This is a genomic window from Cellulosimicrobium sp. NPDC057862, assembly GCF_042797035.1.
In the GTDB taxonomy this organism is placed as follows: Bacteria; Actinomycetota; Actinomycetes; order Actinomycetales; family Cellulomonadaceae; genus Cellulosimicrobium.
Map to the genome: position 1 here is coordinate 450,329 of NZ_JBHVMH010000001.1, position 55,552 is coordinate 505,880.

A 55,552-nucleotide genomic window follows, 5' to 3' on the forward strand; every position below is an offset into this window, starting at 1 on the left:
CACTTCGTCGAGGGGGCGGGCTGGTCCGACGAGCGGTACCGCGCCTGGCTGCGCGACGCCGTCGTGCGCCTCGTCGCGGCACCGCCGACCGGCGACGCGAACGCCTGAGCCCTGGCGCGCCGTCGGGGACCGCGCCTACCGTGTGCCATGAGCACGCTTACCCCCGGCTTCCACGGCCGGCCACGTCCGCAGGGCGTGGCGCTCCCGCCGGGCCAGTACGTCGAGACCGGGTTCCCGGTGCTCTCGGCGGGGCCCACACCGCGCGTCGACACCGCGACCTGGCGGCTCGACGTCACCACCGAGACCGGCGCGACCCACGCGTGGTCGTGGGCGGACCTCATGGCGCTCCCCCAGGACGAGCCGACCGTCGACATCCACTGCGTGACCCGCTGGTCCAAGTTCGGGACGTCGTGGCGCGGCGTCTCGCTCGACACGCTCCTCGCCGACGTCGAGTCGACCGCCGACTTCGCGATGATCGGCTGCTACGGCGGCTACACGACGAACCTCCCGGTCGCGGAGCTCCTGGGCGGCAAGGCGTGGGTCGTGCACACGTTCGACGGCGCGCCGCTGCACCCCGTGCACGGCGGCCCGGCACGGCTGCTCGTGCCGCACCTGTACTTCTGGAAGTCGGCCAAGTGGGTCAACAGCATCACGCTCATGCCCATGGACCGGCAGGGCTTCTGGGAGCGTCTCGGCTACCACGACCTCGGCGACCCGTGGCGCGAGCAGAGGTACCAGGGTGATTGAGCCTCGAGATGACTGAGGCGCCCGTCCGCCTCGGCGCCCGGTACGCGACGCCGTCACGCTGGCAGGTCGCGACGCTCGTCGACGCGTGGGAGGAGAGCCCGTCCGCGCGGACGCTCGTCCTCGAGGTCCCCGCCTGGCCCGGGCACCTGGCCGGGCAGCACGTCGACCTGCGGCTCACCGCCCCCGACGGCTACACCGCCGAGCGCAGCTACTCGATCGGCAGCGCGGCGACCCGCGCCCCCGTGCGCGACGGCGACGCCGCGGACGGGTCGCCCGCCGTCGCGACGAACGGCGTGCCCGACGGCGCCTCTCCCGCGCGCGTCGAGGTCACCGTGCAGCGCGTCCCGGGCGGGGAGGTCTCGACGTATCTCACCGACGCCTTCGCGGTGGGGGACGCGATCGAGCTGCGCGGGCCGGTCGGCGGCTGGTTCGTCTGGTCACCGGAGCGCGACGCCGGGACGCCGGTCCTGCTCGCGGCCGGCGGGTCGGGCCTCGTGCCGCTCATGGCGATGCTGCGGACCCGCCGCGACGCCGGCGACCGCACGCCGTTCCGGCTCGTGTACTCGGTGCGCCGCCCGGAGGACCGGCTGTACGTCGACGACCTCGACCGGCTCGCCGCCGCGCACGACGGCCTCGACGTCCAGGTCGTCTTCACGCGCTCGACGCCGCTCGGGTCGATGCGCGGCCCCGGGCGCCTCGAGCGCCGCGACCTTGCCGCGTGGGGCTGGCCGGCCGAGATCGAGCCCGCGTGCTTCGTGTGCGGGCCAACCGGTTTCGTCGAGGCCGTCGCGCGGCAGCTCGTCTCGCTCGGCCACGACCCGGCGCGGGTCAAGACCGAGCGCTTCGGCCCCGCCGCGGACTGAGGGCGAACCGAGCGACTACGCCGACGGAGGCGGCGGCCAGCCCGCGCGGGCTCGGGCGTCGCGCTCCGAGAGCACGCTGCGCAGCAGCCGGATCGTGAGGATCAACGCCCAGATCACCAGGACGGCGACGGTCGCGATCACGGCGACGTAGAGCAGGATCAGCAGCGGGTAGATCGGCCCGATTCCCATGCGCGGACCCTACCGGCCCCGAGCCCGCCCCTCGCGGCACCGCCACCCACCCCGACCACCCGGGGCGACCACGCGCCGTCGGGCACAAGAACCACGGCTCTACCTCGCGGGACCAGGGATCTACCTCGACGAACGTGGCACATCGGGTGCTTGCGACATCTCTTGACGCCTCCTTCACCCGGCAGTAGCGTTCTTGCGTGTTGATGCAAGAAATCAACACTCCGTTGTGCGGTGCGGCACAGCGGGTCCGCAATTCTCGAAGGTACTGACCCGAGCCACCCGGCCACGGCCGGACGTGCGCCGTGGCCCGTCCTCCGACCCGGGCGTCCGGTCCGGTGCGGGGTCGCGCTCGGCGCGGCCTGACGCCCGTCGACGACGACGGGAGATCGAGGACATCGATGAGACATCGACCCAGCACGTCGAACCGCACAGCCGCCGGCGCGCCGCAGCGCCGGCTCCGCCTCCTCGCCGCGACGGCGGGGGCGGCGGCCCTGCTCGTCCCGCTCGGCATGACGACCACCGCGACGGCGGCGCCCACGGTGCTGTCCGCCGGGAAGTCGACGGCGGCGAGCAGCAACAACTCGCCGTACCTGTCCGGCAACCTCACCGACGGCAACCAGGGCACCTACTGGGAGTCGACCAACAACACGTTCCCGCAGTGGGCGCAGGTCGACCTCGGCGCGGCCGCCACGGTCGAGGACCTCGTGCTCAAGCTCCCCACGGGCTGGGAGACGCGCAGCCAGACCCTCAGCGTGCAGTCGAGCACCGACGGCTCGAGCTTCTCCACGATCAAGGCGTCACAGGCGTACGCGTTCAACCCCGCGTCGGGGAACACCGTGACGGTCGACGTACCGGACACGTCCGCCCGCTACGTGCGCGTGCAGATCACCGCGAACACGGGCTGGCCCGCGGGTCAGCTCTCCGAGCTCGAGGTGCGCGGCACGGCCGGCAGCACCGACCCCGGAGGCCCCGGCGAGCCGGAGCCGCCGACCGGCACCAACCTCGCGCTGAACAAGCCGATCGAGGGGTCGTCGACGGAGTGGCAGTTCGTGGCGAAGAACGCGAACGACGACAGCACCTCGACCTACTGGGAGGGCGCGGGCGGCCAGTACCCCAGCACGCTCACGGTCTCGCTCGACGCCGCGGCCCAGCTCACGAACGTCGTCGTCAAGCTCCCGCCGGCGTCCGCGTGGGGCCCGCGCACCCAGACCTTCGAGGTCCAGGGCCGCGCGACGGCGACCGGCACGTGGCAGACGCTCAAGCCGTCGGCGGGCTACGCGTTCGCGCCGAGCACGGGGAACACCGTGACGGTCCCCGTGACCGGCACGGCCAAGGACGTGCGCCTGCGGTTCACGGGGAACACCGGCTCCGGCAACGGCCAGGTCGCCGAGCTCCAGGTGTTCGGCACCGCCGCACCCAACCCGGACCTCGTCGTCACGAGCGTCACCGCGACCCCCGCGTCGCCGCTGGAGTCGCAGGCGATCACGCTGTCGGCCGTCGTGAAGAACATCGGCACGCAGTCGTCCGCCGCGACCGACGTCGCGTTCACGCTGAACGGCCAGACGGTCGCGACGAAGCCGGTCGGCGCGCTCGCGGCCGGCGCTCAGGCAACCGTCACGGCCGACGTCGGCGCCCGCCCCGCCGCGAGCTACACGATCGGCGCGGTCGCCGACGCGGGCGGCACGGTGGCCGAGCAGAACGAGGGCAACAACGGGTACGCGAACCCGACCCCGCTCGTCGTCACCGCCGTCCCGAGCTCGGACCTCGTCCCGACCCTGACGTGGTCGCCGAGCAACCCCGCCGCGGGCAGCACGGTGACGTTCTCCGCGACGATCGCGAACCAGGGCAACGTCGCGACCTCCACGTCTGCGCACGGCCTCACCGTCACCGTGACGAACAAGGCGACGGGCGCCGTCGTGCGCACCCTCACCGGCTCCGCGAGCGGCGCGATCGCCGCGGGCGCGAGCAGCGCGAGCGTCAACCTCGGCACGTGGACCGCCGCGAACGGCAACTACGACGTGAAGGTCGTCGCCGCGCCGGACTCCACCGAGGTCTCGGCGAAGCAGGCCAACAACACCGCGACGCGCCCCCTGTTCGTCGGACGCGGCGCCAACCTGCCGTTCGACACGTACGAGGCGGAGGACGGCGTCACGGGCGGCGGCGCGACCGTGCTGGCGCCCAACCGCGTCGTCGGCGACCTCGCGGGCGAGGCGTCGGGCCGACGCGCGGTGACGCTCAACCAGACCGGCGCGTACGTCGAGTGGACCACCAAGGCCCCGACGAACACGCTGCTGACCCGCTTCTCCATCCCCGACTCGGCGGGTGGCGGCGGCACGAACGCGACCCTCGCGATCTACGTCGACGGCCAGTTCCTCAAGAACATCGACCTCACGTCCCGCTACGCGTGGCTCTACGGCAACGAGACCAACCCGGGCAACCAGCCGGGCCAGGGCGCGCCGCGCCACGTCTACGACGAGTCGAGCACGCTGCTCGGGACGACCGTCCCGGCGGGCTCGAAGATCCGCCTGCAGAAGACCGCGCAGAACACGTCGCAGTACGCGATCGACTTCGTCGACCTCGAGCTCGCGACGCCGCGGGCGAACCCGAACCCCGCGCAGTACACGCAGCCCGCGGGCTTCACGCACCAGGACGTCCAGGCCGCGCTCGACAGGGTCCGCATGGACGCGACCGGCACGCTCAAGGGCGTCTACCTGCCCGCCGGCGACTACCAGACGTCGAGCAAGTTCCAGGTCTACGGCAAGGGGGTCGACGTCGTCGGCGCCGGGCCGTGGTTCACGCGGTTCTTCGCGCCGCAGGGCCAGGAGAACACCGACGTCGGCTTCCGCGCCGAGGCGAGCGCGAACGGCTCGACGTTCCGCGACTTCGCGTACTTCGGCAACTACACGTCGCGCATCGACGGCCCGGGCAAGGTCTTCGACTTCGCCAACGTGAAGAACATGACGATCGACAACATCTGGGTCGAGCACATGATCTGCATGTTCTGGGCGTCGAACATGGACGACTCCGAGGTCACGAACTCGCGCATCCGGAACACGTTCGCGGACGCGATCAACATGACCAACGGCAGCGCGAACAACCATGTGCACAACAACCAGGCGCGCGGCACCGGTGACGACTCGTTCGCGCTCTTCGCGGCCACCGACAACGGGGGCAGCGGGCAGCGCGGCAACGTGTTCGAGAACCTCACGTCGACCAACACGTGGCGCGCGGCGGGCCTCGCTGTCTACGGCGGCCAGGACAACACGTTCCGCAACATCTACATCGCGGACACGCTCGTCTACTCGGGCGTCACGATCAGCTCGCTCGACTTCGGGTACCCGATGGAGGGCTTCGGCCCGGCACCGACGGTGTTCGACGGGCTCACCGTCGTCCGCTCGGGCGGGCACTTCTGGGGCGACCAGGTGTTCGGGGCCGTGTGGATGTTCTCGGCGTCCAAGGCGTTCGGGAACATCCAGGTGAACAACCTCGACGTCATCGACCCGACGTACTCCGGGATCATGTTCCAGACGAACTACGTCGGCGGCCAGCCGCAGAACACCTTCCAGAACCCGACCTTCACCAACGTCACCATCACGGGGGCCAAGAAGAGCGGCGACCAGTACGACGCCAAGTCGGGCTACGGCATCTGGGCCAACCCGATGCCGGAGTCGGGCCAGGGCCCGGCCGTCGGCACGGCGACGTTCACCAACCTCACGTTCTCGGGCAACTTCCGGGACATCGAGAACACGACGTCGACCTTCACCATCACGCGCAACTGACGTCCGTCCGCACCCCGCTCGACGCCGCAGCCCGCCTCACGGGGCGGGCTGCGGCGCGCGCGCCGCGCCCAGGCCGGTCGAGGTCCCGTCCGCGGCGAACCGCCACCGCATCGCCGTGTGCTCGGCGCCGCGCGCGTACGCGAAGACGACGTCCGGGCGCACGGCGAACACGTACGCCTCCCCGCCGCCGTCCGCGGTGTCCCAGAACGCGCCGTCGCGGACCTCGAAGTGCCAGTCGTACTTGCAGCGCCACCGCTCCGCGAGGCGGTGCAGCATCGCGTCGTCGGTGACGCGCACCGCGTCGCCCTCCACCACGACGTCCATGCCCTCCTCGAACCGGTTGGCCCCGGTCGTGAGGACGACGTGCGGGTTCGTCGCGAGGTTGCGGGCCTTGCGCTCGTCCGGGCCCGTGCAGAAGAACAACGCTCCGTCGGCCGTCACGGTGAGGAGCGGCGTGACGTGGGGCCGCCCGTCCGGCCGGACCGTCGACACCCACGACACCCCCGCGCGCTCGAGCGCCTCCCGGACGGCGGGCCACGGCACCCGTGGCGCCTCCGGCGTGCTGTAGGCGGCGAGCAGGTCGCCGTGGTCGACGGTCGGGGCAGGCGTCTCGGTCATGGGGGTGCTCCTGTCGAGGCTCGTCGGACGCGGGGTGGACCGCCGCAGGGTCCAGAACTCATCGGTGCCCGACGCGCGGGACGCGGCCGCGTCCCGCCGGTGCGAGGTGGCCGGGTTGTGACACAGTGGGCACCAGCCCCCCGACGTCGACCGGAGACCGCCGCGCGCCCATGACCTCGACCCCGACCGAGCACGCCGTGACCCAGCGACCCCACCGGGCGGCCCGGCTCGAGGACCGGTGGCGCGCCGTCGTCTCCCGCTTCCAGAAGGCACGCGGGTGGCGCCCTCGCGTCGAGCCGTTCGCGGGGTACGGCACCCCGCGGCGCGTGCGCGTGCTCGCGCGCGTGCTCCTCGCGAGCCCCGCGTTCGACCCCGCGCTGCACGAGCGCGAGTCCGCCGACCGGCGCGGCTGGCGATACTTCTTCACCGCCCCCGCCCCGCGCGAGGAGGTCCGCGTGCACGTGGGCGACGCGACCGTCGACCTCGTCTCCGACCGCAGCGGCTACCTCGACGCGACGATCGACGTCGCGCTCGCCCCGGGATGGCACGACGTGACGTTCCGCCCGTCGTCGGGCGCGGTCGCGACGGGCCGCGTGCTCGTCGTGGCCGACGGGCGGCGGCTCGGCGTCGTGTCCGACATCGACGACACCGCCATGGTGACCGCGGTCCCCCGCCCGCTCATCGCGGCCTGGAACACGTTCGTGCGGCACTCGAGCGCGCGCGTCCCGGTGCCGGGGATGGCCGCCCTCTACCGCGGGATCGCGACGTCGCGGCCGGGCACCCCGTTCGTCTACCTGTCGACGGGCGCGTGGAACACCGCCGCGAACCTGCGCCGGTTCCTCCAGCGGCACGGCTTCCCGCCCGGCCCGCTCCTGCTCACCGACTGGGGCCCGACGAACACCGGCTGGTTCCGCAGCGGCCCGGAGCACAAGGACACCTCGCTCGACCGCCTCTTCCGCGAGCTGCCCGACGTCGACTGGCTGCTCGTGGGCGACGACGGACAGCACGACCCCGACATCTACGCGCGCGCCGCGCGCCGGCACCCCGACCACGTCGCCGCCGTCGCGATCCGCGAGCTGACGCCCGCGCAGCAGGTCCTCGCCCACGGCTCGCCGCTGCCGTCGCCCGGCAGCCTGCCCGGCGAGGTGCGCGGCGTCCCGACGGCGCACGGCCCCGACGGCGACGCGCTCACCCGCGCCCTCGCGAGGGTCCTGCGCCGGTAGGCTCCCGCAGGCGCCGGCCGGGTCCGCCGCGCCGACCCGGCCGCTCCACGTCCGACCGCACGGGTCCGCGACCGGCTCGGTCACGGGTGGAACCTTCCGGGCTCCCGGTGCGTGCTGGGGGCGTGACGATCTCGACGGAGTCCACCTTCATGACAGCAGACGACCCACCGTCGCCGGGCGGCTGGGCCGACCGTGACCTGCACGTGGTCACCGACGCGGGCCACGCGGAGGAGTTCGTGGCGTTCGTCGAGACCGCGAAGGACCCGCTCCACCGGCTCGCGTACTTCCTCTCCGGCGACCACCACCGCGCGGAGGAGCTCACGCAGCAGACGTTCGAGCGCACGTGGCGCTCGTGGCGACGCGCGCGGCAGGGCGACCCGCTCGCGTACGCCCGCACGATCCTCGCCAACCTGCGCGTCGACGCGTGGCGGCGCACGCGCCGCGAGGTGCTCACGGGCCTCGACCACGACGCACGCCGGCACGCGCCCGACGCGACCGGCCAGGTCCACGACCGCGACGCCGTCGTGCGGGCGCTCCTCACGCTCCCGCTGCGGCAGCGCCGCGTCGTCGTGCTGCGGCACCTGCTCGACCTCTCCGAGGCGGAGGTGTCGCGCGAGCTCGGCATCCCCGTCGGGACCGTGAAGTCCACCGCGTCCCGCGCGCTCGCCCGGCTGCGCGCCGCTCTCGCCGACACCGCCGAAGCCCCCGCCGACGCCCCCGCCGACGCTCCCGCCGACGCTCCCGCCGGAACGAGCCTCCGCACCGGCTCGTCGACCACGTCCACCGAAGGAGACCGATCGTGACCGACCACGACGACGCGGCGTTCGCCGCTGCCCTGCGCACCGCTGTCGCGCCCGACGGCCTGCGCTCGACGCTCGACGCCCACCGCGTCCTGGCGTCCTCGCGGCGTGCCCAGCGCCGTCGCCGGACGGCGGCGCTCTCCGCGACCGCGGGATGCGCCGCCGCGGCCGGGCTGCTCGCGGGTCCGCTGTCGCCCCGTTCAGGAGTCGACACGGCACCCCCGGCGACGGCGGCGGGCAGCACCGGCGCGGCGGGGGTGGTCGAGATCGCCCCGGGCGTGACGGCCGTCGTCGACCCGCGCGTCCACGACCGCGCCGGGGGCGGGATCGTCGTCGACCTCGGACTGCCCACCTGGGAGCCCGGGACGCGGTTCCTCCTCACCGTCGAGGCGGACGCCGTCGACCACCCGCTCCAGGTCTGGGCGGGCGACGACGCCGCCCTCGAGACGCTGCTGGCCGGTGCGGGACTGCCCGACGGCCCCGTGGCCACGTCCCGCGGAGACCTCGCCCTCGTGACCGGTCCGGGCGGTGACGACCAGCTCGCCGTCGGGCTCGTGCTCGACCAGGACCTGGCCGAGGACCCGGAGGGCGTGACCGTCGTGGCCCGCGAGACCCTGCGCGGCCCGGAGGGTGAGGCCCGCGCCACCCTCGACCTCCCCGTGTCGCCGCTCGACGCCGGGTCGTGGAGCGGCGTCTTCGCGATGCGGGTCGCGGACGCGCCGACCGACCTCGCCGTTCCCGCCGTCCGCGGGGTCTTCCTGCATGACGCCTTCGGCAGGAACGTGGGGTACGGCGGCTGCGACACCGACCCCGACCCCGCCGCGTGCGCGACGGTCTGGGACGCGGCGGAGGGCTCCCGAACGGCCCCGACACGCAGCAGCGAGCCGTCCGCGGACGACGTCGCCGTGCAGGCCTTCGCCGACGCGTACGCGGCGAACGACCTGTGGGCGAGCCAGGGTCACTTCGTCGCGGCTGCCTGCCCGGAGGAACGCCGCGCGCTCGACGCGGCGCGCGGTCTCAGCCGGGACGACGAGGACGATCTGACGTGGCAGTGCGAGGCGGACGACGCGGTCGACTGGTCCCGCTGGACGGGTGACGCCACCTCGTGACCTGCCCGGCGCGCCGGGATGCCGCACGTCGTCGCGGGTGATTGCCTGAGGGAATGACGACGCCGGAGCTGCCCTTCCCCACGCCCGACCCTGAGCCCGAGCAGCCGCGGCGCACCTGGCCGTGGATCGTGCTCACGATCGTCGCGGTGCTGGTGATCGCCCTGGTCGTGTGGCTCGTCAACCGCCCGGCGGACGACGCGCCCGCGGCGGAGACCCCGACGGCGACGGAGTCCCCGAACCCGTCGCCGACGGACACGGGCACGCCCACCGACGACACGTCGACGCCCGCCGCCGAGGGGTGCCCCGCGGCGGGCGACGGCGTCCCCGCGGGGGCGGGCACGCACGAGATCGTCGACGTGGACGGCGACGGCCGCCCGGACACCGCGTGGCTGACCGGCGGCGCGGACCGCGCGTTCGGGATCACGACCGCGTCGGGCGCGACGTTCTCCGCGCCGATCGAGTCCGCGAGCCCGGTCGCGGCGAGCGCGATCGTCCAGCTCGTCGCCGCGGGCGACGCCACCGCGCCGATCGCGCTCGTCGACACCGGGCGCGAGGTCCTGCTGTTCTCCGCCGCCGACTGCGCCGTCACGCCGACGCAGAACGCCCAGGGCGAGCAGTACACGTTCGACAAGGGCTTCACCGGGTTCGGCACGGGCGTCGGCTGCACCGAGGTCGACGGGGAGCTGCACCTCGCGGGCCTGAACGCCGTGTCCGACGACGGCACGTCCTTCACCGTGTCGCGCACCTTCGTCGACCTGGACGCGGGCGCGCAGACGGCGACGAACGGCGAGGAGGAGACGGTCGCGCAGGACGCCGGCGCGGACGACCCGGTGGTCACGACCGCGCAGGAGACCAGCTGCGGCGATCTCGTCGCCGGCCAGGACGGCCCGGTCGAGCCCCAGTGACCCCGCCGAGCACGACACGAGGGTCGTCATCCGTCGGACAGCGACCCTCTTGTCGTGCTCGACCGCGCGCGGTGGCGTGCTCGGCCATCACCCGCGGCCGCACGCGCGGCACGTGCCGCGGCGGCGGAGCCAGTAGGCGTAGGTCGCCGCGCCCAGGGCGAGGGACCACACCGGCCACAGGAACGTCGGTCCGACGGCGCCCCACGAGTCCGCGGTGAGCGCCAGGCGGCTCTCGCCGAGCCCGATGACGATGAGCGAGAGCCCCGCGGGGAGCACCGCGACCGCCACGATCGTCGCGGGGACGACCGCCAGCCCGACGGGGACCCTGCGACCCGCGAGCCCGACCATCCACCGGGGGAAGACCTCGCCCCAGCGCTGGAACAGGCCCAGGGTGAGCACGGCGCCCACGAGCGCGAAGCCGCCCAGCCCGAGCGCCGCGACCAGACCGTCCTTCCCCGCGAGGTCGGCGACGTTCTCCGCCGAGAAGCCGAGCGGGATGCCGAGGACCCACGCGATGCGCGTCACCGCGTAGAACGTCGGGATCGCGGCGGCGACGAGCGCGGCCGTCCGGCCCCAGCGCGCCGCGGCGGCGGGTGTCGTCCAGGCGGGGTCGCGGCCGTCGTGCCGCCGCCCGCACGACGCGCACGCGCCGACCCCGCGGCGCACGAACCGCCACGTCGAGGCGACGAGCAGGGCGCCACCGGCCAGGAGCGCGAGCTGCGTGAGCGGGCCGGCGCCGAGGAAGTCCTCGAACGCCGCCCGGATCACGGGGTCGAACGGCGCCATGACGAGCGTGACCGGCAGATACCCGAGCCGCGCCAGGATCGACGCGTCGGTGAGGGCGAGGACCCCGGCCGCGACGAGGGCGGTCGCCGCGACGGTCAGCGCGCGGTCGGCCCGGGCGACGGGTCCGTGCCGACCGCCGAGCCACGCCCGGAGCGCGGTCGCCGCGCCGACGAGGGCGAGGACCGCGACCCAGGGCGTGAGCGTCGCCCCCGCGACCCCGCTCAGGGCGCCGAACGACAGGTCGTTCGCGTCGCCCACCGCGAGGGTGCCGCCCGTCAGGGTGACGACGAGGGCCGCGACTCCCCCGACCGCCCACCACGCCGCGGCGGTCGGGGCGATCCACCGGCCACGGGCGGCATGCGCCCCGGGACCAGGTGGCGCTCCGGCGAGGGACCCGACGGCGACCGTGCGCGGGCCGGAAGGTGCAGCAGAGGACGGGGACGGGGTTCGTGTGCTCATGACTCGACCCTCGCGTCCGCCGTCGCGTGCCGGATCCCCCGTGGCGACGACGCCGCTCCCCCGCGCGGGGGATCAGTCGCGCGCGGGCCCGCGACGCAGTGCCCGCAGCGCGCCCGTGGACCACAGCGCCCACGCCACGAGGACCGGCTGGAAGAACAGGCGGACGAACCGCTTGGCGTCGGTGTCCAGGCCGAACCCGTCCTTGCCCTCGAGCCACTGGCCGACGTTGCCCGGGAAGATCACGACGAAGAACGCTGCGGCGACCAGGCCCACCGCGACCCGCCGGCGGGACAGCACGACGAGCGAGCCGCCCAGCGCGATCTCGACGGCGCCGGAGGCGAGGACCGTCACGTCCTCGTCGACAGGGAACCAGGACGGCACCTGGGCCTGGAACTCCTCCCGCGCGACCGTGAGGTGACTGACGCCCGCACCCACCAGGGCGAGCCCGAGGGCGACGCGGGCGAGCGTCGCGACGGGCGGGACGGGCGGTGCGGGGCGGGTGAGCACGGAGAGGTCCATGGCGCGATCGTCGCACCGGGCCGAGGCACCCGCAGCGCTGCGCGGCAGCCCGGCCGTCACCCAGCCCGCACGAAACCCGACTCGTAGGCGCGCACGACGGCCTGCGTGCGGTCGCGCACGCCGAGCTTGGCGAGCACGTTGCCCACGTGCGTGCGCACCGTCTCGACACCGAGGTAGAGCTCGCCCGCGATCTCCGCGTTCGAGAGCCCCCGTGCGACGAGGCGCAGCACCTCGCCCTCGCGCTCCGTGAGGTGCGCGGCGCGCAGCTCGTCGCCCGCGGGCGGTCGCGCCGTCGCGAGCCGTCGCACCGCGTCCGGGAACAGGAGCGACTCGCCGCGCGCCACGACCCGCACGGCCTGCGCGACCTCCTCGGGCCGCGCACGCTTGAGCAGGAACCCGTGCGCGCCCGCCCGCAGCGCGTCGAGCACGTGGTCGTCGTTCTCGAACGTCGTGAGGACCAGCACGCGCGGCGCGTCGTCGCGCGCGACGAGGGCACGCGTCGCCGCGATGCCGTCGACGCGCGGCATGCGCACGTCCATGAGCACGACGTCGGGGCGCGCCCGCGCGACGACCCCCGGCACCTCCGCCCCGTCCCCCGCCTCGCCGACGACCTCGAGGTCAGGCTCCGCGCCGAGGATGACGCGCAGCCCCGCGCGGACGAGCGGCTCGTCGTCCACGAGCACCACGCGCGTCGTCTCGTCCGTCATCCGCCCGATCCTGCCAGCGGGAACGTCGCGCGCACGACCCACGCGCCGCCGTCGGGCACGGGACCCGCCGACACCTCTCCGCGCAGCAGGCGGGCCCGCTCCCGCATGCCCGCGAGTCCGCGGCCCTCACGGGCGGGACCGTCAGGTGCCCGACGGCGCGTGCCCGGCCCGAGCCGGTTGCGCACCTCGACGGCGAGCGCGCCGCCCGGTCCCCGCCCGACAGCGACGGCGACCGGTCCGCCCGGGGCGTGGCGGAGCGCGTTCGTGATCGCCTCCTGGACGACGCGGTACGCCTCCTGCGACACCGCGCGCGGCACGTCCGGCAGCGAGACGTCGTTCCGAGCGAGGCGCACGTCGACTCCCGTCCGGCGTGCGTCGTCGAGCAGGGCGTCGAGGTCGGCGAGCGTGCGCGCCGGGCTGCGCACGGGCGCGCGCGGTCCGCCCGCCCCGGCCGGCGACGCCTCCGCGCGGAGCAGCCCGAGGACGTGGTCGAGGTCCGCCATGGCGGTGCGGCCCGTCTCCTCGATCGCGGCGAGCGCGGCACGTGCGGCGGCGTGGTCGGCGTCGAGGAGGCGGGCGGCCGCGGCGGCCTGGAGGGTCGTGACGGTCAGGGCGTGGCCCACCGAGTCGTGGAGCTCGCGCGCGAGCCGACCGCGCTCGGCGGAGCGGTCCGCTGCGGCCTCGAGCTCCGCGATGCGCTCCGTCTGGTCGGGCCCGAGCAACGGGAGGGCCGCCTGGCGCAGCACCGCGCGCGCGAGCGCGACGGCGTACGGGACGGCCAGGAGCGCGAGCACCGCGGTGACCAGCCACGTCCACGCGGGCAGCGCCTCCCACGGCCGCCAGTCGGTGAGGAGCACCGGCTCGACGCCCGTCGCCGAGAGGACGAGCTGCGTCGCGACCGGGACGAGGAACAGCACCACCACGAGCACCGTGGCGCCGAGCGCGAGGTGCAGCCCGTACCAGGCGGCGGCGCGCCAGCGTGTCGCCGCGCCGGGCGGGGACGCCCCGGGGACGGGCACGTCGACGTCGAGGAACGTCCGCACGGCCGCGATCTCGAGCGCACGGACGGGCGCGAGGAACGGCGGCGTGCTCACGAGGACCGCGGAGACGAGCGCGAGGACGAGGGTCGCGACGCGCGGCGTCTCCAGCGAGGCGAACATCTGCACGAACCCGGCGACCAGCGTCACGTACGCGCCGGCGACCACGCCCCCGACCACGAGGTAGACCCCGGCCCGGACCGTGCCCGCGCTGCGCAGCGGTGCGACGACCCGTCCCCACCCGCCCCGGCCCGGCGCGGTCGCCGCACGGGTCGGGCGGGCGTCGTCGGGCGTCATGGCCCCAGTCTCGCGGGACCGGGCAGGGCGCGCCTCCCCCGGCCGGGGGAGCCGCGCGAGCCGACCGCCCGTCCCCGCGCGGTCCCGGCCGGCCGCTGGTCCAATGGGCCCATGATCGGCTTCTGGTGGGGCCTCGTGGGGGCGTCGTCGCTGCTCCTCGGCGCGGCGCTGGTCTTCTGGCGGCCGCCGGGCCAGCGGCTCGTCGGGCTCATCATGGCGTTCGGGTCGGGCGTGCTCATCAGCGCGGTCGCGTACGACCTCGTGGAGGACGCGTCCACGCACGCGAGCGGCCTCGTGCTGCTCGCCGGCCTCGCGGGCGGCGCGCTGACGTTCTTCGTCGGCGACCGGATCATCGACCGGATGGGCGGCGAGGGCCGCAAGCGGTCCACGGGCGTGCAGGCGGAGTCCGTCCAGGCCGCGGGCGGGACGGGCGGCGCCGCGATCGCGCTCGGCACGGTGCTCGACGGCATCCCCGAGTCCGTCGTGCTCGGCGCGACCCTCATCGGGGGCGGCGGCGTCAGCGTCGCGATGCTCGCCGCCGTGTTCGTCTCGAACCTGCCCGAGGCGATGTCCGCGACGTCGGGCCTGCTCAAGGCGGGCACGAAGCCCTCGCGGCTCTGGGTGCTGTGGGGGTCGACGACCCTGGTCTCGGCGCTCGCGGCCGGGATCGGCTACGTCGCGCTCGACGGCGCGTCGCCCGCGGTCGTGGCGATCACGCAGGCGTTCGCCGCGGGGGCACTCCTCACCATGCTCGTCGACACGATGATCCCGGAGGCGACGGAGTTCGGCGGCCCGGTCACCGGGCTCGTCACGGTGCTGGGCTTCGCGACGGCGTTCGGGCTGAGCTCGCTCTGAGCGTCAGGCCGCGAGGTCCTGGCCGCTCATGCGGTGGATCGACGCCATGACCTCGTCCGTGAGCTCGCGCCGCGCCTGCGCGGGCTTGGTGCCCGCCGTGATCTGGCGCTGCGGGTCGATGGGCTTGCCGAAGTGCACCTGGACGCGGTGCAGGCGTGGGATCCGCTTGCCGATGGGCTGGACCTTGTCCGTGCCGCGCACGGCGACGGGGACGACCGGGGCGTGCCCGGCGAGCGCCAGCCACGCCACGCCGGTGCGGCCCGCGTGCAGCTTGCCGTCGCGCGAGCGCGTGCCCTCGGGGTAGATGCCGAACGCGCCGCCGCGCTGGAGCACCTCGAGCGCGTCCTCGAGCGAGCGCTGCCCGGCGCGCGGGTCGTCGCGCTGGACGGGGATCATGCCGATCGTCGTGAAGAACCAGCGCGACAGGCGGCCCTTGAGCCCGCGGCCGGTGAAGTACTCGGCCTTGGCGAGGAACGTGACGTGCCGCGGCGCGACGATCGGGATGAGGATCGAGTCGATGAACGACAGGTGGTTGCTCGCGAGGATGACCGCCCCGTTGCGCGGGATGTTGTTGCGTCCGGTCACCTGTGGCCGCAGCAGCACGTAGGCGAGCAGCGACAGGATGAGCCTCAGGACGCGGTAGGTCATCCGTTCATTGTGCACCGTGGTCGGCGCACGTCCGTGCACGCGGTGTTCGACGCCGGTGTCCCCGCAGGTCACCTCGCGTCACCCCCGGTTCACGCGTCCGCGCGCGCCCCCGCACCCGCGACGCGGCGCGCGCGGCCGCCGCGCGTCACCGCGTAGAGGGCCAGGATGACGACCACGAGGCCGACGGTGGACAGGAGCTGGGCGCGCGCGGCGGCGTCGGTCAGCATGAGGACGGCCAGCGCCGCGAGACCCGCGAGCACGGCCCAGGTGAGCCACGGGAAGCCCCACATGCGCAGCGTCATGGGCTCGCCCGACGCGCGTGCCTGCTCCTCGATCCGGCGGCGCAGCCGGAGCTGCGACACGGCCACGAGCACCCACACGACCAGCAGCGCCGCCCCCACCGCGTTGAGCAGGATGCCGAGCAGCGCCTCGGGCAGGAGCCAGTTGAGCCCGACGGCCACGAGCGCGAAGAACACCGAGACGAGCACCGAGACCCACGGCACGTCGCGGCCGGACACGCGCCGCAGGGCCCGTGGCCCGTCGCCGCGCCCGGCGAGCGAGTACGCCATGCGCGACGTGCCGTAGACGTTCGCGTTGAAGGCCGACAGGAGCGCGATCACCACGACCACCTCCATGACGCGCGCGGCGCCCTGGAGACCGGCGAGGTCGAGCACCGCGACGAACGGGCTCTCCGCGAGCAGCGGTGAGTCCCACGGCAGGACGAGCACCATGATCGCGACCGAGCCCAGGTAGAACACGAGGATCCGCCACACGATGCTGCGCGTCGCGCGCGCGACGGCGGTGCGCGGCTCGCGCGCCTCCGCCGCCGCGATCGTGACGATCTCGATGCCGCCGAACGCGAAGACGACGACGAGCAGCCCCGCGGCGATCCCGCCCCAGCCCTCGGGCGCGAAGCCGCCGTGACCCAGGAGGTTCGACGTGCCGACGGGGTCGGTCCCCGGCAGCAGCCCGAGGACGAGCAGGACGCCGACGACGAGGAAGCCGACGATCGCCGCGACCTTGACGAACGCGAACCAGAACTCCAGCTCGCCGAACTGCCGCACGCCCCACAAGTTGATCACCGCGAACACGACGACCACGGCGAGCGCGACGCCCCACTGCGGCACGTCCGGGTACCAGCCGGTGACGATCCGCGCGGCACCGGTGATCTCCGCACCGAGCACCATGACGAGCATGAACCAGTAGAGCCAGCCCAGCAGGAACCCGGCCCACGGGCCGAGCGCCTCCTCCGCGTAGACGGAGAACGACCCGCTCGCGGGCCGCGCGCTCGCCATCTCGGCGAGCATCCGCATGACGAGGATGACGACGACGCCCGCGATCGCGTACGACACGAGCACGGCGGGACCGGCGGTCGCGATCCCGACGCCCGAGCCGAGGAACAGGCCCGCCCCGATCGCGGAGCCGAGCCCCATCATCGTCAGGTGCCGCGTCCGCAGCCCGGTGCCGAGGTGGTCGGAGGTCGGGCTCTCGGCCGGTGCCCGGCTCGCGGTCGGTGCCGGAGGCTCGGGCGTGGGGGTGCTCATGGTGCGGTCCTGCGGTCGGGGTGCCGGCGTCGTGCTCGACGCCGACCCACGACGCTACACGGCCCAGGCGTGACGGCGCCCCGCACCCGGCGCGAGGGGGTCGCTCGGGTGCGGGGCGGCGTCGGGCACGACGCTGTGCCTGCGCCTACGGGGTCGCGGTCCGCGGGAGCGGGGCGACGGCGTGGTGCCGGGGCGCGGTGCTCTCGTCGTCGGCCGCACCCCCCGTCGAGGCGGACTCCGGCGCGGGGGCGGGCGTCCCGTCGACCGGCGGGTCGCTCGGCGCCGGGTGCTCCGCGGGTGCGGCGTCGGCGGCGACCGGGCGGCGCGTCGAGCCGTTGATGACGCCGTCGTCCTCGAGGTCGTCGAGGTCGTCCTCGTCCACCGAGCTCGCACCGTGCTCCGCGCCCGCGGCGAACACGGACGGGTCGGGCGGGTTGCCGAGCTTGACGTGGTTGAACAGCAGGTTGAGCAGGATCGCCATGACTGCGGCGGAGCTGATGCCCGAGTGGAAGATGATGCCGAACCACGTGGGGAACTGGTCGTAGAAGTCGGGCTTGGCGATGGGGATCATGCCGAACGAGATCGACGCCGCCACGATGATGAGGTTCATCGGCCGGGAGTAGTCGACCTTCGCGAGCGTGCGGATGCCCGACGCGGCGACGGAGCCGAACAGCACGACGCCCGCGCCGCCGAGGACCGGCGTCGGCACCGCGGCCACGACACGCCCCAGGACCGGCAGGAGGCCGAGGACCACGAGGATCGCACCGCCCGCCGCCACGACGAACCGCGACTTCACGCCCGTGATGGCCACGAGCCCGACGTTCTGCGCGAACGCCGACTGCGTGAACGACCCGAAGAACGGCGAGACGACGGACGACGCCATGTCGGCGCGCAGACCGTTCGCGATGCGCTTGCGGTCCACCTTGGTGTCGACGATCTCGCCCACGGCGATGATGTCCGCCGTCGTCTCGGTGAGCGTCACGAGGATGACGATGAGCATCGAGATGATCGCGGCGATCTCGAACGTCGGGGCGCCGAAGCCGAGGAACGACGGGAACGCGGCGACCGGGCCGTCGCCGACGCCGGAGAAGTCCGCCTTGCCGAGCGCGAGGGCGATGAGGGTGCCGACGACGATCGCGATGAGGATGGACAGGCGCGAGATCGTGCCGCTGCCGACCTTGGACAGCAGGATGACGATCGCGAACGTCAGCGCGGCGAGGCCGATGTTGCTCACCGAGCCGTAGTCGGGCGCGCTGGCGTTGCCGCCCATCGCCCAGTTCGCCGCGACGGGCATGAGCGTCAGGCCGATCGTCGTGATGACGACGCCCGTGACGACCGGGGGGAAGAACCGGATGATCTGCGCGAAGAACGGCGTGATGAGCAGGCCGACCGCCGACGCGACGAGCACTGCGCCCAGCACCCCCGGGATCCCTCCCCCGCCGTTGACGATCGCGACCATGGTCGACACGCCCGCGAACGACACGCCCTGCACGAGCGGGAGCTGCGACCCGAAGAAGGGGATGCCGAGCGTCTGCAGGATCGTCGCGAGGCCGCCCATGAAGAGGGACGCCGCGACGAGCGTCCCGATCTCGGCCCCGGTCAGCCCGGCGGCGCCGCCCACGATGAGCGGCGGGGCGATGATGCCGCCGTACATCGTGAGCACGTGCTGGAACCCGTACCCGAACGTCGACCCGATGGGCAGCCGCTCGTCCTCGGGGCGTACCGGACGACGTTCGGCGCCGTCCGTGGCCCTCGTGGCTCGCGCGTTCATAGCGGACCTCCTCGTCAGCTATCGTTCCGCTTGGCGGAAAACTACTTCCACTATTCGAACGCCAAGTGTGACGTGTGTCAAGTCCCTCCCGGCAACTCGCACGTGGCCTGGGACGACGGACCGGTCTGCGACGGACGGGCAGGCCCGGCTGCGCGGCCCACGGCGCGCGCACCGGACGGAGTAGGTTCGGGCGGGTGAGCCGGTCGGCGCGCCGGTCGAGGCCTCGACGCTCAGGACGGGTGGTGGCATGGCGCAGCAGTCGCCGGTCCCGGGCGTGGACCGCGGGCGCCTGGTGGGGCTGGCCTTCCGGATGCTCGGGACGGTCGCGGACGCCGAGGACGCGGTCCAGGAGGCGTTCGTCCGCTGGTACCGGCTCGACGACGCGGCGCGCGAGGCCGTCGCCCGCCCGGCCGGGTGGTTCGCCACGGCGACCAGCCGGGTGTGCCTGGACGTCCTGAAGAGCGCGTCCCGACGGCACGACCTGTACGTCGGCCCGTGGCTGCCCGAGCCGGTGCCGGACGAGCGCTACAGCCTCCGCCCGGCCCCGGAGGACGATCCCGCGGAGCACGCCGTGCGGTCCGACTCCGTGAGCATGGCGCTGCTGACCGTGATGGAGTCGATGACGCCGTCGGAACGGGTCGCCTTCGTGCTGCGCGACGTCTTCGCGTTCCCGGTCGCCGACGTCGCCGACGTGCTCGACCGCTCGCCCGGAGCCGTTCGGCAGCTCGCGTCGTCCGCGCGCGCCCGGGTCCGTGACGAGGGCCGTCCGCTCGGCGTGCCGAGCCGCGCGCTCACCGCGGCGTTCCAGCACGCCGCGGTCACGGGCGACGTCAGCGCGCTGGTGCGGCTGCTGCACCCCGACGTGACGCTCCGGTCCGACGGCGGCGGCCTCGCCCGCGCCGCCCTGCGACCCGTGCGGGGAGCGGACAAGGTCGCGCGGTTCGTGATCGGCGTGCTGGCGCGCCAGGACCCGACGACGCTGGTGGTCGGCCGGGGCGGGGACCATCCAGTCCTCACGTTCGACCGCGACGGAGCGACCAACGGGGTCGTCGAGCTCGTCGCCCGGGCGGGGACGGTGCACGAGGTCCTCGTCCAGTGGAACCCGGAGAAGCTCCGCCTGTGGCGGCAGACCTGACGGAGCGAGGGGCTGCGTCGTCCATGTGACGAGAACCGTCGAACAGGAGGACCTTCATGCAGGCCATCACCGTGACCGACCCCGACGCCGGGACCGTCGGGATGACGCTCACCGAGCGGCCGGAGCCGCACGCCTCGGAGAACGACGTCGTCGTCCGCGTCCACGCGTCCGGGTTCACCCCGGGAGAGCTGACGTGGCCCGGCACCTGGACCGACCGCGCCGGGCACGACCGCACCCCCAGCATCCCCGGTCACGAGCTCGCCGGGGTCGTCACCGCCCTCGGCTACGGCACGACCGGCCTCACGGTCGGCCAGCGCGTGTTCGGGCTCGCGGACTGGACCCGCGACGGCACGCTCGCCGAGCTCGTCGCCGTCGAGGCGCGCAACCTCGCCCCGCTGCCCGCCGACGTCGACTTCGTCACGGCCGCGAGCCTCCCGATCTCCGGCCTGACGGCCTGGCAGGGCCTCTTCGAGCACGGACGCCTCGAGGCCGGGCAGAGCGTCCTGGTGCACGGCGCGGCCGGCGGCGTCGGCTCCGTCGTCGCGCAGCTCGCCCGGGAGGCCGGGGCGCACGTCGTGGGGACGGGGCGTACCGCGGACCGGGCCGTCGCGCTCGACCACGGGGCGCACGAGTTCCTCGACCTCGAGGCCGACGACCTCGCCTCCGTCGGCCCTGTGGACCTGGTTTTCGACGTCATCGGCGGGGAGGTCGGCAACCGCTCCACCGACCTCGTCCGGCCCGGTGGCACGCTCGTCACCATCGCCGCCCCGCCCGCGCGCCAGCCCGACGACGGTCGCTCGGTGTTCTTCGTCGTCGAGGCCGACCGCGCCCAGCTCGTGGAGCTCGCGGCGCGCGTCCGGGCGGGACGGCTGCGCACCCGCATCGGCACCGTCCGACCCCTCGCCGAGGCCGTCGACGCGTTCAACCCCACGGCCCGCACCGCGGGGAAGACGATCATCACCGTGGCCTGAGGACCGCGCGGGGGTATTGAGATGGCTCCCCCCTGCGGCACTCCGTAGCCTCCAGCGGTGACCACCACGCTCCGCCCCTACCGCCCCACGGACCTCGACGCCGTCGCCGACCTGTCGCTGCGCGCGTGGGAGGACGCCTTCGCCTCGTGGCGCGACCTCCTCGGCGAGCGCCTCTACGGGCTCGCCTACCCCGACTGGCGGCGCAGCCAGGAGACGGAGGTGCGCGCTGCGTGCGAGAAGCACCCCGCGACGACGGTCGTCGCGGAACGGGCCGGCCAGGTCGTCGGGTTCGCCACCGCGGTGATCGGCGAGCCCCCTGCCGAGGGAGCCCGCGCCGGCGACCTCGAGATCATCGCCGTCGACCCCGACGCGCAGGGCGAGGGCATCGGGCGGCTCCTCGTGGACGCCGCGCTGGAGCTCCTGCGCGACGCCGGGTGCGCGTACGCCAACGTCTGGACCGGCGGCGACCCGGGCCACGACGCCGCGCGCGCCCTGTACGAGTCGAGCGGCTTCACCGCCCTCCCCGTCGTCCACTACTACCGCGAGCTCTGAGCGGGGACGCGCCGGCGGTGGCCGGGCACGTCCCCGCCCGGCCGCGGGTCAGCCCGCGACGAGGCGGCGGGCCGCCGCCGAGTGCTCGGCGACCAGGGCGTCGAGGTCGAGACCCGGGATCGCGCCGTCGACCACGCGCCACTCGCCGCCGACCATGACGCGGTCTGCGCGGTCGGCCCCGCACAGCAGGAGCGCGGCGACCGGGTCGTGCGAGCCGGAGAAGCGCAGCTCGTCGAGGCGCCACAGCGCGAGGTCCGCCTGCTTGCCCACCGCGAGCACGCCGACGTCGTCCCGGCCCAGGACCCGCGCGGACCCGCGCGTGCCCCAGCCGAGCGCGCGGGTCACGGGGATGTCGGCGCCGTACTTGAGGCGCTGGAGGTAGAGCGCCTGGCGCGCCTCGAGGATCATCGTCGACGCGTCGTTCGACGCCGAGCCGTCGACCCCGAGCCCGACGGGCGCGCCCGCGTCCTCGAGCTCCACGGCCCGCGCGATCCCGGACGCGAGGCGCATGTTCGACGTCGGGCAGTGCGCGACGCCGGTGCCCGCGGCCCCGAGGCGGCGCACCTCCTCGTCGTCGAAGTGGATGCCGTGGCCGAGCCACGCGCGGTCCGTGAGCCAGCCCACCGACTCCAGGTAGTCGACCGTGCGCATCCCGAAGCGCTCGCGGCAGAAGTCCTCCTCGTCGATCGTCTCGGCGAGGTGCGTGTGCAGGCGGACGTCGAGGTCCTCCGCGAGCGCCGCGCTCTCGCGCATCGCGTCGGTCGTCACCGAGAACGGCGAGCACGGCGCGAGCGCGATCTGGACCTGCGCCCCGGCGCCCCGCTCGTGGTAGCGCTCCACGAGGCGCTGCGAGTCGGCGAGGATCACGTCCAGGCTCTGCACGACCGACTGGGGCGGCAGGCCGCCGTCGTCCTGGCCGAGCGTCATGGACCCGCGCGTGAGGGTCGCGCGCATCCCGAGCCGCTGGACCGCCGCGACCTGGAGGTCGATCGCGTCGTCCAGACCGGCCGGGAAGACGTAGTGGTGGTCGGCCGCCGTCGTGCAGCCGGAGAGCAGCAGCTCGGCGAGCGCGACCGTCGTCGCGAGCTCGTGGTCCCGCGGGGTCAGGCGCGCCCACACCGGGTAGAGACGCTGGAGCCAGGGGAAGAGCGGGGCGTCGGCGACCGGCCCCCAGGCGCGCGTGAGCGTCTGGTAGAAGTGGTGGTGCGTGTTGATCAGCCCGGGCGTGAGCACGTGCTGCGACGCGTCGAAGGTCTCGTCGACCGGGGCGGACGGCTGCCCGCCCGCCGCGACGACCTCGGCGATCACCCCGTCCTCGACGACGACGCCGCCGCGCGCGTCGGGCGCGTCCGGGGAGTCGTCCGCGGTGAAGACGCCGAGCGGGTGGCGGACCCAGGTGCGGGTGCTGGTCATGGTGCCTCCTGGTGGCTCGTGCTCACCGGGGCGCGGCTCCGGCGCCACGGTGCGCCGGCTCAGTGGTCCTGTCTGCCGATCCAGGTGCCGCGGGACCCGCGGCTGGGCCGACCGTAGGCCGGGCCGCGACGGACCGTCAACCCCGGCGGACGACGACGCGGCCTCCGCCGCGCGCGACCTGCGGCGCTGCGGGATCCTGGGACCCGCCGTCCGCCGACACCCGGAGACCCGACCGTGAACGTCTACGCCCCGCTCGTCCCGGTGTTCGTCGTCGCGCTGCTCGCGCCGCTGCTCGCGGGCCTCATGCCGGTGCGGTCGCGTGTCCCGCAGGTCGTCGTGCTGCTGCTCGGGGGCATCCTCATCGGGCCGTCCGCGCTCGACCTCGCGACGCCCGACGACGTCACGCTCCTGTCCGACCTAGGCATGGGCTTCCTGTTCCTCCTCGCCGGGTACGAGCTCGAGCCGAACCTCCTGCGCGAGCGCGTGGGGCGACGCGCCGGCGCGGCGTGGCTGACGTCGCTCGTCGTCGGCGCGGTGCTGGTCCTCGTGGTCGTGGGCGACGGCTCGCCGCACAAGGTGGCGGCCGGGGCGATCGCGCTCACGACCACCGCGCTGGGCGTCGTGCTCCCGATCCTGCGCGACGGCGGTCAGCTCGGCTCGCGGCTCGGGCGCACGGTGCTCGTGGTCGGGGCGGTCGGCGAGCTGGGGCCGATCGTCGCGATGGCGGTGCTGCTCGGCACGCGCGAGAGCGGCGTCGCGGCGATCCTGCTGGTCCTGTTCGCCGTCGTCGCGATCGCGCTGTCCGCGCTCCCGGGCCGCCTGGGGCGTATCAAGGCCCTCGGCGGCGACCGCCTCTTCAGCGCGGCCGAGCACGGGACGGGCCAGAGCACGCTGCGCCTCACGGTGCTGCTGCTCGTCGCGCTGCTCGCGCTCGCCGCGGGGCTCGGGTTCGATGCGGTGCTCGGTGCGTTCGTCGGCGGCATGGTGCTGCGGCGCTGGGCGCCGGGCGACGTCGAGGCGCTCGAGAAGAAGCTCGACGCGGTCGCCTGGGGCGTGTTCGTGCCCGTGTTCTTCGTCAGCTCCGGGATGGGCCTGGACATCGACTCCATCGTCGCGTCGCCGCTGCTGCCGCTGACGTTCTTCGCGCTCATGGTGGTCGTGCGGGGCGGGCCCGTGCTGCTGTGGTTCCGGCGCGAGCTGCCCTCGGTCGAGCGCGTCCAGACCGCGCTGTACGCCGCGACGGCGCTGCCGCTGCTCGTCGCGCTCACGGAGATCGCGGTCGAGCAGGGCGCGATGACGTCGCGCGTCGGCGCGGCGCTCGTGGGCGCGGGCGTGCTGTCCGTGGTCGTGCTCCCGATGGTCGCGAGCCGGCTCGGCCCGCGCCCCGCGGAGGCCGGCGACACCGCAGCCCCGCCGGCGGGGGAAGGCCCGGCTGATGACCGCGCCGGCGGATGAGCCCGGCCGAGCGATGCGCCCGTGCACGAGAGACGCGTCCGGGGACGCAGCGCTCGCACACGGACGCATCCGTCGGCTGTGGACGGGTCAGAACGTCCACTGCTGGTTGGTGGACCCGTGGCAGTCCCAGATCACGAACCGCTGGCCCTCGTGGAGCGGGTTGCCGCCCTCGGCGTCCAGGCACCTGCCCGCCTGCGGGTTGCGCAGCGTCTTCGACCCCGCGTCGTAGGCCCACTTCTGCGCGTTCGTGCCGTTGCACGTCCAGAGCTGGACCACCGTCCCGTTGGCCGTGCCGCTGCCGCTCACGTCGAGGCACTTGCCGAGCGCCCTGATCGTCCCGTCGCTCCCCCGCGTCCACGACTGCGCGACGTTGCCGTTGCACGGGACGATCTGCACGCGGTTCCCGTCGTGCGTCTGACCCCACGGGACGTCGAGGCAGTACCCGTTCGCGATCCGGATCGTCCCGGTCCCGGTCGGGAGGCTGCCACCGGGGTTCGGGTTGGAGGTTCCCGAGCCGTTGTCGTAGACCCGGACGTAGTCCACCTTCATCTGCTGCGGGAGCTGCGTCGTGCCGTCGGGGTACCCCGGCCACTGCCCGCCGACCGCGACGTTGAGGATGAGGAAGAACGGCTGGTCGAACACCCACGCGTTCGCGCCGACGCTCGCGCGCGTCACGCGGTGGAACTGCTGGCCGTCCACGAACCACGTGATCTCGCCGGGCTTCCAGTCCACGGCGAAGGTGTGGAAGTCGTCCGCGAACGACCAGCCCTGCGGGTGCTGGTACATGCCCGTGATGCCGGCGCCGCCCGAGTACCCCGGTCCGTGCACCGTGCCGTGCACGCGGTGCGGCTCGAAGCCGACGTTCTCCATGACGTCGATCTCGCCCGACGTCGGCCAGCCCACCCCGGGGAGGTTTCCTCCGAGCATCCAGAACGCCGGCCAGATGCCCTGGCCGCGCGGGATCTGGATGCGTGCCTCGACGCGCCCGTACTGCGGCTGGTACTTCCCCTGGGTCGTCATGCGCGCCGACGTGTACGACCCGTCGGCCTCGCGGCGCGCGGTGATGACGAGGTGGCCCTGGCCGTCGAGCGCCGAGTTCGCGCGCGACGTCGTGTAGTTCTGGAGCTCGGCGTTGCCCCAGCCGCCGGCCCCGGTCTCGTGGTTCCAGCGGGCAGAGCTCGGGGCCGAGCCGGCGGCGCCGTCGAACTCGTCCGACCAGATGACGTCACCCGGCGCGGCGGCGGCCGACGTCACCGGGACGGTCACGGCGAGCACCGCCGCGGCCGCGGTGACCGCCGCGACGACGGCGCCCGCGGCCCGGCGGCGTCGGGCGGCCGTGCGCGCCCGGGTTCCGGGTGGGGCGCTGGGCAGGGTGGGCAGGGAGCGCTGACGTGCGAGGTCCATCGATCCTCCAGTCCGGCGGCGGGGCCGCCTGCGTCTCGCCACGGTGCGCGACGTGCTCTCGGCGCGACTCTGCACCGGGCGGGGGCCGTTCCTCGGCCCTCCGTCCGTGAACCTACGGTGGCGGGACGACGCCGAGCAAGCGCTCTCTCGGCGTGTCGTGGGATCGCTCCCACTTCTGCCGCGCACCGCAGTCGGGGCGGGAGCAGCGCCGACGACGAACGGCGCGAGAGGCGGGAGGCGTCAGGCCGACGCCGGGACCGCCGCGTCGAGGATCGCCTCGGCCGCCCGGCGGGCCTGGCGCGCGACGTCGACGTCCTGCGTGATGGCCGCCGTCGTCTGCGCACCCTCGGCGAGCAGCACGACCTGGAGCGCGACGTCGTCGGGCAGACCCGCCTCGCGCACGACGCCGCGCGCGTACCGCTGGAACGACTCCTTGTGCTCGCGCACGGCCGCGGCCACGGCGGGCGACGTCGCGCCGAGCTCGCCGAACGAGTTGATGAACGCGCACCCGCGGAACCCGTCCTCGCGGAACCACGCGTCGAGGAAGTCGAACACGGCGAGGAGCCGGCCGCGGGGCGTGGTCGCTCCGGCCGCCGCGCGGGCGATCCCCGCGTCCCACTGCTCCGTGCGGTGCCGCAGCACGGCGACGACGAGGTCGTCCTTGGACGGGAACAGGGAGTAGATGCGCTTGAGCGACACCCCGGCCTCGGCACGGACGGCGTCCATCCCCACGGACTGGACGCCCCGCGCATAGAACAGCCGGTCGGCGGCAGCCACGACCGCCGTGCGTGCGCTCGCGTCGTCGAGCATCGTCGTCTCCTGTTCACGTGGCACCACTTGCGGGGAGAACCATCGTTCTCTAGTGTAGCGACCAACGGAGAGAACGACCGTTCTCCCCGCTCCACGAAGGGAGCACGACCATGGGGTACATCACCGTCGGGCAGGAGAACTCCACCGACATCGAGCTCTACTACGAGGACCAGGGCGCCGGGCAGCCGGTCGTCCTCATCCACGGCTACCCCCTCGACGGGCACAGCTGGGAGCTCCAGAAGCGCGAGCTGATCGACGCCGGTCACCGCGTGATCACCTACGACCGCCGCGGGTTCGGCGCGTCGAGCAAGGTCGGCAGCGGGTACGACTACGACACGTTCGCGGCCGACCTGAACACCGTCCTCGAGACGCTCGACCTGCGCGACGTGATCCTCGTCGGGTTCTCCATGGGCACGGGCGAGCTCGCCCGCTACGTCCACAACCACGGGCACGAGCGCGTCGCCAAGCTCGCGTTCCTCGCGTCGCTCGAGCCGTTCCTCGTCCAGCGCGACGACAACCCCGAGGGTGTCCCGCAGTCCGTGTTCGACGGGATCGTCGACGCCGCCCGCGCCGACCGGTACGCCTGGTACACCGACTTCTACAAGAACTTCTACAACCTCGACGAGAACCTCGGGACGCGCATCAGCGAGGACACCGTGCGGGCGAGCTGGATCACCGCCATCGGGTCCGCTCCCGTCGCCGCGTACGCCGTCGTGCCCACGTGGATCGAGGACTTCCGGGCCGACGTCGAGGCCGTCCGCGCGGCCGGCAAGCCGACGCTGATCCTCCACGGCACGAAGGACAACATCCTCCCGATCGACGCGACCGGGCGCCGCTTCCGCGCGCTGGTCCCCGACGCCGAGTACGTCGAGGTCGAGGGCGCGCCCCACGGCCTCCTCGTGACGCACGCGGCCGAGGTCAACGAGGCGCTGCTCGCCTTCGTCGGGCGCTAGGCGACCGACACGCGGTAGTCGTCGGCGTCGTCGTCCCAGGCCAGGTCGACGGCGCCGGCGGCCTGGGCCGCCTTGCAGAACTGCAGGAAGCCGCGGTACCCGAGGGCCTTCTCGCTGAAGTCGGGGCGCCTCTTGCGGATCGCGTTCTTCAGCCCGGACAGGACGGTCGAGCCACCCTCCTCCCGGACCACCTCGCGGACGAGCGCGAACGCCTGGTCGGTGTCGCCCTGCGCGGGCAGCGACACCTCCGGGTCGCCCGTCGCCGGCCCGGGCGCGAGCTCGACGAAGCTGCGGTCGGCGAGGAACCGCAGGAACTCGCCGAAGTTGCGGAACCCGTAGTCGGCCTCGCTGAACGTCGGGTCCTTGCGCAGGAGCGTGCGCTTGAGCACGGACGCGGTCACCGCCCCGCTCGTCGAGGCCTCGAGGTCCGCGAGCGTCTGCGCGACGCGCACCTCCATCGGGAGGTCCTCGCCGGACGGCGCGTCGTCGTCGGCCTCCGGCGCCGAGGGCTCGATCACGTCCGCTGCCTCGGGCGCCTCCGTGACCGGCGTCGTCGTGACGTCGACCTCGTCGCTCTCCGTCACGACGGGCTCGCCGCGGCGGGTCGTGCGCCCGACCGCCTCGCCCAGCTCCGCGAGCGCCGCGGCGGCCGGCGTCTCGACCTCCGGCTCGGCGATCTCGGTCGCCTTGCGCCGCCCGGACGTGCGCCCGCCGGAACGCTTGGGCTTGGCACCGCCCGACGCCGTCGCACCGGACGCGCGCGAGCCACGGACCGACCGGGGCTCCGGCTCGTCCGGCACGTCGACGCCCTCGAGGCGGTCGTAGAAGAGGAACTCGTCGCACGCGGGCGGCAGCAGCCGCGACGTCGACTTCTCGACGCCCACGCCGATGACGCGCTTGTTCAGCTCGCGCAGCTTGTGGACGAGCGGGGAGAAGTCGCTGTCCCCCGTGCACATGACGAACGTCGAGATGTAGTCGCGCTCGAACGCCATCTCGATCGCGTCGACGACCATCTTGATGTCGGCGGCGTTCTTCCGGGACGCACCCATGCGCTGCGGCATCTCGATGAGCTCGACCTGGTGCCGCGTGAGCGACCGCCGGTCCTCGTCGAAGTACGACCAGTCCGCGTACGCGCGCCGCACGACCACACGCCCGCGCACGGCGAGCGCGTCCGCGATCGGCCCGAAGTCGAACGTCATGCCGCCCAGGTGCTCGCGCGCCCCGAGCGCGAGGTTCTCGTAGTCGATGAAGACGGCCAGGCGTTCCTCGGTGTCCATGCCCGCCAGCCTAGGTGCTGCCCGCGGTGCCGCCTCGTCGAGGGTGTCGATGAGTCCCGGGCTTCCTGCCGGTCGTCACCCGTGGAGGCCGTGTCGGCCGCCGCACCCGAACCGGAGGAGCAGCCATGACCGACCTCGTCACCACGGGCCAGGTCACCACCAGCCGGGGCGACACCGTCGCCTACGACCTCCGCGGCGAGGGTCCGGGCCTCGTGTTCGTCGCGGGAGCGGGGCCGTACCGGGCGATCGACCCGGTGACGACCGAGACCGCCGAGCGCGTCTCCGAGCACGGCGTGACGACCGTCGTGTTCGACCGCCTCGGGCGCGGAGAGAGCCCGGCCGACGGCGTGCTCGACCTCGAGCGCGAGCTCACGGCGGTCGCGGCGGCGATCTCCGTGGCCGACGGCGGGACCGGGCGCGGCGCGGTGCTGTGCGGGCACTCGTCGGGGTGCGCGATCTCCCTCGCGGCCGCGCACGCGGGCCTGCCCGTCACGGGGCTCGTGCTGTGGGAGGCGCCGCTGGGCGACGACCTGGCCACGACGACGGAGTGGATCGACGAGTTCGAGCGCCGGCTCGACGCGGGCGACGTCGTCGGTGCGACCGAGCAGTTCATGAAGGACATGCCGCCCGAGTGGCTCGAGGACATGCGCCGTTCCCCCGACTTCGAGGAGCAGGCGCGCGGGTCGCGCAGCCAGCGCGCCGACGGGAGGTCGCTCGTGTGGGCGACCGCCGCGCTCGAGGACGGCTCGCTCGCGCGCGTCGACGTCCCGGTGCTCGCGACCTACGGCACGACGACGTTCCCCGTGATGCCCGTCTCCGCGGAGAAGGTCGTCGCCGCCGTGCCGCACGGCGAGCTCCGGGAGGTCGAGGGCGCGGACCACTCGTGGGAGCCCGCAGCCATGGCGGACGAGCTGGTCCGGTTCGTCCACGCGACGTCCGGCACCTGACCCGCCCCCCACGCGCAACGGCCCCGCCGGCCCCCGGCGGCCCCCGGCGGCCCCCGACGCCCCCCGGCGAACCCGGGGTTGTGGGCCGATCAGGCCTCGAGTCCGGCGGTATCCCCGGGTTCGGCGGGCGGGGGGCGCGGTGCCCGGGAGGACAGGGGGCCGATGTGTACGCGCGTACACATCGTGTGTACGATCGTACGCATGTCGTCCACCGTGCTCGCGCGACCCGCTCCCGACGTCCGTCGCGCCCGGGTCGCCGTCGCCGCGCTGTTCCTCACCAACGGCGCGCTGTTCGCGAACCTCGTGCCGCGCTACCCCGAGATCAAGGCCGGGCTCGACCTCGGCAACGCCACGTACGGGCTCGCCGTCGCCGCCTTCCCCGCGGGCGCCATCACCGCGGGGCTCGCCGCGGCGGCGCTCGTGCGCCGGTTCGGGTCGGCGCGCGTGGCGGTCGCCGGCACCGTGCTCACCGCGGCCGGGCTGCTGCTCGCGGGCCTCGCGCCCGCGCTGCCGCTGCTCGTCGTCGCACTGTTCGCGGCGGGCGCGATGGACGCGTTCACCGACGTCGCGCAGAACGCGCACGGCCTGAGGGTGCAGCGCCGCTACGGCCGATCGATCATCAACGGGTTCCACGCGCTGTGGTCGGTCGGCGCCGTGGTCGGCGGCGGCATGGCCGCCGCCGCGATCGCGCTCGACCTGCCGCTCGGCGTGCACCTCGCGATCACGGGCGCGCTGTTCTCCGTCGTCGCGCTCGTCGCCCTGCGCTCGTGCCTGCCCGGCCTGGACGGCGAGGTGACCGACGCCGCCGCGTCCGCGGCCGAGGCGAGCGCCTCGCCCGGCACCCCGGCGGGCACGGACCTCTCGGGCGCCGGTACCGACGCGGCCCTGGCGCGCACGTCCCGCGCGCGCACCGTCGCCGTGCTCGCCGCCCTCGTCCTGGTCGCCGTCGCGGGGACCCTCGTCGAGGACGCGGGCAGCACGTGGGCAGCCGTCTACCTCTCGGGGTCGCTCGGCGCTCCCGCGACGATCGCCGCCGCGGGGTTCGTCGCGCTCGTCGGCGCCCAGTTCGTCGGGCGCCTCGTCGGCGACCGGCTCGTCGACCGGTTCGGGCAGCGCGCCGTCGCCCGGACCGGTGGCGCGCTCGTGCTGCTCGGCACCGGGCTCGCGCTCGCGTTCCCGTCCGTCCCCGGCACCATCGCCGGGTTCGCCGCGGCCGGGTTCGGCGTCGCGACCCTCGTCCCGGCCGCGATGCAGCAGGCCGACGAGCTCCCGGGACTGCGCGCGGGGACCGGCCTCACGCTCGTCTCGTGGCTCATGCGGCTCGGGTTCCTCCTGTCCCCGCCGATCGTCGGGCTCGTCGCCGACGCCACGAGCCTGCGCACCGGGCTGCTCGTCCTGCCGCTCGCGGGCGTCGTCGTCGTGCTCCTGGCCGGCGTGCTCGCCCCGCGCCGACCGGCGGGCCGGACGGACACCGCCGACCGGCATGATGACCCCGACCACCGCACGACCCCCGCCCCCGAGGAGGCCACCGCATGACGACCGACTACTTCGCCGGCGACGACCGCACGAGCTACGAGCGCATGGCCGCGGGCGACCTGTACATCGCCGACGACCCGGAGATCGCGCGCGGCGTCCACCGGGGCATGCGCCTCGTCGACGCGTTCCACCGCGCCGTCCTCGACGACGACGGCGACGACACGCGCGCCCGCGAGATCCTCGCGGACCTGCTCGGGTCGCTCGGCGAGGGGTCGTGGGTCAAGCCGCCGCTCGCGGTCGACTTCGGCAGCAACGTGCACCTCGGCGACCGGACGTTCGTCAACTCCGGGCTCACCGCGCTCGACGTCGCGGCGATCACGATCGGCGACGACTGCCTCCTCGGGCCGAACGTCCAGCTCCTCACCCCGACCCACCCGGTCGACCCGCAGCCCCGGCGCGACAAGCTCGAGGCGGCCGAGCCCATCACGCTCGGCGACAACGTGTGGCTCGGCGGCGGCGTGATCGTGTGCCCGGGCGTGACGATCGGCGACAACACCGTGGTGGGCGCGGGCTCCGTCGTGACGCGCGACCTGCCCGCGAACGTCGTGGCGGTGGGCAACCCGGCCCGGGTGATCCGCGAGAACATCTGAGCATGAGCGCCTCCGCGGCCCCGACCGACCCGACGCCCCGCGCCCGCCGCCACGACCCCGAGCGGCGCGACCGCATCATCGACGCGTGCCTCGACGTCGTCGCCGAGCACGGCGTCGCGGGCACGTCGCACCGGCGCGTGGCGGCCGCGGCCGACGTCCCGCTCGGGTCGATGACGTACCACTTCGCCGGGATGGACGAGCTGCTGCGCGAGGCGTTCGGCCGGTTCACGCGCGACGCCGCGGCCCAGTTCGAGCGCCGCATGAGCGACGCCCGCACGCCCGAGGAGGCCGTGCAGGCGGTCACGACGCTCATCACGCACGACGTGTTCGCGACCCAGCGCGACCTCGTCCTCTCGCACGAGCTCTACACGCTCGCGGCGCGAGACCCGGCCTACCGGACGCTCACGAACGACTGGATGCGCCGCAGCCGCGACGCGCTCGGGCTCCACTTCGACCCCGCGACGTGCCGTGTGCTCGACGCGTTCATCGAGGGCATGACCATCCACCGCGCGCTCGACACCGAGCCGCACGACGACGTCGACGTCCTCGGCGCGGTCCGGCGTCTCGCGCGGGTGCCTGACGGGCGCTCCCGTCAGGGCGCGGACACGTCGAACAGCTCGCACGTCGTGTCGTAGTAAGCGTCCGTCGTGCCGCGGTGGGTCATGCCGATCCGCCGGCACACCGCCTGGGACGCCGCGTTGTCGGCGTGCGTCACGGCGACGACACGGTCGAGCCCGCGCTCGAACGCGTGCGCGAGCACCGCGGCCGCCGCCTCCGTCGCGTACCCCCGGCCCCACACGTCGGGGTGGAAGTGCCACCCGATCTCCGTGTCGCCCGACGGCTGCAGCGGGTCGCCCGTGCCCGACGCCGGGATGGGCTTGAGCAGGATGGTCCCCACGGGCGCGGCGTCGGGAAGGCCCGTGCCCTCGCCCGCGCGCGGGACGACGGCCCACACCCCGTGCGTGCCGTCGTCGGCGGCGGCCCACCGCTCGACCCGCTCCAGCGCCTCGTCGCGGTGCTCCAGGACGCGCGGCGTCACGCCGATGTACCGCATGACGTCCCAGCGCGAGTAGATGTCGAGGATGGCGTCGGCGTCGTCGGGCTGCCACGGGCGGAGGGTGAGCCGAGGCGTCGTCAAGGTCTGCATCGCCCCAGGCTACGAGGCCCACGGGTGTCTGTGGACCGCGGCGTCAGACGATCTTGGGAAAGGTCGCCAGGAAGACGATGCCGACCACGAGGACCACGCACGCGAGGCCGACCATGGCCCAGGAGGCGCGCTCCGAGCGGAACCGGCCCGCGAACGCGCCGAAGAACAGGACGAGCGCGAAGAGCACGGTCGTCAGCGTGTAGTTGTCGCCCCGCTGGTTGTTGACGAGCGCCTGCGCGAAGAGGGCGTCGGCCCGCTCGTCGGCCTCGACCGCCTCGACCGCGCCCGGCGGGACGTAGGCGTCGAGCGCGAACGGGCTCGGGGCGGCGTCGGGGTTCTGCAGGGGGCGCGACGCGAGCCACTCGTCGAACGCGGGCTGGAAGTGGGGCGTGAAGCGCGCGCGCGTGAACTCCTCGAGCTCCGTGTCCCCGGTCGCGTACGCCTCGAGCCACAGGCTGAACACCTGGAGGTCGATCGACCGGGCGGTGTCGGCGTGCGCCCGGTCCGTGGACGCCTCGATGCGCTGCGTCGACGCGCGCGAGAAGGCGATCGACATCTCGCCGCCCCACTTGCTCGCCTCGAACCCGCTCCACGCCGTGAGGACGGCCGTCACGGCGAGCAGCACCACGGTCACGGTCTCGCGCCACGACCGCCCCGCGTGCTCGCCGTGCTGCTCCGGCTCGCCCGGCTCGGTCCGCTCGACCTGCCCGGACTGCTCGACCCGCTCGCCCTCGTCGGCCACGGCAGGACAGTAGCCCGGCAGGGCAGGCGCCGCGCGGCGAGCCGCGGCAGGCTGCGGCGTCCCCGGTCAGCCGCGCCGGCGCCGGACCCCGAGCAGCGTCCCGCCCACGACGAGCGCCACGAGGGCCGCCGCGAGCAGCACGACGACGTCGGTCCCGGTCGCGGCGAGGTCGTCGCCGGGCGTCGCTCCCGGGGTCGACGTGCCGTCCGGCTCCGGGGCGTCCGACGTCGGCCCGTCGGTGGGCGGCGCCGTCGGGTCGGTCGGGGTCGGGGTGGGGTTCGGCGGGTCGAGGACCGTGTTCACGACGGTGCACTCGACGTCCGCGGCGTCGTCGACCCGCACGGTGTCCACGTCGACGAGCGTGCCGCCGTCGCACACCCACTCCTCCTGGGTGTAGTCCCAGTCGCTGCCCGACTCGGTGAGGTCGTACGTCCCGGCGGCCACCGGGACGAGCGTGACGTCCTCGCTGCCGTCGAAGCCGGAGATCGCCGTCGGCCCCGCGGCGGTGAGCTGCCAGTCGTCCGCGGGCGCGGCGTCGTCGACCACCTCCTTGTGGAGCGTCAGCGTGCCGGCGAGCCAGTGGTTGGTGACCGTGCACGTCACGTCGTCACCCGCCTCGACGACGACCGTCGACACGAGCGTGCCCCCCGGTCCGGGCGTCTGGACGACGCGCGCGTCGTCGCACACCCACCGGAGCGCGGTCCACCCGTCCGGGCCGCCGGACTCATCCAGGACGTAGCGCCCTGGTCCGACGCCGACGTGCGAGACGTCGGCCGAGCCGGTGACGCCCGCGATCTCGCGCCCCTCGCCCGTCGCGGTCAGGGTCCAGTCGGTCGCGACGGCGTCGCCCGTGTAGCCACGGTCGTCGAGCTCCTTGACGAGCGTGAGGTGGGGCAGGCGGGCGCGGTTCGTCACCACGCACGTCGCCTCGTCGCCCGGGCCGAGGGTCACCGTCGCGCCCTCGAGCGTCCCGGCGTCGCACGTCCAGCCCTCGGCGTCGTAGCCGCCGTAGCCACCGGACTCCGCCAGGTCGTACGCCCCGGGCGGGAGCGGCACCGCGGTGACCTCCGCGCTCCCCACCGGCCCGCTCGCGACGGTCTGCCCGCCTGCGTCGGTCGCCGTGAGGGTCCAGGCCTCCGGGTCGCCCGACCCGCCGACGACGACCTTCACGAGGGTCAGCATCGACCCGACGTACGAGTTGGTCACGGTGCAGACGACGTCGTCGTCCGGCCCGACGAGCACGCTCGCGCCGAGCTGCACCCCGCCCACGCAGACCCAGTCCCCCGGCTCGTACCCCTCGGGCCCGCCGGACTCGGCGAGCGTGTGGAGCCCCTCGCCGACGTCGACGTGGCTCACCGCCGCGCTGCCCGAGGCTCCGGAGATCGTCCCCGTCGTCCCGTCGGCCTGCGGCCCGGTCGCGGACAGCGTCCACTCCGCCGGGGCCGCGGGGCCGCCGTCGACCACCTTGACGAGCGTGAGCCGCGACGGCAGCGGGGTGTTGACGATCGTGCACGTGACGTCCGCGCCCGGGCCGACCGTCACGACGGCGCCGGCCACCGCGCCGCCGTCGCACGCCCAGTCCCCGGCGGTGAACCCCGACCAGCCGTCCTCCGCGAGCGTGTAGTCGCCCGCGGGCACCAGCACGTCCGTGACCGCCGCGGTCCCGGAGCGGCCCACGACCTCGGCGTCGGACCCCGTCGCGCTGAGCGTCCAGTCGACGGGGCGGGCGAAGGTCTCGCCCGCGAGCTCCTTGACGAGGGTGAGGGTGCCGCCGGTCCACGTGTTCGTGGCCGTGCAGACGACGTCGTCGCCCTCCGCGACGGTCACGGCACCGTCCGAGCCGTCGCCGGACGTCGCACCCGTGCACGACCACGCGCCGTCGTACCCGGCCGGGCCGTCCTCGGAGAGGGTGTACCTCCCGGGGCTCACCTCGGCCGCGGTGACCGCCGCGTCCCCCGTGGTCCCGGTGACGGTCGTCGTGCCGTTCTCCGCCGTGAGCGTCCAGTCCCCGGCCGCGGCCGGTCCGCCGACGACCTCCTTGACGAGCGTCAGGGTCGGCACGGTCGGCACCACCGGCGCGACGTTGGTGACGACGCACGTCACCGAGTCGGCGAGGTCGATCGTCACGGTGCTGCCGACGACCTCCGCGCCCTCGCACACCCAGCCGTCGTCGCGGTAGCCGGCCGGCCCGCCCTCCTCGGAGAGGGTGTACTGCCCGATGCGGACGGCCTGGTCCGTCACCGCGTCGGACCCGGACGGCCCGGCGATCGACGACGGCCCCTGCGCGCGCAGCGTCCAGTCCTCGGGCGACGCCGTGCCCCCGACCACCGCCTTGACGAGCGTGAGCGTCGGGGAGATCGCCTCGTTGTCCACCGTGCACGTGAGCGTGCCGCCGGGCGGCACGACGACGTCGGGCGTGGGGTCGAGGATGTCCTCCCCGCCGCAGTTCCAGTTCTGGAACCGGAAGCCCGCGACGCCGCCCGTCTCCCAGATCCGGTACGTGCCCGCCGGGACCTCGAGCGACTGGACGCCGTTGAGCCCGTCACCCTCGATGACCGCACCGGTCTCGACGTTGCGCGCGTGCATCGTCCACAGCTCGCGCCGCCCCTCCGACGAGCCGGTGTCGAGGTTCTCGATGCGCTTGAAGAGCGAGAGCCGCCCGGTCTCGACCTGCGCGGAGGCAGGCAGGGCGCCGACCGCGGCGAGCGCGAGCAGAGTGCCGAGGGCGAGCACGAGCGCGACGACCGCCGCGAGCGCCGCGGCGGACCTCGACATGCGCAGCGACGTGCGGGGTGACGAGGGGGACGGCATCGGTACGGGCACCTCCGGCTGGGGACGGATCGAACGTATCGCCCGGCTCGTGGGGGCGCGCGGCGACCGCCGTTCGTCGCACGCGGGCCACCGTTCGTCGCACACCTCGACCGCCGGTCGACGTGACCTGGATCACCCCCTCGCGGGCTCCCTAGCCTTCCGTGGTCGGACGCAACGACGCGACCCTGGAGAGGCTCGATGACGACAGACACCCGCGCGGCGCGGAACGCCGCCCCCGACGAGCCGGAGATCGTGCCGGACCCGTCGCTGCCCCCCACCGCAGTGCCCGACTCCGTCCCCGGAGCGGAGACCCGGACCCGCTGGACGCCGCAGAAGATCGCCCTGTGGGCCGCGATCTCGCTGCTCGGCGGCATCGCCTGGGTCATGCTCGCGGTCGTCCGCGGCGAGACCGTCAACGCGATCTGGTTCGTGTTCGCGGCCGTCTGCACCTACCTCATCGGGTACCGCTTCTACTCGAAGGTCATCGAGCGCTACATCACGCGCCCCGACGACCGCCGTGCCACCCCGGCCGAGGTGCGCGAGGACGGCAAGGACTACGTCCCGACCGACCGCCGCGTGCTGTTCGGCCACCACTTCGCCGCGATCGCCGGCGCGGGCCCGCTCGTCGGCCCGGTGCTCGCCGCGCAGATGGGCTACCTGCCCGGCACGATCTGGATCATCGTGGGCGTCGTGCTCGCGGGCGCCGTCCAGGACTACCTCGTCCTGTTCTTCTCCATGCGTCGCGGCGGGCGGACCATCGGCCAGATGGCGCGCCAGGAGCTCGGGCGCGTGGGCGGCACCGCCGCGATCGTCGCGTCGCTGCTCATCATGATCATCATCGTCGCGATCCTCGCGCTGGTCGTCGTCAACGCGCTCGGCGAGAGCCCGTGGGGCGTCTTCTCCGTCTCGATGACGATCCCGATCGCGCTCTTCATGGGCGTCTACCTGCGCTACATCCGTCCGGGGAAGATCACCGAGGTCTCGGTCATCGGGTTCGTCCTGCTCCTGGCCGCGATCGTCGCGGGCGGCTGGATCGCGGACACGTCGTGGGGCGCCGAGCTGTTCCACCTCGACCGCACGACCATCGCGGTCGGCGTGATCGTCTACGGCTTCGTCGCCGCCGTCCTGCCCGTGTGGCTCCTGCTCGCCCCGCGCGACTACCTGTCGACGTTCATGAAGGTCGGCGTCATCGTCGTCCTCGCCGTCGCGGTGATCGTCGTCCGGCCCGAGATCACGGTGCCCGCGATCAGCGAGTTCGCGAGCGGCGAGACGGGCCCGGTCGTGTCCGGCGCGCTCTTCCCGTTCCTCTTCGTCACCATCGCGTGCGGCGCGTTGTCCGGGTTCCACGCGCTCATCGCGTCGGGCACCACGCCCAAGCTCGTCGAGAAGGAGCGCCAGACGCGCTTCATCGGCTACGGCGGCATGCTCATGGAGTCGTTCGTCGCGATCATGGCGCTCGTCGCCGCGATCTCGATCGACCGCGGCATCTACTTCGCGATGAACTCGTCCGCGGCCGCCACGGGCGGCACGGTCGAGGGCGCGGTCGCCTTCGTCAACGGGCTCGGCCTCATGGGGGTCAACCTCACGCCGGACATGCTCACGTCCACGGCCGAGGCCGTCGGTGAGCCGTCGATCGTGTCCCGCACGGGCGGCGCCCCGACGCTCGCCCTGGGCCTCGCGCACATCATGCAGCAGCTCGTGGGCGGCACCGCGATGATGGGCTTCTGGTACCACTTCGCGATCATGTTCGAGGCGCTGTTCATCCTCACCGCCGTCGACGCCGGCACGCGCGTCGCGCGCTTCATGCTCCAGGACACGATCGGCAACGTGGCGCCCAAGTTCCGGGACGTGACGTGGCGACCCGGCGTGTGGTTGTGCACCGCGATCATGGTCGCCGGGTGGGGGTCGATCCTCTACCTCGGTGTGACCGACCCGCTCGGCGGCATCAACACGTTCTTCCCGCTGTTCGGCATCGCGAACCAGCTCCTCGCGGCCATCGCGCTCGCCGTCGTGCTGGCGATCGTCGCCAAGCGCGGGCGCAGCTACCAGCGCTGGCTGTGGATCGTCGCGGCGCCGCTCGCGTTCACCGCGGTCATCACGATCTGGGCGTCGATCGAGAAGATCTTCTCGCCCGTCCCCGCGGTCGGGTACTGGGCCAACCACAACGCGTTCAAGGACGCTCTCGCGGCCGGCGAGACGTCGTTCGGCACGGCCGGCTCGGTCGAGGCCATGGAGGCGGTCGTCCGCAACACGTTCGTCCAGGGCACGCTGTCGATCGTGTTCGTCGTGCTCGCGATCGTCGTCATCGTCGCCTCGGTCCTCGTGACCGCGAAGGCGCTGCGCGACGGCGGCGGCACGAACCACGAGGACCCGCCCGTGGCGTCGCGCCGCTTCGCCCCGGCCGACGTGCTCGCGACGAAGGCCGAGAAGGAGATCGAGAAGGAGTGGGCGGCGCTGCCGCCCGAGAAGCGTCCTGCCGCGACGGGGCACCGGTGACGGTGCGGCAGGGCCCTCAGGGTCCCGCCACGACGGTCCGCGCGACCGTCGTGGCGGGGCCCCGCGGCCGCACGTCCGCCGTCGCGCGTCGGGTGCGCGACGGCGTCGCCGCGGTGCGGTGGTACGTGCGGCAGGTCATGGGTGACGACGCGTACGCGACCTACGCCGCGCACCAGCGCGCGGTGCACCCCGGCGGGGTCGTGATGACCGAGCGCGAGTTCTGGCGCATGCGCCACGCCGAGCAGGACGCCAACCCGGGATCGCGCTGCTGCTGACGCCCTAGGCTCGGCGCCGTGCTCCGCGTCCCCCTCGACCTGCTCCTGCCGCGCGTCTCGACCGCCGACGTCCGGCGCCGCGCCGCGGAGCTGCCCCGCCGCGGGCAGGAGGTCCGGGTCCGCGTGCGGGGCGAGGTGCTGGTCGCGCGGCGCTGGGCCAGCGGCGCGCACGCGAGCGGTCACAGCGTGCTGCGGGCCCGTCTCACCCAGGAGCCCGACGGCGTCCGGGTGCGCGGGGCGGTCGCGCCGAGCGGGCTCGACCTCCTCCTGGTCGCGATCTGGCTCGCCGCGGCCGGTGGGCTCGCGACGCTCGGCGCCGTCTACCAGAGCGGGGTCGCGTGGTGCGTGGCGCTCCTCCCGCTCGCGTTCGGGGCCGTCTTCGCCGCCTGGCTCCCCGGGGCCGCACGGGCCGGTCACGACGTCCTGCTCCCGACGCTCTCCGGCCTCGGCGAGACTCCCGGCCCGGACCGGCTACGGTGACGGGCGTGGCTCGCCCTCCCGTCCCCGTCACGCTCGACCCGCCGCGGGGCCAGATCCCCACCGTCTCGGTCGTGCTCGCCACCGACCCGTCGACCGCGGCCGGATGGGTCGAGGAGGCGTTCGGCTCCCAGCGCTGGAAGCGCCGCGCCTCGGACGCCGCCCATCAGGCCGGGGCGGCGCTGTGGGAGATCGGGGGCGCCGGTCGCGCCTTCCTCCTCGACGACCTCGACGTGCTGCGGTGGGTCACCCCGCGCGCGACGGCGTTCGTCTCGCACGGCCGGGCCGTCGCGACGGTCGGGTCGCTCGACCAGGGACCGGGTCAGGCGCCCGCCACGGCCGTCGCCCTGTCCCTCGTCGACGGAGCCTTCTCCTGCCGCGAGAGCCTCGGCGCCGTCGCGCGCGGCCTGTGCGACCGCGCCGTCCGAGCCGGGGCGCTGCGCCCGGACGACGTCCCGGTCTGGGCGAACGCCGTCGAGATCCCGGCCGGGTCGCCCCTCCACCCGGCCACCGGGCGAAAGCTCTTCCGCCGTGGCTGACGCGACGACGACCGGACGTGAGACGGTCCCGCCCGTGATCGAGCTGGCCATGAGCGACGCCGCGAAGCGTCAGGTGCTGCGCTCCAACCTGACGCTGATCTCGATCCTCGCGCCGCTCGTGGGTCTCGCCCAGCTCCCCGCGGCGATCACGGGCGGAAGCCTGGCGCTCGCCGTCGGGTTCCTCGTCTTCGCGCTGTCCATGATCCCGCTGACGTACGCGATCGGGCGGCGCATGGTCGACCGTGCGCGCATCGTCCTGGGCGACGGGACGTACACGGTGCACGGCTGGGGCCGGACGAAGCGGTTCACGGTCGCGGACGTCGACCGCGTCGTCACGGTGGACCGCATGGCGTTCGGGATGGCCGGGGCGACGCACCACCTCATCGTCGTCGCCCCGACGAAGCGGCTGCTCCTGCTCGTCGGGCAGATGTGGGACCGCGACCAGCTCTCGACCGTCGCGCTCGACCTCGCGCGCCGCGGCGTCCCGCTCACGCCCTGGCACCAGCCGGTCACGCCGGCCCAGCTCCGCGCGTTCGACCGGCGGCTCGTGCCCTGGCCGCAGGCGCACCCGGTAGCCCTCGGCCTGCTGGTCGGGCTCGGCACGCTCCTCGTCCTCGTGGTGCTGTTCGTCGTCCTGGTCGCGCTCCTCGTCTGAACCCCGCGAGGGCGGGCCCGGTGGCACGCGGGTCCTCAGGGCCGCGCCGCGCCGCCGTCCGGCCCCGGCCGACGCCCGGTCCGGTCGTGCCAGTACCCCTGCGCGTGCACGCGCGACCTCTCGATCCCCGCCGCCACGAGCTCGGCGCGGACCCGCGCGACGGCGGCGCTCTCCGTCGCGCACCACGCGTAGAAGCCGGTGCCCGCGTCGGCAGCGGACCGGCCGTGCTCCGCGGCCCAGTCCCGGACCGCGCCCAGCACGGCCCGCTCGCACCCACGGCGATGCCGGGGCACGTGCTCGACGCGCACGGTCCCGGGTACGTCGGCGACCGGTGCGTCCGCCGGGTCGTCGGCCTCGACGAGCACGTGCGCCCGCACGTCCGGACGCAGGCTCGCGAGGATGCCGCGCACCGCGGGCGCCGAGGTCTCGTCACCGACGAGCAGCACGTGCGCGACGTCGGGCCCCGGGTCCCACTGGGTGCCGTGGTCGGTCACGCCGAACCGCGCGTGCGGCGCCGAGAGCAGCACCCGGTCCCCGGGCGCCGCGCGGCGTGCCCACGCGCTCGCGGGTCCGGCGGGCTCGTGCAGGTACAGGTCGAGGTCCACCTCGGCGTCCCGCGGACGGACGGCCACGGGCGTGTACGAGCGCATCACCGGCCGCACGTCGTCACCGAGCGCGGACCACTCGCGCCGCCACGCGCTCTCGGCCGCGAGCCCCGCCCGCCGCGCGAGCGCGTCCGCCCCCGGCCCGGGGAGCAGGATCTTCACGCGCTGGTCGAGCCCGACGTCGGCGCACCCCGCCAGGTCCGGGCCGGCGAGCGTCACGCGCACCAGGCGCGGGCCGACGTCGTGCACGCGCGCGACCGTCGTCGGGAAGAGGACGTTGGGCGACCGGTGGAACCGGCATCCCGCCCCGCTCCCGACCGTGCTCCCGACCGAGGCCGAGGACCCGACCGGCCGGTCAGGACCCGGCACGGTCCTGGAGGAACTGCTCGACGTCGTCGAGCACGGCCTGGCCACCGAGCGGCCCGACGCCGCTGATCCAGTACGACTGGTCGACGACGCGCACGTCGGGGAACGACGACGCGTTGAGCGGGATCTCGGCCGGGACCGCGGCCGGGTCGGCGGGGTCGGCGGCCGAGACGAGGACCAGGTCGGCGGCGGCCTCGGTCACGCGCTCGGGCGACAGGTCGACCGAGATGTCCTCGCCCCAGTCCTGCGCCGGCGTCGAGAACCCGACGCACTCGAGCGTGCTGCCCGCGAACGACCGCGGGCCGTAGGCGGACACGATGCCGTCGCGCGGGCGCAGGAGCTGCGCCGTCCCGGAGACGTCGTAGTCCTCCTGGAGCTGGGCGCACCGCTCGTCGTAGGCGTCCAGCAGAGCCTGGGCATCGGCCTCGCGGCCGAGCGCGCGGCCCACGAGCAGCACGTTCTCCTGCCAGGGGTCGGTCTGCGTCGCCATGAACACGGTCGGCGCGATGCCCGCGAGCTGGTCGTAGAGGTCGGCGTGGCGCGACTCCGTGCCGAGGATGAGGTCCGGCTCGAGCGCGGCGATGGCCTCGAGGCTCGGCTCGGGCACCGTGCCCACGACCTCGATCGCCTGCGCGCCCTCGCCGAGGTACGTCGGCACGCCGGCCTCGACGCTCAGCACGGCGGCACCGACCGGGACGACGCCGAGGGCGACCGCGGTGTCCGTCTCCACGGGCTCGAGCGTCACGACGCGCTGCGGCGCCGCCGCGAGCTCGGCGGTCCCGCGCGCGTGCTCGACGGCGTACCCCGCGGCGGTGGCGTCCACCGTCGCGGTCGGTGCGGGCTCCGTCGGCCCCGACGAGCAGGCGGTGAGCAGGGCGGAGGCGAGCACGAACGCACCCGCGAGGGCGCCGCGGCGCGCGCGGAGGCTGGACGAGGCGGTCCGGGAGATCGGCACAGGGTTCCTTCACCACGAGTAGGTTTGCCTCACCTTATCTGCCGCCCGGGCGGGGGACGACGTGACGCTGGTTACGATCGCTGCATGTCCGGGCCCGTGTTCGCCGGCGCCGTCGCCGGTCTCGTCGTGGGCGCGCTGCTCACCCTCGGGCTCGTGCTCGCCTGGCGGCTCGCGCGCGGGTCGCGCGAGCTCGGGAGCGACTCGGACCGCGCCACGTTCCGCACCCTCCACCTCGCGTCGCGCGCCGCGACGCACCTGCGGGGCGGGCTCGACGGCGACGACGTCGGCCGTGCGGCCCGCTCGCTGCGCCAGCTCCTCGGCGCGGACGCGCTCGCGGTGGTCACCGCCGAGGGCGCGGTCGCGCTCGACGGCAGCACGACCCTCGAGCCCGACGCGCGCCGGGTCGCCGAGCGCGTGCTCGCCACCGGTCGGCGGCACGTCGAGAGCGGGGCCACCGGGCACGAGGGTGGCGACGTCGCGGACGCCGTCGGGGCCCCGGTCGTCGCGGGCGGTCGCGTCGCGGGCGTCGTCGTCGCGTTCGCCGGCACGGTCCGCCCCCCGCTCGTGCGCGCGACGGGCGAGGTCGCGCAGTGGTGCTCCGCGCAGCTCGAGCTCGGCGAGCTGGAGGCGTCGCGCACCGCGCTCGCGCAGGCCGAGCTGCGCGCGCTGCGCGCCCAGATCAGCCCGCACTTCGTCTACAACGCGCTCGGCGCCATCGCGTCGTTCATCAGCACCGACCCGGAACGGGCGCGCGACCTCGTGCTCGACTTCGCCGACTTCACGCGCTACTCGTTCCGGGGCCGCGGCGACTTCACCACCCTCGCGGACGAGCTGCGCTCCATCCACTCGTACGTCGAGCTCGAGCGCGCCCGGTTCGGCGAGCGCCTCGCCGTGACCCTCCAGATCGCACCCGAGTCGCTGACGACCGTGATCCCGTTCCTGTCGGTGCAGCCGCTCGTCGAGAACGCGGTCCGGCACGGCCTGGAGCCCCGGGAGCGCGGCGGGACGATCGTCATCACCGCGCGCGACGAGGGCACCCAGACGGAGATCACCGTCGAGGACGACGGCGTCGGCATGGACCCGGCCGTCGTGCGCGAGCTCCTCACGTCCCGCGGGAGCGAGCACGTGGGGCTGCGCAACGTCGACCGGCGTGTGCGCCAGCTCTACGGCGACGACCACGCGCTCGACATCGAGACCGCGCCCGGCTCGGGCACGCTCGTGCGCCTGCGCGTGCCGCGGTCCCAGCCGCTGCACGAGACGGAGGTGAGCGTGCCGTGACCGGTACCGACCCGACACCAGACCCTGCCCGGGGGCGGACGTCTGCCTCGCCGAGCGCGCCGACGAGCCCCGGCGCCGGGGCGGAGGAGGACCCGGCCGGCGTCGGGCTCGACGTGCTCGTCGCCGACGACGAGCGCCCCGTGCTCGACGAGCTCGTCGCCCTGCTGCGCCGCGACCCGCGCGTGCGGACCGTGCTCGGGGTCGCGACCGGCTCGGAAGCGCTACGCGAGCTCTCCTCGCGCACGGTCGACGCGGCGTTCCTCGACATCCACATGCCCGGACTGACCGGCCTCGACCTCGCCCGCGCGCTCTCGCGCTTCGCCGACCGGCCCGCCGTCGTGTTCGTCACCGCCGACGAGGCCCGCGCGCTCGAGGCGTTCGACGTCGAGGCGGTCGACTACGTGCTCAAGCCCGTGCGCCGCGAGCGCCTGACGCGCGCCGTCGACCGGGTCGTGGAGCGCGTCGCGGACCGCGCGGGCCGCGCCGGCGGGGCCGCGCCGGACGCCGGGTCGACGCCCGCGAGCGCCGCTCCCCCGGCCGTGGGGTCCGGCGCGGGGCCCGAGGTGCCGGAGGACGAGACGCTCGTCGTGACGGTCGGGACGACGACGCGCCTCGTCCGCCGCAGCGCGGTGCGGTGGGTGCAGGCGCAGGGCGACTACTCGCGGCTCGTGACGGACACCGAGCAGTTCCTCGTGCGCGAGCCGTTGTCCGACCTGGAGGAGCGGTGGGCCTCGGCCGGGTTCCTGCGCGTCCACCGGTCGTACCTCGTGGACCGGGCCGCCGTGACCGCGGCGCGGTTCGGCGGGGCGCAGCCCGCGCTCGTCGTCGCGGGCCACGAGGTCCCCGTGAGCCGCCGCATGGTCCCGGCGGTGCGCGAGGCGCTGCTCGGCCCGCACCGGGGACCGTCGTGACCGGCCCGGACCCGTCCCGGTACGGCGACGGACGCGCTCCCGACCGAGAGCCGCACCCCGAGGTGCAACCCCCGGCCCGGGGTGCAGCATCCGGCGGTCGTCGACCCGATCGCGTGCGCGTCCGGTCGACCGATCCCCTGCCCGTCGCAGGACCCGCGCCCGGCGTCCCGGCGGGCGGACCGCCGTCGGGCACGTCCACGACCACCCCGCGGCGCCCCGACGAGCCGGACGACGACGTGGCCCACTACACGCGCGGCCTCGTCCGGGCGCAGCTCCGGCTCGGGCTCGCGTGCGTGGTCTCGTTCCTCGCCGTCGTCGCGCTGCTCACGGTGACGATGAGCGCGGTGCCCGCGCTGGACGCCGTGGTGATCCTCGGCGTCCCGCTCCCCTGGCTCGTGCACGCGTACGGCTTCTACCCCGTGATCGTCGCGTTCGCGGTCGTGTTCGCCGTCGCGGCGGCGCGCAACGAGCGCCGGTACCGCGCCCTCGCCGAGGGATCGTCCGGGCCCGCGGAGGCCGGCCCGGACGAGGCAGTCCCCCACGAGGCGGACGCCCCGTGAGCGCGCTGCCCCTCGTCGCGATCGTGCTGCTGCTGCTCGCGACCGGCCTCATCGGGTTCTACGGCCTGCGCATCTCGCGCACCACGAGCGACTTCTTCGTCGCGTCGCGCACGGTGCGCCCGGTGTGGAACGCGTCGGCGATCAGCGGCGAGTACCTGTCCGCGGGCACGTTCCTCGGCCTCTCGGGGCTCGTGCTGCTCTCCGGCGCCGAGGCGTTCTGGTTCCCCGTCGGGTACGCGGCGGGCTACCTGCTCGTCCTGCTGTTCGTCGCCGGCCCGCTGCGCCGCAGCGGCGCGTACACGATCCCCGACTTCGTCCACGCCCGCCTCGACTCCGTCGTCGCGCGCCGCGTCACGAGCGTCCTCGTGCTCGTCATCGGGTGGCTCTACGTGGTGCCGCAGCTCCACGGCGCGGCGCTCGTGATCACGAGCATCGCGCCCGTCCCGCCGTGGGTCGGGTCGGTGGGGATCGCGGTCGTCGTGAGCGCGGTCGTCGCGGCAGGCGGCATGCGCTCCATCACGTTCGTCCAGGCGTTCCAGTTCTGGGTCAAGCTCACGGCGCTCGCGCTACCTCTCGTGTTCGTGCTCATGGCGCTGGGCGGCGCGTTCGAGCCGGGTGGCGCCACCGTCACCTTCGACCCTGCGGCGGTCTTCCCGCACGACGCCGGACCCGGCGGCCTCGACGCGTACGCGACCGTGTCGCTCCTGCTCGCGCTGCTGCTCGGCACGACCGGCCTGCCGCACGTCCTCGTGCGCTTCTACACCTCGCCCGACGGCGGCTCGGCCCGCCGCACGACCGTCGTCGTGCTCGTGATGATCAGCGTGTTCTACATGGTGTCCAGCACGCTCGGGCTCGTCGCCCGGGTCGTCGCGCCCGACCTCGCGGCGCCCGGCGTCGCCGACACCGTCGTCCTCACGCTCCCGACCCGCCTCGTGCCCGGGCTCGGCGGCGAGCTGCTCGCGGCCCTCGTCGTCGCCGGCGCGTTCGCGGCGTTCCTCGGCACGTCGTCGGGGCTGGTCGTGGCGCTCGCGGGCGTCGTGAGCCAGGACCTGTTCGGCGGGACCGTGCGGTCGTTCCGGTGGTCGGCGGTCGCGTGCACGCTCATCCCGCTCGCGTTCGCGCTCGTCACCATCCCGCAGGGCCTCGTGACGAGCGTCGGGACGGTGTTCGTGTTCGCCGCCTCCGCGCTGTCGCCGGTGATCCTGCTCGGCGTGTGGTGGCGCGGCCTCACCGCGCGCGGCGCCGTGGCGGGGATGGTCGTGGGGTCCGTCCTGTGCGCGACGGCGCTGCTCGCCTCGTCCGCGCTCGTCGCCGCGGGGTACGGGGCCGGCACGTCGGGCACGACGGCGGAGGGCGTCGCCGGCGTCGTGCGCGCCCTGCTCGCCCAGCCCGCGGCCTGGACCATCCCGCTCGCGACGGCGACGGTCGTCGTCGTGTCGCTGCTCGACCGGCACGGCCCGCCGCTGCGCACCGACCGGTTCCTGCGGCGCCTGCACGTGCCGGAGCTCCGGCGCCGTTGACGACGGTGTGAAGCCTGCAATCTGTAGCGTAGAAAGCGTGAGACCTGTAGCGCAGGAGCCCTGACCTGGTCAGATCCAGCGCGCGCCGATCTCGTCGTGGAGCTGCTGCGTCTTCTGCACGCGGAGCACGCCGTCCTCGACCGCGGCCTCCAGCCCGACCTCCCGCGCGATGGCGACGATCGCGTCGCGCTGCTCCGGGTGGTCGTCGGCGTCGCCGCCGTCCCACAGCTCGAGCCACCGGTCGGTGGGGTCGTCGCTGCCGCAGTCGGCCCACACCCGGCAGATCCGGTCGAGCTCGTCCTGGGTCATGGGGCGGGTCGGGGTGGCGTACACGGCGGGCTCCTGTGCTCGGCGTCGGTCAGAGAGTCGCGACTCACCCTAGGGGGCGGCAGGCGAGATCAGCCGTGCGTCCGGACATCTCATCTGGCGGTCACCCTCGACCGCATGCCGGATGGGCCGTAGGATCGTGGCAACCATCCAGAGCGGTCGAGAGTCCTGGCTCGACGACACCGCAGCAACCCGCCGACGGAAGCCTCCCGAGGACAAAGGTGCTAACGCCAGGGTCGATGGAGCGACTAATGGTCTCAGAGGCATCCTTCGCGCACCGTCCGGGCAGCCCGTGCCCGACGGCGGTCGCGCACGCACGCACCGCGGTCGGAGCGACGTCGTGAGCGTCGCCGACGCCGTCGGGCAGGCCCACGGCGGGGCGGCACGGCCGACGGTCTCGTTCGAGCTCATGCCCCCGCGCCGCCCGGACGCGGCGCCCAAGTTCTGGGAGACGGCGCGCCGCCTCGTCGCGACGCACCCCGACTTCGTGTCCGTCACGTACGGGGCGGCGGGCACCGACCGCGCGACCGCGCGCCAGGTCGTCGGTCGTCTGCTCCAGGGCACGCCCGTGCTGCCGATCGCGCACCTCACGTGCGTCGGTGCGTCGCGCGAGGACGTCGAGGAGGTCATCAACGACTTCCTCGACGAGGGCGTGCGGAGCTTCCTCGCGCTGCGGGGCGACCCGCCGCGCGACCAGCCGGACTGGCAGCCCGCGCCCGACGGCGTGCGGTCGTCGACCGAGCTCGTCGCGCTGCTCCGCGAGGTCGAGGCGTCGCGCTGCGCGTCCGACCCGGCGGCCGCCCTGCGTGGCGCCGCGCGCCCGCTGACGATCGCCGTCGCGACGTTCTGCGACGGCAACCCCGCCGCCGGCACCACGCGGAGCCAGGAGGTGCGCCGCCTGTGGCAGAAGCAGCAGGCCGGCGCGAGCTTCGCGATCACGCAGCTCTTCTACGACGCGTCGTCGTACACCGACTTCGTCGCCGAGGCCCGCGCGGCCGGCGTGACGATCCCCATCCTCGCGGGGCTGCTGCCCACGACGGAGCCCGCGCGGCTCCGCCGCGTCGAGGAGCTCACGGGCGTGCGCGCGCCCCAGCACCTGCTGGACGCGCTCGACGCCCTGCCCGACCCGGAGGCGCAGCACGCCTACGGGATCGCGTACACCGTGGACCTCGCGCAGCGCGTCCTCGACGCGGGCACGCCCGGTCTGCACGTGTACACGTTCAACAAGCACCGCGCCGCTCTTGACCTGCTCGAGGGTGTCCACCTCGGCGGCGGGTCGCGCGGGACCGGGGGCAGCGCCAGCGCTGCCGCCGCCCCGCTCGTCCCGGACCTGGCCAGCGGGCCGTGGGTCACCGGCACCTCCCTGCCCACGACGAGCGCCGCCACGCACGGCACGCCCGTCTGACCGGTCCTCCGGACCAGCAAGAGGTTTCGATCATGGCCACTTCCGTACCCTCCCCTACCCAGAATCACGTCGGTTTCCCCGCCGGCACCGTGCTCGGCTACCCGCGCATCGGGCGCCGCCGCGAGCTCAAGAAGGCCGTCGAGGCGTTCTGGGCCGGCAAGACGTCGGCCGAGGAGCTCGAGGCCACGGCCCGCGAGCTGCGCCTCACGACCGTGCGTCGGCTCGTGGACCTCGGCCTCGGCGCCGACGATGCCTCGGTCCCCGGCTCGTTCTCCTTCTACGACCAGGTGCTCGACGTCGCCGCCTCCCTCGGGGCCGTCCCGGCGCGGTTCGCGTCGCTCACCGACGACGCGGGCCGCCTCGACCTCGCGGGCTACTTCACCGTGGCGCGCGGTCACGGTGACGACGCCCCGCTCGAGATGACCAAGTGGTTCGACACGAACTATCACTACCTCGTCCCCGAGATCGGCCCGGACACCCCGATCCGGTTCGTCGACGACCGCGTCGTGCGCGAGTTCGTCGAGGCGAAGGAGGCCGGCGTCGTGACGCGGCCCGTCGTCGTCGGGCCGGTGACGTTCCTCGCGCTCTCCAAGGCGGCTGACGACGCCCCCGCGGGCTACTCGCCGCTCGACCGGCTCGACGACGTCGTCGCCGCCTACGCCGACCTGCTCCGCGCGCTCGCTGCGGCCGGCGCGCCGTGGGTGCAGCTCGACGAGCCGATCCTCGTCACCGACCCTGCGAACGCCGAGGAGCTCACCGAAGCGGTCGAAAGGGCATACCGCGCGCTCGCGACGGATCTCCGATCCGTGCCGAACCCGGGGTCTTCGCCGGACTCGGTGCCGAACCCGGCCGCAACCCCGGGTTCGGCACAGGGCCAGCGGCCCGCGATCCTCGTCGCCGCCCCGTACGGCCGGCTCGAGACATCGCCCGGTCCCGACGGCTCGTACCACGACTTCCTGGCGGTGCTCGCGAGCACCGCCGTCGAGGCGATCGCGCTCGACGGCGTCGCGGCCGACCTTCCCGACGGTCTGCCCCTCGGGCTCGACGCGAAGACCCTCGTCCTCGGCGTGATCGACGGACACAACGTGTGGCGGGCCGACCTGGCCGCGAAGCTCGACCTTGTCGAGGCGTACCGGCCCGGGACGGGTCTCGGCGCAGTCGCCGTCGGCACGTCGACGTCGCTGCTGCACGTGCCGCACGACGTCGAGGACGAGACGTTCGCGGAGCCCGGCACGGCGACCGGCACGACGCTCGACCCGCGCCTGCGCGACTGGCTCGCGTTCGCGGACCAGAAGGTCGGCGAGGTCTCGACGCTCGCCCGCGCGCTCACCGAGGGTCGCGACGCCGTCGCGACGGAGATCGAGGCGTCCCGCGCGGCGGTGGCGTCGCGCGCGGAGGCGAGCGGCGTCGTCGTGCCCGCGGTGCGCGAGCGCGCGGCCGCGCTGACCGACGCGGACTTCGCCCGCGGCGACTACGCGGAGCGCGCGGCCGCGCAGCAGGAGCGCCTGGACCTGCCGCCGCTGCCGACGACGACCATCGGGTCGTTCCCGCAGACGCCGGAGATCCGCCGCGCCCGCGCGCAGTGGACCAGGGGCGACCTCTCCGACGCGGACTACACGGTCGCGATGCGCGAGGAGATCGCGCGCGTCGTCGCGCTCCAGGAGGAGCTGGGCCTCGACGTGCTCGTGCACGGCGAGCCCGAGCGCAACGACATGGTGCAGTACTTCGCGGAGCACCTCGACGGGTTCGCGGTCACCGCGAACGGCTGGGTGCAGTCGTACGGGTCGCGCTGCGTGCGCCCGCCGATCCTGTGGGGCGACGTCACGCGCCCGGAGCCCATCACGGTCGAGTGGTCGTCGTACACGGCGTCGCTCACCGAGAAGCCCGTCAAGGGCATGCTCACCGGGCCGGTGACGATCCTCGCGTGGTCGTTCGTGCGCGACGACCAGCCGCTCGGCGACACCGCGAACCAGGTGGGCCTCGCGCTGCGCGACGAGATCGCGGACCTGGAAGCCGCGGGCATCGGGATCGTGCAGGTCGACGAGCCCGCGCTGCGCGAGCTCCTGCCGCTGCGCAAGGCCGACCAGCCCGCGTACCTCGACTGGTCGGTCGGGTCGTTCCGGCTCGCGACGTCAGGAGTCGAGGCGGCGACGCAGATCCACACGCACCTGTGCTACTCGGAGTTCGGCGAGGTCATCGGCGCGATCGACGGTCTCGACGCCGACGTGACGTCGGTCGAGGCGGCGCGCTCGCGCATGGAGATCGTGCCGGAGCTGCGCGACGCCGGGTACGCGCGCGGCATCGGGCCGGGCGTCTACGACATCCACAGCCCGCGCGTCCCCTCCACGGAGGAGGTCACGGAGCTGCTGGAGCTCGCCGTGAAGTCGATCGACCCGACGGTCGTGTGGGTCAACCCCGACTGCGGTCTCAAGACCCGCCGTTACGAGGAGACCGTGCCGTCGCTCGAGCACCTCGTCGCGGCAGCAAGGGCGGTCCGCGCGACCCTGGCGAAGTAGTGCCACAGTCCGCGAGGTAGTACCGGGGTCCTGACCCCGGTACTACCTCGCGTGACCGGAGTACTACCTCGGCGGGTGGGTCAGCGCTCCGCGGCGCCCGACATCGGGAGCGCGAACGCGAGCGTCGAGGCGGCGAGGCCGCCGACGAAGAGCCACACGCCGCCGTCCACGCCCGACATGCCCGAGCCCATGAGCACGAGCCCGCCCACGAACAGCGCGAAGGCGACGACGAACCGGGCGACCGCGCCCGCGCGGTCCGCGACGTCGCGCCCCTCGGTGCCGGTGGGGATCTGCTGCGTGTCCTGCGTGCTCACAAGGGCTCCTTCGGTGCGGGTCAGTCCAGGTACCCCTCCACGGTACCGGGGTCGCGCACGGTCGCGGCATCCGGGTCGCTCCCGAACTCGCGGGCCGCGTCGCGCTGGCGCAGCAGGTCCCAGCACTGGTCGAGCTCGACCTCGATCGCGCGGAGCCGCTCGTGCTCCCGGCCCCCGGTGATCTCCCCCTGCGCGAACTGTTCGCGGAGCTCGCGCTCCTGCGCCACGAGGTCGCTGATCGTCCTGCGGATGCCGCCGTCGGTCGCCATGCGTCCACGGTATGCCCGACGGCGCACGCGCGCCCGGGAGGCCAGGCGTCGGGCGGGGGGACGCCGGCGGCACGGCCTAGGCTCGCCGCATGACGACGACGATCGGCCGCACCGTCCTGCTGTGCCACGACCTCGACGCGAGCGCCGCGTTCTGGGCGGGCGGGTTCGGGTTCGGGACGCTGTTCCGCGGCGAGACGGACGGCTTCCCGCTGCTGCACGTCGGACCGGGTCGGGTCGACGAGCCCGGGCTGTGGCTCGTCCCGCTCCCCGCGGGCGGTGCGCCCCTCGTGCGCCACGGTCTGCCGAACCTCGTGCTCTACGTCGACGACCTCGATGCGACCCTCGCCCGGCTGGCCGGCGTGGGGGTCGAGCCGTTCGTCGGCCCCGACGCCGACGCCGAGTCCGGGGACCGGTTCGCGCACGTCCACGACCCTGACGGGCACCGGATCGTCGTCGTGCAGCTCGGTCCGGTGCCCGACCCCGCGTAGGGACTAGCGGGCCTGCACCCAGGTCGCGTCGTCGGCGAGGATCGTCACCTCGTCGTCGTCGACCACGACGAAGCCGCCGCCGATGCGCAGCTCCGCCGTCGGGCGGTCGGGCGTGCGCAGCCGCACGCGCCCGGCCTTCAAGGTCGCCGCGACGGGCTGGTGCCGCGCGAGGATCCCGAGGGTGCCGGACACCGACGGGACCGTGACGCTGCGTGCCGGGCCCGACCAGAACACCCCGGACGGCACCACCACCTCGACGGACACCAGGCGCTCCTCCACGGGAGCGGCGGTCTCGGACGGCGACGGCGCGACGGGCACGGAGGATCCTCCTCGACGACGGGTGGCGGAGCCTCCGAGTCTCGCGCCCGGCAGAGCCCGGACCCGTCGCCTTTCGTCCCTTTCCGGGCGCCGGAGGTCACCGGGCACGCCGTACGCCGAGCCCGGGGTCGCTCCCCACGCGGAGCGCACCCTGGGGAGGAACCCCGGGTTCGGCGGCCGGACGTCGCCGCGCGAGCGGAATCACGTTGACGACGGCGGGGGGCGAGGCGCACCATCGAGGGTGACGGTTGCCGAGGGCAGCCGTTCGTCGTGCCGGACGGGCACGACCACGGATCAGGTCGCGCCGGACGGCGCACCGCACGGGACGAGGAGACGCGGATGCACGGCACCGCAGGCTGCGAGGTGGCCATGGCGGCCTGCTCGGGCGCCCTCCCCTCCCGCACCGTCACCCGCTGAGATCCTCGGCCGGACGCCGACCTCGGCGCCCCGCCCCGTTGACTGCTGCGTCTCTGTCGTCATGTCGCGTTGCTGACGACGGGCACCCCGCGCTCAGCAGGGTCTTGGCGACGGCGGTCGCGGGCCTGCCGTCATCCCCACCTTCCCCGCCTCGGCCGAGCGGCGCCGTCGTGCGCCATGGCGACCCTGTGTCGTCGTGAGCCGACCGCCTGCGCCGCGGCACGCCGTCGGGCAGGGTGGGACCGTACCGACACGGAAGCCCTGAACCCATGATTCCCCTGACCGAGAAGCAGATCCGCGCGTCGTTCGTCAACGCCTCCAAGCGCGAGGCCGCGCAGGCGACCCTCCCCGAGCTCGACGCGCTCGACTGGGACCGCCTCGACTACCTCGGGTGGCGCGACCGCAAGGCGCCGCTGCTCGCGTACGCCGTCGTCGTGGTCGACGGCGAGCCGCGCGGCGTCCTGCTGCGCTCCACCGACGCCAAGACGGGCGGCATGCGCAAGCGCGCCGTCTGCGCGTGGTGCGAGGACGTCGTCGTGACGGACGACGTGAGCCTCTACGTCGCGCGGCGCGCCGGCGCCGCCGGGCGCCGCGGCAACACCGTCGGCACCCTCATCTGCACGCAGTTCCTGTGCTCGCAGAACGTGCGCCGTGCCCCGACCCGCACCGAGATCGGCGACGACGAGTCGGTGCGCGAGCTGTTCGTCGAGCTCCGCGTCGACGGCCTCCGCGAGCGCTCCGCCCGCTTCGTCACCGAGGTCATGCGCGACGTCTGACCGACGGCGGTTCTACCTCGGCGGAGCGGAAGGTGAGGCGGAAGACGAGGGCGAGGGCGGAGCGGGGGTGTGACGGCTCGCGGCGGGTCTGGCGGGAGCCGCGAGGGACGAGCGGCGGATGGAAGACCCGTCGCGCCCCCGCGGAGCCTTCGCCCGGACGGAACCGTCGGAACCTTCCCGCCACCACGGCCACCAGTTCCAGCGACCGAGGAGCGTCATGGTCGCGGGGAGCAGGAGCCCGCGCACCACGGTCACGTCGAGCAGCACGGCGACGGCCATGCCGACGCCGACCTCCTTCATCGCGACGAGCTCGCCCGCCGCGAAGCCGAGGAACACGATGCCGATGGCGACGGCCGCCGTCGTGACGACCGGGCCGGTCGCGGTGATGCCGCGGAGCACGGCCCGGTCGTTCGCGGCGCGTGGGTCCTCGCCGGGCGTGCGGGCGCGCCACTCCTCGGCCGTGCGCGCGAGGAGGAACACCTCGTAGTCGGTCGACAGGCCGAACACGAGCATGCCGATGAGCAGCGGCGTCGTGACGTCGAGCGCGCCCCACGGCTCGAACCCGAGCAGCGAGGCGCCGACGCCGTGCTGGAACACCGAGACGAGCACGCCGAGCGTCGCGACGAGCGTGAGCAGGTTGAGCACGAGCGCCTTGAGCGGCACGACGAGCGAGCCCGTGAGCAGGAAGAGGAGCGCGAACGTCGCGAGCACGACGACGCCCGCGGCGAGCGGGAGGCGCTGCGCGAGGTGCTCCTGGGTGTCGACCACCTCGGCGGCCGGGCCGGCGACGTGCACGTCGAGGCCGGCGGTGTCGATCGCGCGGATCGCGCGCAGCAGGTCCTGGGCCTCGGCGGCGGTCGCGTCGCCGCCCTCGCCGACGTCGGGCGTGACGTCGACGACGAGGACCTCGGGCGGGTAGTCGGTGTCCTGCATCGCGTCCTCGACGCCGGGCAGGGCCGCGACCTGGTCGAGGTAGGCGGAGGCGGTCTCGTCACCGCGGGGTGCCTCGACGAGCACCGTGATCGGGGTGACGCCGAGGTCGGCGAAGCGCGAGGTGGACGCGTCGGCGGCGAGGCGCGCCTCGGCGTCGGCGGCCAGGGAGTGGACCTCGGAGCTGCCGAGCGTCATCGAGCCGAGCGGCGCGGCGAGCGCGAGGAGGAGGGCCGTCGCGCCGAGCGTGACGAGCACGGCGTGCCGCTGGGCGGTGCGGGCGAGGCGACCGAGCGTCCCGGCGCCGCCGCGCCCGGTCCACGGGTGGGACCAGGTGCGGGCGCCGGGGGCGGGGATGGCGCGGTGCCAGGACGCGACGAGCGCGGGCACGAGCGTGAGCCCCGCGGCGGTCGCGACGAGCACGACGATCGCGCCTCCGACGGCCATGCCGGAGAGCAGCGAGTCGCCGAGCAGGAGCAGGCCGGTCAGTGCGATCGCGACGGCGAGCCCCGACGCGAGCACGGCGCGCCCGGCGGTCGCGAGGGTGCGCCCGACG

The 55,552-nt window shown here is 74.5% G+C and carries 54 protein-coding genes and 1 riboswitch (2 of these 55 cut by a window edge); of the genes, 31 read left to right on the forward strand and 23 right to left on the reverse strand.

Annotated elements, in window-relative coordinates:
• The 3 genes in view from ACFVN3_RS01860 to ACFVN3_RS01870 are tightly spaced (at most 39 nt apart) and all read left to right on the forward strand, a layout consistent with a single transcriptional unit that may run on beyond the window.
• Nucleotides 1-108 carry the 3' portion of a TetR/AcrR family transcriptional regulator gene (locus ACFVN3_RS01860; RefSeq protein ID WP_378229975.1) on the forward strand. 543 nt of this gene lie to the left of the window's left edge, so the window shows 108 of its 651 coding nt (coding positions 544-651); its start codon lies off the left edge, out of view; its stop codon occupies nt 106-108.
• 39 nt (nt 109-147) lie between these two features.
• A complete protein-coding gene (locus tag ACFVN3_RS01865; protein ID WP_378229977.1) occupies nt 148-747 on the forward strand; it encodes a molybdopterin-dependent oxidoreductase in 600 nt (199 codons plus the stop codon).
• Between the two features lie 8 nt (nt 748-755).
• Entirely contained in the window at nt 756-1,610 is an 855-nt protein-coding gene (locus ACFVN3_RS01870; RefSeq protein WP_378229979.1) for a ferredoxin reductase, read from the forward strand.
• A 15-nt stretch (nt 1,611-1,625) separates the two neighbouring features.
• On the opposite strand, the gene ACFVN3_RS01875 is transcribed toward ACFVN3_RS01870, so the two are convergent.
• Nucleotides 1,626-1,799: a hypothetical protein gene (locus tag ACFVN3_RS01875; RefSeq protein ID WP_156186253.1), complete on the reverse strand. Its 174-nt coding sequence runs from the start codon at nt 1,797-1,799 to the stop codon at nt 1,626-1,628.
• Between the two features lie 398 nt (nt 1,800-2,197).
• Between ACFVN3_RS01875 and ACFVN3_RS01880 the strand changes: the two genes are divergently transcribed.
• A complete protein-coding gene (locus ACFVN3_RS01880; protein ID WP_378229982.1) occupies nt 2,198-5,578 on the forward strand; it encodes a discoidin domain-containing protein in 3,381 nt (1,126 codons plus the stop codon).
• 36 nt (nt 5,579-5,614) lie between these two features.
• Here the strand turns inward: ACFVN3_RS01880 and ACFVN3_RS01885 are convergent, their stop codons facing one another.
• Nucleotides 5,615-6,196, reverse strand: a complete 582-nt coding sequence (locus ACFVN3_RS01885; RefSeq protein ID WP_378229984.1) for a pyridoxamine 5'-phosphate oxidase family protein — start codon at nt 6,194-6,196, stop codon at nt 5,615-5,617.
• 170 nt (nt 6,197-6,366) lie between these two features.
• Between ACFVN3_RS01885 and ACFVN3_RS01890 the strand changes: the two genes are divergently transcribed.
• The 4 genes from ACFVN3_RS01890 (at nt 6,367) to ACFVN3_RS01905 (ending at nt 10,233) form a co-directional block, all read left to right on the forward strand.
• On the forward strand, nt 6,367-7,419 hold the full coding sequence (locus ACFVN3_RS01890) for an App1 family protein (protein WP_378229986.1): 1,053 nt from the start codon (nt 6,367-6,369) through the stop codon (nt 7,417-7,419).
• A 122-nt stretch (nt 7,420-7,541) separates the two neighbouring features.
• Nucleotides 7,542-8,222 carry a SigE family RNA polymerase sigma factor gene (locus ACFVN3_RS01895; protein WP_378229988.1) on the forward strand — a complete coding sequence of 227 codons (681 nt, stop codon included), beginning with the start codon at nt 7,542-7,544 and terminating at the stop codon, nt 8,220-8,222.
• Complete coding sequence (locus ACFVN3_RS01900) at nt 8,219-9,328, forward strand: hypothetical protein (protein WP_378229990.1); 1,110 nt, start codon at nt 8,219-8,221, stop codon at nt 9,326-9,328. Before ACFVN3_RS01895 ends, ACFVN3_RS01900 begins: the two co-directional genes overlap by 4 nt.
• A gap of 53 nt (nt 9,329-9,381) precedes the next feature.
• The gene (locus ACFVN3_RS01905) at nt 9,382-10,233 is read left to right on the forward strand and encodes a hypothetical protein (RefSeq protein WP_378229992.1); all 852 of its coding nucleotides are present in this window, start codon (nt 9,382-9,384) and stop codon (nt 10,231-10,233) included.
• A gap of 87 nt (nt 10,234-10,320) precedes the next feature.
• On the opposite strand, the gene ACFVN3_RS01910 is transcribed toward ACFVN3_RS01905, so the two are convergent.
• From ACFVN3_RS01910 to ACFVN3_RS01925, 4 genes are all read right to left on the reverse strand, one after another.
• Nucleotides 10,321-11,478 carry a hypothetical protein gene (locus ACFVN3_RS01910; protein WP_378229994.1) on the reverse strand — a complete coding sequence of 386 codons (1,158 nt, stop codon included), beginning with the start codon at nt 11,476-11,478 and terminating at the stop codon, nt 10,321-10,323.
• A gap of 72 nt (nt 11,479-11,550) precedes the next feature.
• A complete protein-coding gene (locus tag ACFVN3_RS01915) occupies nt 11,551-11,997 on the reverse strand; it encodes a hypothetical protein (RefSeq protein WP_378229996.1) in 447 nt (148 codons plus the stop codon).
• Nucleotides 11,998-12,053: 56 nt separating this feature from the next.
• Complete coding sequence (locus tag ACFVN3_RS01920; RefSeq protein WP_378229998.1) at nt 12,054-12,704, reverse strand: response regulator; 651 nt, start codon at nt 12,702-12,704, stop codon at nt 12,054-12,056.
• Entirely contained in the window at nt 12,701-14,038 is a 1,338-nt protein-coding gene (locus ACFVN3_RS01925; protein WP_378230000.1) for a sensor histidine kinase, read from the reverse strand. The genes ACFVN3_RS01920 and ACFVN3_RS01925 overlap by 4 nt, the downstream gene beginning before the upstream one ends.
• Before the next feature lie 111 nt (nt 14,039-14,149).
• Here ACFVN3_RS01925 and ACFVN3_RS01930 point away from each other — a divergent pair, with 111 nt between their 5' ends.
• On the forward strand, nt 14,150-14,893 hold the full coding sequence (locus tag ACFVN3_RS01930; protein ID WP_277514237.1) for a ZIP family metal transporter: 744 nt from the start codon (nt 14,150-14,152) through the stop codon (nt 14,891-14,893).
• A gap of 3 nt (nt 14,894-14,896) precedes the next feature.
• Here ACFVN3_RS01930 and ACFVN3_RS01935 read toward each other — a convergent pair whose 3' ends face one another.
• The 3 genes from ACFVN3_RS01935 to ACFVN3_RS01945 form a co-directional block, all read right to left on the reverse strand.
• Complete coding sequence (locus ACFVN3_RS01935) at nt 14,897-15,541, reverse strand: 1-acyl-sn-glycerol-3-phosphate acyltransferase (protein WP_087470316.1); 645 nt, start codon at nt 15,539-15,541, stop codon at nt 14,897-14,899.
• 89 nt (nt 15,542-15,630) lie between these two features.
• A complete protein-coding gene (locus tag ACFVN3_RS01940; protein WP_378230002.1) occupies nt 15,631-17,085 on the reverse strand; it encodes an amino acid permease in 1,455 nt (484 codons plus the stop codon).
• A gap of 145 nt (nt 17,086-17,230) precedes the next feature.
• Entirely contained in the window at nt 17,231-18,856 is a 1,626-nt protein-coding gene (locus tag ACFVN3_RS01945; RefSeq protein ID WP_378230004.1) for a solute carrier family 23 protein, read from the reverse strand.
• Between the two features lie 247 nt (nt 18,857-19,103).
• On the opposite strand from ACFVN3_RS01945, the gene ACFVN3_RS01950 reads away from it, so the two are divergent.
• From ACFVN3_RS01950 to ACFVN3_RS01960, 3 genes are read left to right on the forward strand one after another with little or no spacing between them, the layout of a single operon-like run.
• Nucleotides 19,104-19,991 (forward strand): sigma-70 family RNA polymerase sigma factor, encoded by an 888-nt coding sequence (locus tag ACFVN3_RS01950; RefSeq protein ID WP_378230006.1) that lies wholly within the window; start codon nt 19,104-19,106, stop codon nt 19,989-19,991.
• A gap of 56 nt (nt 19,992-20,047) precedes the next feature.
• On the forward strand, nt 20,048-20,962 hold the full coding sequence (locus ACFVN3_RS01955) for an NADP-dependent oxidoreductase (RefSeq protein WP_378230008.1): 915 nt from the start codon (nt 20,048-20,050) through the stop codon (nt 20,960-20,962).
• A gap of 57 nt (nt 20,963-21,019) precedes the next feature.
• Entirely contained in the window at nt 21,020-21,514 is a 495-nt protein-coding gene (locus ACFVN3_RS01960; RefSeq protein WP_378230009.1) for a GNAT family N-acetyltransferase, read from the forward strand.
• A gap of 48 nt (nt 21,515-21,562) precedes the next feature.
• Here ACFVN3_RS01960 and ACFVN3_RS01965 read toward each other — a convergent pair whose 3' ends face one another.
• Nucleotides 21,563-22,927 (reverse strand): 8-oxoguanine deaminase, encoded by a 1,365-nt coding sequence (locus ACFVN3_RS01965; RefSeq protein ID WP_378230011.1) that lies wholly within the window; start codon nt 22,925-22,927, stop codon nt 21,563-21,565.
• Between the two features lie 234 nt (nt 22,928-23,161).
• Between ACFVN3_RS01965 and ACFVN3_RS01970 the strand changes: the two genes are divergently transcribed.
• Nucleotides 23,162-24,382 (forward strand): cation:proton antiporter, encoded by a 1,221-nt coding sequence (locus ACFVN3_RS01970; protein WP_378230013.1) that lies wholly within the window; start codon nt 23,162-23,164, stop codon nt 24,380-24,382.
• A gap of 87 nt (nt 24,383-24,469) precedes the next feature.
• Here the strand turns inward: ACFVN3_RS01970 and ACFVN3_RS01975 are convergent, their stop codons facing one another.
• Nucleotides 24,470-25,786, reverse strand: a complete 1,317-nt coding sequence (locus ACFVN3_RS01975) for a ricin-type beta-trefoil lectin domain protein (RefSeq protein ID WP_378230015.1) — start codon at nt 25,784-25,786, stop codon at nt 24,470-24,472.
• A 240-nt stretch (nt 25,787-26,026) separates the two neighbouring features.
• Nucleotides 26,027-26,596: a TetR/AcrR family transcriptional regulator gene (locus ACFVN3_RS01980; protein WP_378230017.1), complete on the reverse strand. Its 570-nt coding sequence runs from the start codon at nt 26,594-26,596 to the stop codon at nt 26,027-26,029.
• A 110-nt stretch (nt 26,597-26,706) separates the two neighbouring features.
• Here ACFVN3_RS01980 and ACFVN3_RS01985 point away from each other — a divergent pair, with 110 nt between their 5' ends.
• On the forward strand, nt 26,707-27,549 hold the full coding sequence (locus ACFVN3_RS01985) for an alpha/beta fold hydrolase (RefSeq protein WP_378230019.1): 843 nt from the start codon (nt 26,707-26,709) through the stop codon (nt 27,547-27,549).
• Here ACFVN3_RS01985 and ACFVN3_RS01990 read toward each other — a convergent pair.
• Complete coding sequence (locus ACFVN3_RS01990; RefSeq protein WP_378230021.1) at nt 27,546-28,826, reverse strand: NYN domain-containing protein; 1,281 nt, start codon at nt 28,824-28,826, stop codon at nt 27,546-27,548. The two genes, ACFVN3_RS01985 and ACFVN3_RS01990, sit on opposite strands and share 4 nt — an antisense overlap.
• A 125-nt stretch (nt 28,827-28,951) precedes the next feature.
• Here ACFVN3_RS01990 and ACFVN3_RS01995 point away from each other — a divergent pair, with 125 nt between their 5' ends.
• The 4 genes from ACFVN3_RS01995 (at nt 28,952) to ACFVN3_RS02010 (ending at nt 32,534) form a co-directional block, all read left to right on the forward strand.
• On the forward strand, nt 28,952-29,773 hold the full coding sequence (locus ACFVN3_RS01995) for an alpha/beta fold hydrolase (RefSeq protein ID WP_378230023.1): 822 nt from the start codon (nt 28,952-28,954) through the stop codon (nt 29,771-29,773).
• A gap of 201 nt (nt 29,774-29,974) precedes the next feature.
• On the forward strand, nt 29,975-31,309 hold the full coding sequence (locus ACFVN3_RS02000) for an MFS transporter (RefSeq protein WP_378230025.1): 1,335 nt from the start codon (nt 29,975-29,977) through the stop codon (nt 31,307-31,309).
• Entirely contained in the window at nt 31,306-31,899 is a 594-nt protein-coding gene (locus ACFVN3_RS02005) for a sugar O-acetyltransferase (protein WP_378230027.1), read from the forward strand. Before ACFVN3_RS02000 ends, ACFVN3_RS02005 begins: the two co-directional genes overlap by 4 nt.
• A gap of 2 nt (nt 31,900-31,901) precedes the next feature.
• The gene (locus tag ACFVN3_RS02010) at nt 31,902-32,534 is read left to right on the forward strand and encodes a TetR/AcrR family transcriptional regulator (protein ID WP_378230029.1); all 633 of its coding nucleotides are present in this window, start codon (nt 31,902-31,904) and stop codon (nt 32,532-32,534) included.
• Here the strand turns inward: ACFVN3_RS02010 and ACFVN3_RS02015 are convergent.
• From ACFVN3_RS02015 to ACFVN3_RS02025, 3 genes are all read right to left on the reverse strand, one after another.
• Nucleotides 32,492-33,046, reverse strand: a complete 555-nt coding sequence (locus tag ACFVN3_RS02015) for a GNAT family N-acetyltransferase (protein ID WP_378230031.1) — start codon at nt 33,044-33,046, stop codon at nt 32,492-32,494. The genes ACFVN3_RS02010 and ACFVN3_RS02015 overlap by 43 nt on opposite strands.
• 43 nt (nt 33,047-33,089) lie before the next feature.
• Nucleotides 33,090-33,788 carry a hypothetical protein gene (locus tag ACFVN3_RS02020; protein WP_378230033.1) on the reverse strand — a complete coding sequence of 233 codons (699 nt, stop codon included), beginning with the start codon at nt 33,786-33,788 and terminating at the stop codon, nt 33,090-33,092.
• Between the two features lie 66 nt (nt 33,789-33,854).
• Complete coding sequence (locus ACFVN3_RS02025) at nt 33,855-36,599, reverse strand: hypothetical protein (protein ID WP_378230035.1); 2,745 nt, start codon at nt 36,597-36,599, stop codon at nt 33,855-33,857.
• 198 nt (nt 36,600-36,797) lie between these two features.
• On the opposite strand from ACFVN3_RS02025, the gene ACFVN3_RS02030 reads away from it, so the two are divergent.
• The 5 genes from ACFVN3_RS02030 to ACFVN3_RS02050 are packed head-to-tail and all read left to right on the forward strand — an operon-like array spanning nt 36,798 to nt 41,041.
• On the forward strand, nt 36,798-39,095 hold the full coding sequence (locus ACFVN3_RS02030; protein WP_378230036.1) for a carbon starvation CstA family protein: 2,298 nt from the start codon (nt 36,798-36,800) through the stop codon (nt 39,093-39,095).
• The gene (locus tag ACFVN3_RS02035) at nt 39,092-39,370 is read left to right on the forward strand and encodes a YbdD/YjiX family protein (RefSeq protein ID WP_378230038.1); all 279 of its coding nucleotides are present in this window, start codon (nt 39,092-39,094) and stop codon (nt 39,368-39,370) included. The genes ACFVN3_RS02030 and ACFVN3_RS02035 overlap by 4 nt, the downstream gene beginning before the upstream one ends.
• 18 nt (nt 39,371-39,388) lie before the next feature.
• A complete protein-coding gene (locus ACFVN3_RS02040; RefSeq protein ID WP_378230040.1) occupies nt 39,389-39,850 on the forward strand; it encodes a hypothetical protein in 462 nt (153 codons plus the stop codon).
• A gap of 5 nt (nt 39,851-39,855) precedes the next feature.
• Entirely contained in the window at nt 39,856-40,386 is a 531-nt protein-coding gene (locus tag ACFVN3_RS02045; RefSeq protein WP_378230042.1) for a hypothetical protein, read from the forward strand.
• A gap of 34 nt (nt 40,387-40,420) precedes the next feature.
• Nucleotides 40,421-41,041 carry a hypothetical protein gene (locus ACFVN3_RS02050; protein ID WP_378230044.1) on the forward strand — a complete coding sequence of 207 codons (621 nt, stop codon included), beginning with the start codon at nt 40,421-40,423 and terminating at the stop codon, nt 41,039-41,041.
• 35 nt (nt 41,042-41,076) lie between these two features.
• On the opposite strand, the gene ACFVN3_RS02055 is transcribed toward ACFVN3_RS02050, so the two are convergent.
• Both ACFVN3_RS02055 and ACFVN3_RS02060 read right to left on the reverse strand, forming a co-directional pair.
• Nucleotides 41,077-41,895 (reverse strand): siderophore-interacting protein, encoded by an 819-nt coding sequence (locus tag ACFVN3_RS02055; RefSeq protein WP_378230046.1) that lies wholly within the window; start codon nt 41,893-41,895, stop codon nt 41,077-41,079.
• A 106-nt stretch (nt 41,896-42,001) separates the two neighbouring features.
• Nucleotides 42,002-42,967 carry an ABC transporter substrate-binding protein gene (locus ACFVN3_RS02060; protein WP_378230048.1) on the reverse strand — a complete coding sequence of 322 codons (966 nt, stop codon included), beginning with the start codon at nt 42,965-42,967 and terminating at the stop codon, nt 42,002-42,004.
• An 84-nt stretch (nt 42,968-43,051) separates the two neighbouring features.
• Between ACFVN3_RS02060 and ACFVN3_RS02065 the strand changes: the two genes are divergently transcribed.
• The 4 genes from ACFVN3_RS02065 to ACFVN3_RS02080 all read left to right on the forward strand — a co-directional run bounded on the left by ACFVN3_RS02065 (nt 43,052) and on the right by ACFVN3_RS02080 (nt 47,236).
• Nucleotides 43,052-44,245 (forward strand): sensor histidine kinase, encoded by a 1,194-nt coding sequence (locus tag ACFVN3_RS02065; protein ID WP_378230050.1) that lies wholly within the window; start codon nt 43,052-43,054, stop codon nt 44,243-44,245.
• 113 nt (nt 44,246-44,358) lie between these two features.
• The gene (locus ACFVN3_RS02070; protein WP_378230318.1) at nt 44,359-45,156 is read left to right on the forward strand and encodes a LytR/AlgR family response regulator transcription factor; all 798 of its coding nucleotides are present in this window, start codon (nt 44,359-44,361) and stop codon (nt 45,154-45,156) included.
• Between the two features lie 113 nt (nt 45,157-45,269).
• The gene (locus tag ACFVN3_RS02075) at nt 45,270-45,716 is read left to right on the forward strand and encodes a heavy metal transporter (protein ID WP_378230052.1); all 447 of its coding nucleotides are present in this window, start codon (nt 45,270-45,272) and stop codon (nt 45,714-45,716) included.
• Nucleotides 45,713-47,236, forward strand: coding sequence for a cation acetate symporter (locus ACFVN3_RS02080; RefSeq protein WP_378230054.1), 1,524 nt, complete (start codon nt 45,713-45,715; stop codon nt 47,234-47,236). Before ACFVN3_RS02075 ends, ACFVN3_RS02080 begins: the two co-directional genes overlap by 4 nt.
• 69 nt (nt 47,237-47,305) lie before the next feature.
• Here ACFVN3_RS02080 and ACFVN3_RS02085 read toward each other — a convergent pair whose 3' ends face one another.
• On the reverse strand, nt 47,306-47,569 hold the full coding sequence (locus ACFVN3_RS02085; RefSeq protein ID WP_087470335.1) for a hypothetical protein: 264 nt from the start codon (nt 47,567-47,569) through the stop codon (nt 47,306-47,308).
• Between the two features lie 137 nt (nt 47,570-47,706).
• A riboswitch (SAM riboswitch) is annotated at nt 47,707-47,809 on the forward strand.
• Nucleotides 47,810-47,903: 94 nt separating this feature from the next.
• Here ACFVN3_RS02085 and ACFVN3_RS02090 point away from each other — a divergent pair.
• Nucleotides 47,904-48,968: a methylenetetrahydrofolate reductase gene (locus ACFVN3_RS02090; protein ID WP_378230056.1), complete on the forward strand. Its 1,065-nt coding sequence runs from the start codon at nt 47,904-47,906 to the stop codon at nt 48,966-48,968.
• Nucleotides 48,969-49,000: 32 nt separating this feature from the next.
• Nucleotides 49,001-51,484, forward strand: coding sequence for a 5-methyltetrahydropteroyltriglutamate--homocysteine S-methyltransferase (gene metE / locus ACFVN3_RS02095; protein ID WP_378230058.1), 2,484 nt, complete (start codon nt 49,001-49,003; stop codon nt 51,482-51,484).
• Nucleotides 51,485-51,564: 80 nt separating this feature from the next.
• On the opposite strand, the gene ACFVN3_RS02100 is transcribed toward metE, so the two are convergent.
• Both ACFVN3_RS02100 and ACFVN3_RS02105 read right to left on the reverse strand, forming a co-directional pair.
• The gene (locus ACFVN3_RS02100; protein WP_378230060.1) at nt 51,565-51,798 is read right to left on the reverse strand and encodes a hypothetical protein; all 234 of its coding nucleotides are present in this window, start codon (nt 51,796-51,798) and stop codon (nt 51,565-51,567) included.
• Between the two features lie 20 nt (nt 51,799-51,818).
• Nucleotides 51,819-52,067 carry a DUF2630 family protein gene (locus tag ACFVN3_RS02105; protein ID WP_378230062.1) on the reverse strand — a complete coding sequence of 83 codons (249 nt, stop codon included), beginning with the start codon at nt 52,065-52,067 and terminating at the stop codon, nt 51,819-51,821.
• Nucleotides 52,068-52,156: 89 nt separating this feature from the next.
• Between ACFVN3_RS02105 and ACFVN3_RS02110 the strand changes: the two genes are divergently transcribed.
• Nucleotides 52,157-52,555: a VOC family protein gene (locus ACFVN3_RS02110; protein ID WP_378230064.1), complete on the forward strand. Its 399-nt coding sequence runs from the start codon at nt 52,157-52,159 to the stop codon at nt 52,553-52,555.
• A 3-nt stretch (nt 52,556-52,558) separates the two neighbouring features.
• Here ACFVN3_RS02110 and atpC read toward each other — a convergent pair whose 3' ends face one another.
• Complete coding sequence (gene atpC / locus ACFVN3_RS02115; protein ID WP_378230066.1) at nt 52,559-52,873, reverse strand: ATP synthase F1 subunit epsilon; 315 nt, start codon at nt 52,871-52,873, stop codon at nt 52,559-52,561.
• 686 nt (nt 52,874-53,559) lie between these two features.
• Here atpC and ACFVN3_RS02120 point away from each other — a divergent pair.
• Complete coding sequence (locus tag ACFVN3_RS02120) at nt 53,560-54,066, forward strand: FBP domain-containing protein (protein ID WP_378230068.1); 507 nt, start codon at nt 53,560-53,562, stop codon at nt 54,064-54,066.
• Nucleotides 54,067-54,078: 12 nt separating this feature from the next.
• Here the strand turns inward: ACFVN3_RS02120 and ACFVN3_RS02125 are convergent, their stop codons facing one another.
• On the reverse strand, nt 54,079-55,552 hold the 3' portion of the coding sequence (locus tag ACFVN3_RS02125; RefSeq protein WP_378230070.1) for an MMPL family transporter. 812 nt of this gene lie beyond the right edge of the window; only the last 1,474 of its 2,286 coding nucleotides appear in the window; its start codon lies off the right edge, out of view; its stop codon occupies nt 54,079-54,081.

Excerpts from the sequence above, each read along its gene's own strand:
- ACFVN3_RS01865 (WP_378229977.1), top strand. The coding sequence starts at position 148 with ATGAGCACGCTTACCCCCGGCTTCCACGGCCGGCCACGTCCGCAGGGC.
- ACFVN3_RS01870 (WP_378229979.1), top strand. The coding sequence starts at position 756 with ATGACTGAGGCGCCCGTCCGCCTCGGCGCCCGGTACGCGACGCCGTCA.
- ACFVN3_RS01875 (WP_156186253.1), bottom strand. The coding sequence starts at position 1,799 with ATGGGAATCGGGCCGATCTACCCGCTGCTGATCCTGCTCTACGTCGCC.
- ACFVN3_RS01880 (WP_378229982.1), top strand. The coding sequence starts at position 2,198 with ATGAGACATCGACCCAGCACGTCGAACCGCACAGCCGCCGGCGCGCCG.
- ACFVN3_RS01885 (WP_378229984.1), bottom strand. The coding sequence starts at position 6,196 with ATGACCGAGACGCCTGCCCCGACCGTCGACCACGGCGACCTGCTCGCC.
- ACFVN3_RS01890 (WP_378229986.1), top strand. The coding sequence starts at position 6,367 with ATGACCTCGACCCCGACCGAGCACGCCGTGACCCAGCGACCCCACCGG.
- ACFVN3_RS01905 (WP_378229992.1), top strand. The coding sequence starts at position 9,382 with ATGACGACGCCGGAGCTGCCCTTCCCCACGCCCGACCCTGAGCCCGAG.
- ACFVN3_RS01910 (WP_378229994.1), bottom strand. The coding sequence starts at position 11,478 with ATGAGCACACGAACCCCGTCCCCGTCCTCTGCTGCACCTTCCGGCCCG.
- ACFVN3_RS01915 (WP_378229996.1), bottom strand. The coding sequence starts at position 11,997 with ATGGACCTCTCCGTGCTCACCCGCCCCGCACCGCCCGTCCCGCCCGTC.
- ACFVN3_RS01920 (WP_378229998.1), bottom strand. The coding sequence starts at position 12,704 with ATGACGGACGAGACGACGCGCGTGGTGCTCGTGGACGACGAGCCGCTC.
- ACFVN3_RS01925 (WP_378230000.1), bottom strand. The coding sequence starts at position 14,038 with ATGACGCCCGACGACGCCCGCCCGACCCGTGCGGCGACCGCGCCGGGC.
- ACFVN3_RS01930 (WP_277514237.1), top strand. The coding sequence starts at position 14,150 with ATGATCGGCTTCTGGTGGGGCCTCGTGGGGGCGTCGTCGCTGCTCCTC.
- ACFVN3_RS01935 (WP_087470316.1), bottom strand. The coding sequence starts at position 15,541 with ATGACCTACCGCGTCCTGAGGCTCATCCTGTCGCTGCTCGCCTACGTG.
- ACFVN3_RS01940 (WP_378230002.1), bottom strand. The coding sequence starts at position 17,085 with ATGAGCACCCCCACGCCCGAGCCTCCGGCACCGACCGCGAGCCGGGCA.
- ACFVN3_RS01945 (WP_378230004.1), bottom strand. The coding sequence starts at position 18,856 with ATGAACGCGCGAGCCACGAGGGCCACGGACGGCGCCGAACGTCGTCCG.
- ACFVN3_RS01950 (WP_378230006.1), top strand. The coding sequence starts at position 19,104 with ATGGCGCAGCAGTCGCCGGTCCCGGGCGTGGACCGCGGGCGCCTGGTG.
- ACFVN3_RS01955 (WP_378230008.1), top strand. The coding sequence starts at position 20,048 with ATGCAGGCCATCACCGTGACCGACCCCGACGCCGGGACCGTCGGGATG.
- ACFVN3_RS01965 (WP_378230011.1), bottom strand. The coding sequence starts at position 22,927 with ATGACCAGCACCCGCACCTGGGTCCGCCACCCGCTCGGCGTCTTCACC.
- ACFVN3_RS01975 (WP_378230015.1), bottom strand. The coding sequence starts at position 25,786 with ATGGACCTCGCACGTCAGCGCTCCCTGCCCACCCTGCCCAGCGCCCCA.
- ACFVN3_RS01980 (WP_378230017.1), bottom strand. The coding sequence starts at position 26,596 with ATGCTCGACGACGCGAGCGCACGCACGGCGGTCGTGGCTGCCGCCGAC.
- ACFVN3_RS01985 (WP_378230019.1), top strand. The coding sequence starts at position 26,707 with ATGGGGTACATCACCGTCGGGCAGGAGAACTCCACCGACATCGAGCTC.
- ACFVN3_RS01990 (WP_378230021.1), bottom strand. The coding sequence starts at position 28,826 with ATGGACACCGAGGAACGCCTGGCCGTCTTCATCGACTACGAGAACCTC.
- ACFVN3_RS01995 (WP_378230023.1), top strand. The coding sequence starts at position 28,952 with ATGACCGACCTCGTCACCACGGGCCAGGTCACCACCAGCCGGGGCGAC.
- ACFVN3_RS02000 (WP_378230025.1), top strand. The coding sequence starts at position 29,975 with ATGTCGTCCACCGTGCTCGCGCGACCCGCTCCCGACGTCCGTCGCGCC.
- ACFVN3_RS02005 (WP_378230027.1), top strand. The coding sequence starts at position 31,306 with ATGACGACCGACTACTTCGCCGGCGACGACCGCACGAGCTACGAGCGC.
- ACFVN3_RS02010 (WP_378230029.1), top strand. The coding sequence starts at position 31,902 with ATGAGCGCCTCCGCGGCCCCGACCGACCCGACGCCCCGCGCCCGCCGC.
- ACFVN3_RS02015 (WP_378230031.1), bottom strand. The coding sequence starts at position 33,046 with ATGCAGACCTTGACGACGCCTCGGCTCACCCTCCGCCCGTGGCAGCCC.
- ACFVN3_RS02025 (WP_378230035.1), bottom strand. The coding sequence starts at position 36,599 with ATGCCGTCCCCCTCGTCACCCCGCACGTCGCTGCGCATGTCGAGGTCC.
- ACFVN3_RS02030 (WP_378230036.1), top strand. The coding sequence starts at position 36,798 with ATGACGACAGACACCCGCGCGGCGCGGAACGCCGCCCCCGACGAGCCG.
- ACFVN3_RS02065 (WP_378230050.1), top strand. The coding sequence starts at position 43,052 with ATGTCCGGGCCCGTGTTCGCCGGCGCCGTCGCCGGTCTCGTCGTGGGC.
- metE (WP_378230058.1), top strand. The coding sequence starts at position 49,001 with ATGGCCACTTCCGTACCCTCCCCTACCCAGAATCACGTCGGTTTCCCC.
- ACFVN3_RS02105 (WP_378230062.1), bottom strand. The coding sequence starts at position 52,067 with ATGGCGACCGACGGCGGCATCCGCAGGACGATCAGCGACCTCGTGGCG.
- ACFVN3_RS02110 (WP_378230064.1), top strand. The coding sequence starts at position 52,157 with ATGACGACGACGATCGGCCGCACCGTCCTGCTGTGCCACGACCTCGAC.
- ACFVN3_RS02120 (WP_378230068.1), top strand. The coding sequence starts at position 53,560 with ATGATTCCCCTGACCGAGAAGCAGATCCGCGCGTCGTTCGTCAACGCC.